The 57,671-nt window shown below is 71.1% G+C and carries 45 protein-coding genes and 3 pseudogenes (1 of these 48 running past the window's edge); 23 read left to right on the top strand and 25 right to left on the bottom strand.

Going from position 1 to position 57,671, the window contains the following annotated elements; genetic code table 11:
- From ACWDR4_RS17735 to ACWDR4_RS17705, 7 genes are all read right to left on the bottom strand, one after another.
- Window positions 1–657 carry the 5' portion of a GltB/FmdC/FwdC-like GXGXG domain-containing protein gene (locus tag ACWDR4_RS17735; RefSeq protein ID WP_450409446.1) on the bottom strand. It extends 21 nt beyond the left edge of the window, so 657 of the gene's 678 nt are visible here — the first part of the coding sequence; it begins with the start codon at window positions 655–657; the stop codon falls past the left edge of the window.
- On the bottom strand, window positions 645–1,502 hold the full coding sequence (locus ACWDR4_RS17730; protein WP_450409444.1) for a class II glutamine amidotransferase: 858 nt from the start codon (window positions 1,500–1,502) through the stop codon (window positions 645–647). Before ACWDR4_RS17730 ends, ACWDR4_RS17735 begins: the two co-directional genes overlap by 13 nt.
- A 40-nt stretch (window positions 1,503–1,542) precedes the next feature.
- Window positions 1,543–2,877, bottom strand: a complete 1,335-nt coding sequence (gene glnT / locus ACWDR4_RS17725; protein WP_450409443.1) for a type III glutamate--ammonia ligase — start codon at window positions 2,875–2,877, stop codon at window positions 1,543–1,545.
- Between the two features lie 153 nt (window positions 2,878–3,030).
- Complete coding sequence (locus tag ACWDR4_RS17720) at window positions 3,031–3,792, bottom strand: GntR family transcriptional regulator (protein ID WP_450409442.1); 762 nt, start codon at window positions 3,790–3,792, stop codon at window positions 3,031–3,033.
- Between the two features lie 10 nt (window positions 3,793–3,802).
- On the bottom strand, window positions 3,803–4,324 hold the full coding sequence (locus tag ACWDR4_RS17715; protein WP_450409441.1) for a flavin reductase family protein: 522 nt from the start codon (window positions 4,322–4,324) through the stop codon (window positions 3,803–3,805).
- An 8-nt stretch (window positions 4,325–4,332) separates the two neighbouring features.
- A complete protein-coding gene (locus ACWDR4_RS17710) occupies window positions 4,333–4,767 on the bottom strand; it encodes an ester cyclase (protein WP_450409439.1) in 435 nt (144 codons plus the stop codon).
- A complete protein-coding gene (locus ACWDR4_RS17705; RefSeq protein WP_450409438.1) occupies window positions 4,754–6,328 on the bottom strand; it encodes a BCCT family transporter in 1,575 nt (524 codons plus the stop codon). The genes ACWDR4_RS17710 and ACWDR4_RS17705 overlap by 14 nt, the downstream gene beginning before the upstream one ends.
- A 252-nt stretch (window positions 6,329–6,580) precedes the next feature.
- Between ACWDR4_RS17705 and ACWDR4_RS17700 the strand changes: the two genes are divergently transcribed.
- The 6 genes from ACWDR4_RS17700 (at window position 6,581) to ACWDR4_RS17675 (ending at window position 12,161) form a co-directional block, all read left to right on the top strand.
- Window positions 6,581–7,216: an amino acid synthesis family protein gene (locus tag ACWDR4_RS17700; RefSeq protein ID WP_450409436.1), complete on the top strand. Its 636-nt coding sequence runs from the start codon at window positions 6,581–6,583 to the stop codon at window positions 7,214–7,216.
- Window positions 7,213–7,845, top strand: coding sequence for an amino acid synthesis family protein (locus ACWDR4_RS17695; RefSeq protein ID WP_450409434.1), 633 nt, complete (start codon window positions 7,213–7,215; stop codon window positions 7,843–7,845). The genes ACWDR4_RS17700 and ACWDR4_RS17695 overlap by 4 nt, the downstream gene beginning before the upstream one ends.
- An 11-nt stretch (window positions 7,846–7,856) precedes the next feature.
- Window positions 7,857–8,597, top strand: coding sequence for an alpha/beta fold hydrolase (locus ACWDR4_RS17690; RefSeq protein WP_450409432.1), 741 nt, complete (start codon window positions 7,857–7,859; stop codon window positions 8,595–8,597).
- Complete coding sequence (locus ACWDR4_RS17685) at window positions 8,590–10,125, top strand: aldehyde dehydrogenase (RefSeq protein ID WP_450409430.1); 1,536 nt, start codon at window positions 8,590–8,592, stop codon at window positions 10,123–10,125. The genes ACWDR4_RS17690 and ACWDR4_RS17685 overlap by 8 nt, the downstream gene beginning before the upstream one ends.
- An 89-nt stretch (window positions 10,126–10,214) precedes the next feature.
- Window positions 10,215–11,258: an LLM class flavin-dependent oxidoreductase gene (locus ACWDR4_RS17680; RefSeq protein ID WP_450409428.1), complete on the top strand. Its 1,044-nt coding sequence runs from the start codon at window positions 10,215–10,217 to the stop codon at window positions 11,256–11,258.
- Window positions 11,259–11,309: 51 nt separating this feature from the next.
- A complete protein-coding gene (locus tag ACWDR4_RS17675; protein ID WP_450409426.1) occupies window positions 11,310–12,161 on the top strand; it encodes a LysR substrate-binding domain-containing protein in 852 nt (283 codons plus the stop codon).
- A gap of 14 nt (window positions 12,162–12,175) precedes the next feature.
- Here ACWDR4_RS17675 and ACWDR4_RS17670 read toward each other — a convergent pair whose 3' ends face one another.
- From ACWDR4_RS17670 to ACWDR4_RS17655, 4 genes are read right to left on the bottom strand one after another with little or no spacing between them, the layout of a single operon-like run.
- Window positions 12,176–13,426, bottom strand: a complete 1,251-nt coding sequence (locus ACWDR4_RS17670; protein WP_450409425.1) for an ABC transporter permease — start codon at window positions 13,424–13,426, stop codon at window positions 12,176–12,178.
- Entirely contained in the window at window positions 13,423–14,175 is a 753-nt protein-coding gene (locus ACWDR4_RS17665) for an ABC transporter ATP-binding protein (protein ID WP_450409423.1), read from the bottom strand. Before ACWDR4_RS17665 ends, ACWDR4_RS17670 begins: the two co-directional genes overlap by 4 nt.
- The gene (locus tag ACWDR4_RS17660; protein ID WP_450409421.1) at window positions 14,172–15,656 is read right to left on the bottom strand and encodes a peptidoglycan-binding protein; all 1,485 of its coding nucleotides are present in this window, start codon (window positions 15,654–15,656) and stop codon (window positions 14,172–14,174) included. The genes ACWDR4_RS17665 and ACWDR4_RS17660 overlap by 4 nt, the downstream gene beginning before the upstream one ends.
- Window positions 15,653–16,627, bottom strand: coding sequence for a hypothetical protein (locus ACWDR4_RS17655; RefSeq protein WP_450409419.1), 975 nt, complete (start codon window positions 16,625–16,627; stop codon window positions 15,653–15,655). Before ACWDR4_RS17655 ends, ACWDR4_RS17660 begins: the two co-directional genes overlap by 4 nt.
- Window positions 16,628–16,767: 140 nt before the next feature.
- Here ACWDR4_RS17655 and ACWDR4_RS17650 point away from each other — a divergent pair, with 140 nt between their 5' ends.
- The 7 genes from ACWDR4_RS17650 (at window position 16,768) to ACWDR4_RS17620 (ending at window position 26,578) form a co-directional block, all read left to right on the top strand.
- Window positions 16,768–17,460 carry a response regulator gene (locus ACWDR4_RS17650; protein ID WP_450409417.1) on the top strand — a complete coding sequence of 231 codons (693 nt, stop codon included), beginning with the start codon at window positions 16,768–16,770 and terminating at the stop codon, window positions 17,458–17,460.
- Window positions 17,457–18,977, top strand: coding sequence for an ATP-binding protein (locus tag ACWDR4_RS17645; RefSeq protein ID WP_450409415.1), 1,521 nt, complete (start codon window positions 17,457–17,459; stop codon window positions 18,975–18,977). Before ACWDR4_RS17650 ends, ACWDR4_RS17645 begins: the two co-directional genes overlap by 4 nt.
- Window positions 18,974–19,546, top strand: a complete 573-nt coding sequence (locus ACWDR4_RS17640) for a hypothetical protein (RefSeq protein ID WP_450409413.1) — start codon at window positions 18,974–18,976, stop codon at window positions 19,544–19,546. The genes ACWDR4_RS17645 and ACWDR4_RS17640 overlap by 4 nt, the downstream gene beginning before the upstream one ends.
- A gap of 82 nt (window positions 19,547–19,628) precedes the next feature.
- The gene (locus tag ACWDR4_RS17635; protein ID WP_450409411.1) at window positions 19,629–19,868 is read left to right on the top strand and encodes a hypothetical protein; all 240 of its coding nucleotides are present in this window, start codon (window positions 19,629–19,631) and stop codon (window positions 19,866–19,868) included.
- Between the two features lie 204 nt (window positions 19,869–20,072).
- Window positions 20,073–20,582: a sigma-70 family RNA polymerase sigma factor gene (locus ACWDR4_RS17630; protein WP_450409409.1), complete on the top strand. Its 510-nt coding sequence runs from the start codon at window positions 20,073–20,075 to the stop codon at window positions 20,580–20,582.
- Window positions 20,579–21,790: a hypothetical protein gene (locus tag ACWDR4_RS17625; RefSeq protein WP_450409407.1), complete on the top strand. Its 1,212-nt coding sequence runs from the start codon at window positions 20,579–20,581 to the stop codon at window positions 21,788–21,790. The genes ACWDR4_RS17630 and ACWDR4_RS17625 overlap by 4 nt, the downstream gene beginning before the upstream one ends.
- Before the next feature lie 210 nt (window positions 21,791–22,000).
- Window positions 22,001–26,578 (top strand): FtsK/SpoIIIE domain-containing protein, encoded by a 4,578-nt coding sequence (locus ACWDR4_RS17620; protein ID WP_450409405.1) that lies wholly within the window; start codon window positions 22,001–22,003, stop codon window positions 26,576–26,578.
- A gap of 74 nt (window positions 26,579–26,652) precedes the next feature.
- On the opposite strand, the gene ACWDR4_RS17615 is transcribed toward ACWDR4_RS17620, so the two are convergent.
- From ACWDR4_RS17615 to ACWDR4_RS17605, 3 genes are all read right to left on the bottom strand, one after another.
- Window positions 26,653–26,982 (bottom strand): WXG100 family type VII secretion target, encoded by a 330-nt coding sequence (locus ACWDR4_RS17615; protein ID WP_450409403.1) that lies wholly within the window; start codon window positions 26,980–26,982, stop codon window positions 26,653–26,655.
- 63 nt (window positions 26,983–27,045) lie between these two features.
- Window positions 27,046–27,357: a hypothetical protein gene (locus tag ACWDR4_RS17610; protein ID WP_450409401.1), complete on the bottom strand. Its 312-nt coding sequence runs from the start codon at window positions 27,355–27,357 to the stop codon at window positions 27,046–27,048.
- A 22-nt stretch (window positions 27,358–27,379) separates the two neighbouring features.
- Window positions 27,380–28,321 (bottom strand): serine/arginine repetitive matrix protein 2, encoded by a 942-nt coding sequence (locus tag ACWDR4_RS17605; RefSeq protein ID WP_450409399.1) that lies wholly within the window; start codon window positions 28,319–28,321, stop codon window positions 27,380–27,382.
- A gap of 232 nt (window positions 28,322–28,553) precedes the next feature.
- Between ACWDR4_RS17605 and ACWDR4_RS17600 the strand changes: the two genes are divergently transcribed.
- The 6 genes and pseudogenes from ACWDR4_RS17600 (at window position 28,554) to ACWDR4_RS17575 (ending at window position 41,875) form a co-directional block, all read left to right on the top strand.
- Entirely contained in the window at window positions 28,554–37,223 is an 8,670-nt protein-coding gene (locus ACWDR4_RS17600) for a hypothetical protein (protein WP_450409398.1), read from the top strand.
- Window positions 37,220–39,835, top strand: coding sequence for a right-handed parallel beta-helix repeat-containing protein (locus ACWDR4_RS17595; protein ID WP_450409396.1), 2,616 nt, complete (start codon window positions 37,220–37,222; stop codon window positions 39,833–39,835). The genes ACWDR4_RS17600 and ACWDR4_RS17595 overlap by 4 nt, the downstream gene beginning before the upstream one ends.
- A gap of 55 nt (window positions 39,836–39,890) precedes the next feature.
- Complete coding sequence (locus tag ACWDR4_RS17590) at window positions 39,891–40,853, top strand: hypothetical protein (RefSeq protein ID WP_450409394.1); 963 nt, start codon at window positions 39,891–39,893, stop codon at window positions 40,851–40,853.
- Between the two features lie 372 nt (window positions 40,854–41,225).
- Window positions 41,226–41,516: a hypothetical protein gene (locus ACWDR4_RS17585; protein ID WP_450409393.1), complete on the top strand. Its 291-nt coding sequence runs from the start codon at window positions 41,226–41,228 to the stop codon at window positions 41,514–41,516.
- Between the two features lie 172 nt (window positions 41,517–41,688).
- Window positions 41,689–41,772, top strand: a pseudogene (locus ACWDR4_RS17580) (DNA-binding protein); the annotation flags it as partial.
- Entirely contained in the window at window positions 41,738–41,875 is a 138-nt protein-coding gene (locus tag ACWDR4_RS17575; RefSeq protein WP_450409606.1) for a hypothetical protein, read from the top strand. The pseudogene ACWDR4_RS17580 and the gene ACWDR4_RS17575, both read left to right, overlap by 35 nt.
- Window positions 41,876–41,986: 111 nt before the next feature.
- Here the strand turns inward: ACWDR4_RS17575 and ACWDR4_RS17570 are convergent, their stop codons facing one another.
- From ACWDR4_RS17570 to ACWDR4_RS17555, 4 genes are all read right to left on the bottom strand, one after another.
- Complete coding sequence (locus ACWDR4_RS17570) at window positions 41,987–42,241, bottom strand: hypothetical protein (RefSeq protein WP_450409391.1); 255 nt, start codon at window positions 42,239–42,241, stop codon at window positions 41,987–41,989.
- A gap of 211 nt (window positions 42,242–42,452) precedes the next feature.
- Window positions 42,453–42,848, bottom strand: a complete 396-nt coding sequence (locus ACWDR4_RS17565; RefSeq protein WP_450409389.1) for a DUF2267 domain-containing protein — start codon at window positions 42,846–42,848, stop codon at window positions 42,453–42,455.
- A gap of 123 nt (window positions 42,849–42,971) precedes the next feature.
- Window positions 42,972–43,367 carry a DUF2267 domain-containing protein gene (locus ACWDR4_RS17560; RefSeq protein ID WP_450409387.1) on the bottom strand — a complete coding sequence of 132 codons (396 nt, stop codon included), beginning with the start codon at window positions 43,365–43,367 and terminating at the stop codon, window positions 42,972–42,974.
- 88 nt (window positions 43,368–43,455) lie between these two features.
- Window positions 43,456–43,890, bottom strand: a complete 435-nt coding sequence (locus tag ACWDR4_RS17555; RefSeq protein WP_450409386.1) for an Hsp20/alpha crystallin family protein — start codon at window positions 43,888–43,890, stop codon at window positions 43,456–43,458.
- Window positions 43,891–44,020: 130 nt separating this feature from the next.
- Here ACWDR4_RS17555 and ACWDR4_RS17550 point away from each other — a divergent pair, with 130 nt between their 5' ends.
- Window positions 44,021–44,701, top strand: coding sequence for a type III effector protein (locus tag ACWDR4_RS17550; protein ID WP_450409384.1), 681 nt, complete (start codon window positions 44,021–44,023; stop codon window positions 44,699–44,701).
- A gap of 150 nt (window positions 44,702–44,851) precedes the next feature.
- Here the strand turns inward: ACWDR4_RS17550 and ACWDR4_RS17545 are convergent, their stop codons facing one another.
- On the bottom strand, window positions 44,852–45,586 hold the full coding sequence (locus tag ACWDR4_RS17545; protein WP_450409382.1) for a UPF0158 family protein: 735 nt from the start codon (window positions 45,584–45,586) through the stop codon (window positions 44,852–44,854).
- On the opposite strand from ACWDR4_RS17545, the pseudogene ACWDR4_RS17540 reads away from it, so the two are divergent.
- Window positions 45,561–45,899 (top strand): annotated as a pseudogene (locus ACWDR4_RS17540) (MFS transporter); the annotation flags it as partial. The gene ACWDR4_RS17545 and the pseudogene ACWDR4_RS17540 sit on opposite strands and share 26 nt — an antisense overlap.
- Window positions 45,900–45,945: 46 nt before the next feature.
- On the opposite strand, the gene ACWDR4_RS17535 reads toward ACWDR4_RS17540, so the two are convergent.
- From ACWDR4_RS17535 to ACWDR4_RS17515, 5 genes and pseudogenes are all read right to left on the bottom strand, one after another.
- Window positions 45,946–46,443 carry a DUF5682 family protein gene (locus ACWDR4_RS17535; RefSeq protein ID WP_450409381.1) on the bottom strand — a complete coding sequence of 166 codons (498 nt, stop codon included), beginning with the start codon at window positions 46,441–46,443 and terminating at the stop codon, window positions 45,946–45,948.
- A 5-nt stretch (window positions 46,444–46,448) separates the two neighbouring features.
- On the bottom strand, window positions 46,449–47,633 hold the full coding sequence (locus ACWDR4_RS17530; protein WP_450409379.1) for an ATP-binding protein: 1,185 nt from the start codon (window positions 47,631–47,633) through the stop codon (window positions 46,449–46,451).
- Entirely contained in the window at window positions 47,630–52,714 is a 5,085-nt protein-coding gene (locus ACWDR4_RS17525) for a hypothetical protein (RefSeq protein ID WP_450409377.1), read from the bottom strand. Before ACWDR4_RS17525 ends, ACWDR4_RS17530 begins: the two co-directional genes overlap by 4 nt.
- On the bottom strand, window positions 52,711–53,577 hold the full coding sequence (locus ACWDR4_RS17520; protein ID WP_450409376.1) for a DUF4132 domain-containing protein: 867 nt from the start codon (window positions 53,575–53,577) through the stop codon (window positions 52,711–52,713). The genes ACWDR4_RS17525 and ACWDR4_RS17520 overlap by 4 nt, the downstream gene beginning before the upstream one ends.
- 365 nt (window positions 53,578–53,942) lie before the next feature.
- A pseudogene (locus ACWDR4_RS17515) lies at window positions 53,943–54,118 on the bottom strand (transposase); the annotation flags it as partial.
- A 263-nt stretch (window positions 54,119–54,381) separates the two neighbouring features.
- Between ACWDR4_RS17515 and ACWDR4_RS17510 the strand changes: the two are divergent.
- A complete protein-coding gene (locus tag ACWDR4_RS17510) occupies window positions 54,382–55,368 on the top strand; it encodes a helix-turn-helix domain-containing protein (RefSeq protein WP_450409374.1) in 987 nt (328 codons plus the stop codon).
- Between the two features lie 434 nt (window positions 55,369–55,802).
- On the opposite strand, the gene ACWDR4_RS17505 is transcribed toward ACWDR4_RS17510, so the two are convergent.
- Window positions 55,803–56,396, bottom strand: coding sequence for a TetR/AcrR family transcriptional regulator (locus ACWDR4_RS17505; protein WP_450409372.1), 594 nt, complete (start codon window positions 56,394–56,396; stop codon window positions 55,803–55,805).
- A gap of 111 nt (window positions 56,397–56,507) precedes the next feature.
- Between ACWDR4_RS17505 and ACWDR4_RS17500 the strand changes: the two genes are divergently transcribed.
- Window positions 56,508–57,518, top strand: a complete 1,011-nt coding sequence (locus ACWDR4_RS17500; RefSeq protein ID WP_450409592.1) for an NADP-dependent oxidoreductase — start codon at window positions 56,508–56,510, stop codon at window positions 57,516–57,518.
- Window positions 57,519–57,671 lie beyond the last annotated feature (153 nt).

The following is a 57,671-nucleotide window of genomic DNA, read 5'->3' as shown; positions in this document are numbered from 1 at the left end:
CACCTTGAAGTGATAAAGCGCCCTGGCGGAGCCATACCGCCGAAACTCCGAGGGGTCCTCGTCCCGCTCAGCGGCCTTGAGCAACTCAGCCAACTCCGAAAGGTGTTCGGAACGCATCTCCTTCTCGACACAGTCCGCACCAAGCGACTTGACCGTCCCTCGGACATAGATCCGCGCCTCATACAGCGAGTCCCCGAGCGCATCCCCCGCATCCCCACACACGACCAACCGCCCGGCCTGCCCCATGAACGCGCTCATATGGCCGACATCGCCGCCGACCACGATGTCCACCCCCTTCATGGAGATCCCGCACCGCGCGGACGCGTCTCCGTCAATGACAAGCAGCCCCCCATGACCGGTGGCCCCGGCCGACTGCGACGCATTCCCCCGCACCCGAACCACCCCGGACATCATGTTCTCGGCAACCCCCGTACCGGCGTTGCCATGAACAGTGACCGTCGCCCGCTGGTTCATACCGGCGCAGTAGTAACCGACGTGCCCTTCCACATCAACGGTGAGTTCCTCCCGTATGCCGCAGGCCACCGCATGCGCCCCGCGAGGATTCACCACCCGCCAGACATCCGCGCCGCCGGGCGAATGCAACGCCTGGTTCAACTCCCGCACCGGGGACTTCGCCAGGTCGATCAACGTCGCCATACGTACACCTCTTCCGGCTCGGGTTCGAAGATGCGGGCGTTCTCGATGCCCGGGAGGACATCGAGGGCCCGGTACTCGGAGGCCATCGCCACCCACGCGTCGGTCTCGGCGACGAGCGCCGGCTTGCAGGCGATGGCGTCACGGACGACCGCGAAGGAGTCGCCGGTGGACACCAGCAACGTGTAGAAACCGTCGAACCGCTCGCACAACAACCGCAGCGCCTTCTCCAGGTCGGCGCCCTGTTCCAGCTGACGGGCGACGAACCGCGCACCGACCTCGGAGTCGTTCTCGCTGTCGAACTCGACGCCCTGGGCGCGCAGTTCACGCCGGATGGTGGCGTGGTTGGCGAAGGAGCCGTTGTGGACCAGGCACTGTCCGGGGCCGACGGAGAAAGGATGCGCGCCCTCCGGCGTCACGGCCGACTCGGTGGCCATCCGGGTGTGACCGACGCCCTGCCAGCCGGTGACGTCGGCGAGCCCGAAGGCGTCCGCCAACTCCACCGGATTTCCGGTGCCCTTGAGCACGGCGAATCCCTCGCCGGAGCCGATGACCGTGGCTCCGGGAAGCGCGGCGGTGACCGAGGAGACGTCGGCGTGCACCACGGTCGTGGCGTCGGCATCGTAGGCCTGGACGCCCGGCAGCGCGGCCTCCACCTCGGCCTTCGAGGTGCCCAGCAGCGAGACGACGGTCCGTCCCGGCGGGGACAGGCGCGGGTCGCCGTAGACCGCGACGCCCGCCGAGTCGGGGCCGCGTTCGACGACCTGGCCGAGCATCGCGGTCAGCAGTTCACCCAGCCGGGGTTCGAGTGAGGGCTCCCGCAGATGGAGCCCCACGATTCCGCACATCTCAAGTCCCTTCAGAAGGCGGCCAACAGGCGGAAGTCGGTCAGAAGGCGGTCAGATAGCGGTCCAGCTCCCAGGGGCCGACCGTCGCGTGCCAGTCGAAGAACTCCTCGCGCTTGAGGTCGGCGAAGTACCGGCTCACCCCGGCCCCGACCGCGTCCAGCGCACCGCTGATCACCTCGTCCGCCTGGAGTGCCTCGACGGCGTGCAGCAGGGTCGGCGGGAGTTCCGGGCCCTTGCCCGCCGCACCGGGCTCGCCCGGGTCGAGGCCGCGTTCGATGCCGTCGAGGCCTGCGGCGAGGGCGGCGGCAGCGGCGAGGTAGGGGTTGGCGGCGCCGTCTCCGCCGCGCAGTTCGATGCGGTTGCCGTCGGGGACGCGCACGAAGTGGGTGCGGTCGTTGCCGCCGTACCCGGCGACGCGCGGTGACCAGGTGGCGCCCGAGCGGGTGTTGACCGCGCCGGTGCGCTTGTAGGAGTTGACGGTCGGCGCGATGACGGCCTGGAGGGCCCGCGCGTGCTCGACGATCCCGGCGACGAACGAGTAGGCGAGCGGGGAGAGTCCGAGCCCGCGCTCGTCGGTGGCGTCAGGGAACGCCGGCTCCTCGCCCCGCCAGAGCGACATGTGCATGTGCATGCCGGTGCCGGTGCGGTCGGTGAACGGCTTCGGCATGAACGTGGCCGTCATGCCCCGCTGTTCGGCCAGCATCGACACCAGGTACCGCATGGTGATGACCCGGTCGGCGGTGGTGAGGGCGTCGGCGTGCTTGAAGTTCTGCTCGAACTGGCCGTTGCCGTCCTCGTGGTCGTTGGCGTAGTTGCCCCAGCCGAGGGAGTTCATGGCGCTGGAGACGGCGGTGAGGTGGTCGTACATCCGCGTCAACCCGCGTGCGTCGTAACAGGGTTGGGCGGCGGTGTCCCTGGAGTCGGCGACGCGCAGCACACCGTGCTCGTCCCGGTTGACGAGGAAGTACTCGACCTCGGCGCCCACCGACAGCGACAGCCCCTGGGCGGCGGCCCGCTCCAGCAGCCGCCGCAGGATGACGCGCGGGGCGTAGGGCCAGGGTTCGCCCTCCACGTACGGATCGCAGTGGACGAGGGCGAGGCCGGGCTTGACGAAGGGGACGGGGGTGTACGAGGACGCGTCGGGGCGGGCGATGACATCGGGGTCGCTGGGCTGCTGGCCGAGCGCGCCGGCAGCGTATCCGGCGAACCCGACGCCCTCGTCTCGGAGTTCCTCGACGGCCTGGGCCGGGACGAGCTTGGCGCACGGTTTGCCGGTCAGGTCGACGAACACGGCGAGGACGAACTCGATGCCGTCGGCGCGAACCAGTTCCGCGAGATCGGGGAGATCGGCAGGATCGGGGGCGGCGGTCACCATGAGCCCCTCCTTAGGGTGTCCACTGTGATGAATCGTTGTTGCATATGAGTAGACATCCTGGGTGTTACGACGGCATTTCCGCCGTGGAAGCTCCCCGTAAGCCAAAAGCCGGGCCCCGCCCCTGAAGAGGCAGAACCCGGCCCTGGTCCGCCGTCAGGAGGTGTGCGGACCGCCGATGGGCAGCCCCGCCAGCAGTGCGCGCCGACTGGCCCGGACATGCTCACGCATCACCTGCTCGGCGCTGTCGCCGTCCTTCTCCAGGATCAGTTCCAGGACGACATGGTGCTCACGGTCCGACTGCAGGGCGCGGCCCGGCCGGCTCAGCGAGGTGTGCACGAGCCGGGAGTAGTAGGCCAGCTGGTTCATCAGCATCCGGTAGTGGGCTTCCAGCTTGCTGTTGTCGGCACCGGCGATGAGCAGGTCGTGGAACTCCTGGACCAGCTCGGCATACCGCTCCCGGTCGTCCCGCGCCACCGCCTCGTCGGCCTCGCGCAGATTGCGTTCGAGCAGGTCGATCTCCGCGACGCGCCCGCGCCTGGCGAGGAGACGGGCGGCGGCGCCCTCGATGAGTTCCTTCATCTCGAAGAGTTCGGTGATCTCACGGCGGGAGGGCGTGGAGACGAACGTCCCGACGCGGGGCCGGATCTCGACCAGCCCCTCGGTCTGCAACTGCTTGAGGGCTTCGCGCACCGGCGTACGGCTGACGCCGAACTCCTCCGCGAGGGCGAGTTCCGAGAGCGGGGCGCCGGGCTCGATGTCTCCCTTGATGATCCGCCGGCGCATGTCGGCGATCACCCTGGCCTGCATCGACCCGTTCTTCGGCTCGCCCGTCGACCCGTCCTTCGAGTCGCTCCTCGATTCGCTCTTCGAGTCGCCCTTCGAGTCGCCCTTCGGTTCGCTCTTTGCGCGATTCACCGAACCCTCCTCATCCCAGCGGCGCCAGCGCGCCGCCGTCGAAGAACTTACCCGCGCTGTAGACCATCGGACGGCTGTCGGCGACCGCCGCGTGCAGCACACGGCAGATGAACACGGTGTGCGTGCTGGCCTGCAGCCGCTCGCGGATCTCGACCTCCATCTGCGCGCTGCTCCGGGCGATCAGCGGGCTGCCGTACGGGCCGCTCTCCCACTCCACCTCCCTGAACTTGTCGTCGGCCTTGCCCGCGAACGTGCCGACGACGTCGAGCTGGTCCGTGGACAGGATGTTGATCGCGAGATGGCCGGCCCGGAACAGACAGTCGTGGGTGGTCGAGGTGCGCTGGACGCACACCATCACGGTGGCGGGGTCGAGCGAGATGCTGGAGAACGCGTTGACGGCCAGCCCCCTGGGGGTCTCCCCGTCCATCGCGGTCACGACCGTGACACCGGTGACGAACTGCCGGTTGACCTGCTTCATCACATCGAGGTCGGGCTTCGAGGCGAGCGGGGCCATGGCTGTGCTCCTAGTCATCGTGATCGTCAGTCCTGTCCCACCCGGATGACGCCCAGCGCCGGGAGCAGCGCCCGGGGATCCCAGGTCACGTGCTCCTCGACGACGCGGTCCCCCTCGAAGCGGGCGAAGGTGGCGCCGCTGACCTCGACGTACCGCCTGGTGGGAGGGACGCCGAGGAACGGGTTCGTCTGGGTGCCGCTGCTGTGCCAGCGGATCGCGGCCCGGTCGCCCTCGACCACGATGTCGTCGACGGTCGTGACCAGGTCCGGGAAGGCGGCCCGGGTCGAGACGATCGCGGCCTTGAGGGCGTCGAGGCCCTGCGGGTGCGGGTCGCCGCCGTGGCGGAGGTAGGCCGGGCTCAGCAGGGTGTCGAGGGCGTCGATGTCACCCTGGCCCCAGGCCGCTTCCCACACCTTCTCGATGAGGCCCCGACGGATGTCACGGATGTCAGAGCGCGACATCGACCTTCTCCTTTCCGTCCGCTGTCGGAGCTGCCTCTGCGCGCAACGCGTGTCTGTCAGCCCTCAGTTCCGTCCAGAAGGACACCGCCAGCCCGGCGATGATCACGAGGAACGGCAGGGACGTCACGATGACGGTGTTCTGGAGGGCGTTCAGTCCGCCGGCGAGCATCAGGACGACGGCGGTGACGCCGGTGAGGACGCCCCAGAGGATGAGGACCGGGCGGCGCGGGGTGAGCGAGCCGTCCGAGGTCATCATCGACAGCACGTAGGTGTTGGCGTCGGCGCCGGAGACGAAGAACATCACGACCAGGATGATCGCGACCACCGAGGTGACGTCGGCGAGCGGGAAGTGGTCGAGGGTCGCGAAGAACGCGCTGTTGATGTCGGCCGCGGTCTGCTTGGCGATGTCGCCGCCCTCGAACATGTCGACGTGGATGGCCGTACCGCCGAAGACCGTGAACCAGGTGAAGAAGACCACGCTGGGGACGACCAGGACGCCCGTGACGAAGCCGCGGATGGTGCGGCCCCGCGAGATACGGGCCAGGAAGACGCCGACGAAGGCGCCCCAGGAGACCCACCAGGCCATCATGAAGTAGGTCCACCACTGCATCCATTCGAGCCCGCCGAACGCCGTGCCCTGCAAGCTCATCCGGAAGAAGTCGGTGGCCCACTGGCCGACGGACTCGACGTACAGGTTCGCGATGAACACGGTCGGGCCGACGACCAGCATGAACACGAAGAGCCCGATCGCCAGCAGGGTGCTGCCCTGGCTGAGGAACTTGATGCCCTTGCTGACCCCGGTCACCGCCGAGAGCGTGAAGATCGAGGTGACGGCGGCGATGATGAGCACCTGGCTCACGTCGTTGACCGGCATCCCCCACAGCCTGCCGAGGCCGTTGTTGACCTGGAGGGCGCCGAGGCCGAGCGACGTTGTGGTGCCGAAGAGGGTCGCGAACACGGCGAGTACGTCGATCGTCTTGCCGATCGGCCCGTTCGCACGGTCGCCGAGCAGCGGCACGAACAGCTGGCTCACCAGGGTGCGCCGGCCCTTGCGGTGGGTCGAGTACGCGATGGCCAGACCGAAGACGGCGAAGATCGCCCAGGCCTGCAGACCCCAGTCGAAGTAGGAGTACTGGAGGGCGCGGACCGCCGCCGCCGGGGTGTTCGGCTCGGCGAGACCGTGCGGCGGCGACGCCAGGTGGGAGATCGGTTCGGCGACCCCGTACGAGACCAGTCCGATGCCCATGACCGCGCTGAGGATCATGGCGAACCAGGTGAGGGTCGAGAACTCGGGGCGGTCCTCGTCCTTGCCGAGGCGGATGTCGCCCGCCGGGCTGAAGGCCAGGAACACCAGGAAGATCAGGATGGCGAGCGTGATCACCAGGTAGGACCAGCCGAACGTGGCCGTCACCCAGTTCAGCGAGGTGTTGGTGACCTTGTTCAGGTTGTCGGTGAAGAGCACCGCCCAGGCCACGAAGACCGCGGAGATCCCGATCGAGGTCCAGAAGACGGAACCGAGTCTGCCGCCGCCCTCCGTGGCGCTTCCAAGGTGACTGGACATGGGGCTCCTTGGGTCCGGGGGCCCGATGGCCGCCTGGTCTGGCATACAAGCAGCAGTAAGGCATGGCACCGATGGAGCGTCAAGGGTTCGGGGCGCAGAATCACGTCCACGCTCTGGTCGCCGCCAATAACCGCAGGTTAAGTACCTGTTACTTGCCCTGATGAGGGGGCTGACGAGCCATGACTGGGCCCTCTGCGTCCTCTCACTCGACCTCTTGACCGACCTGAGAGACGCCACCTATCGTCCTGTTGCATGCAAGAGTGCATGGCACACCTCGACGAGAACGACGACAACATCGGTCTCCGCAAGCTCGTGGTCTACCGCGATGTCGTCTTCACGGAGGCGGGTGAGGCACCCGCACAGCCGGTACGAAGGGCCAGCGTCGCCGCGGTCGTACGGAACCCGTGGACGGGCACCGGCCCCGCCGCCGAACTGTCCGTGGAGCAGAGGCGCGTCGGCCCGGTGCTCGCCGGGTTGCTGACCCGTCGGCTCGTCGCTTCGCTGGGAGGCGTGGACGAGATCGAGGCGTTCGGCAAGGCCGCCATCGTCGGTACGGCGGGCGAGATCGAGCACGCCGGGGCCCTGATCCACACGCCGTACTTCGGCAATCTGGTCCGGGAGTTCCTGGCCGGCGAGTCGATCATCTGCTTCGCCGACACGCGGGCCGAGGCGGGCGAGAACCTGGTCGTCCCGCTCTGGCACAAGACCCGGGCCTCGACGCGCAGCCACTACCAGACCATCAGCGCCCGGGTCTCCGACGCCCCGCGCCCGGACGAGATCGTCGTGATCGCGGCGGCGTCGACGGGGCCGCGCCCGCACCCTCGTATCGGGGACCGTACGACCGACCCCGTCGTCACCGCCGAAACCCTGGAGGCTGTCCCTTCATGAGCACCCGCAGCGACCACAGCGACCCGGCCGGCCTGACCAGCCCGAGCACCCCGGATGTCCCTAGCGCTCCTAGCGCTCCCAGCGTCCGCAAGATCGTGACCATCGTCGAGGAGATCCGTACCGAGGGCGGTCGTGGGCTCGAACGCCCCGCCCGGATCGCCGTCGTGGCGGCGGTGATCGCGAACCCCTGGGCAGGTCAGGGCTTCGTCGAGGATCTCGCTCCCGGTATCGAGGCGAACGCCTCCGACCTGGGCGCGCTGCTGGCCCCGGCGGTGCTCGACGCGCTGGAGGCCCCCGCCGAGGCGTACGGCAAGGCGGCCATCGTCGGTCTGGACGGCGAGATCGAGCACGGCTCGGCGCTGATCCACACGCTGAAGTTCGGCGACCACTTCCGCAAGGCGGCGAACGCCACGACCCTGCTGCCGGCGGTCGAGAAGCGCGGGCCCGCCGGTGTGGTCTTCGACATCCCGCTGAAGCACATCACCGACGCGACGATCCGCTCGCACCACCAGACCGTCGAGGTCAGGCTGAGCGACGCCCCGCACCCGCACGAGATCGTCATCGCGCTCGCGGCGGCGGCCCAGGGGCGCCCCCAGCAGCGTCTGGCGCCGCTCTCGACCGAGCAGTAGGCAGCGCGATCATGGGCACCCTGAGCAGGCCGACCGTGGTGCTGCTGCACGGCGTCGGGCTCGACCACACCATGTGGGAGCCCGCCGCCGCGCTCCTGGCCGACCGCTTCACCGTGCTCACCCCCGACCTGCCGGGCCACGGCACCCGCCCGCCGGTGCACGATGGGGTGACCCTCGCCGAGCTGGCCGCCGGGGTGGCCGACGAGATCCCGGCGGGCGCGCACCTGGTCGGCTTCTCGCTGGGCGCCCTGGTCGCCCAGCACCTGGCACTGCACCGCCCGCACCTGTCGGCCACGCTGACGTCGGTGAGTTCGGTGTGCGCCCGTACGGCCGAGGAGCGGGCATCCGTCCTGGACCGCCTGCGCACCGCCGAGACCGACTTCACGGCGAGTACGGCGGCCTCCCTGAAGCGCTGGTACGACGGCACGGGCGTCGCCCCCGACCGGGTCGCCCGCACCGAGGCCACCCTGCTCGCCAACGACCTCGCGTCCTTCCTCGCCTGCTACCGCGTGTTCGCCACGGCGGACGCCGACCTCGCCCCGGACCTGGCCGCCATCGACGTACGGGCCCTGGCGGTGACCGGCGAGAACGACCCCGGGTCCACGCCCGGGATGACCCACCGGCTCGCCGCCGCGCTGCCCGACTGCCGGGCGGAGATCATCACCCGGGCGCGTCACATGCTGCCCGTCGAGCGCCCCGGGGCGTTCGTCGACTGCCTCACCACCTTCATCGGAGAGAGCGCACATGTCTGACCTCACCGACCCCACGGACCTCGCGGGCCCCACAGACCCCACGGGCCTCCCCACCTGGCAGCACTTCATCGGCGGGGCCTGGGTCGAGCCCGCGTCGGGCGAGTACTTCGAGAGCGCCAACCCGGCCACCCGCGAGGTCCTCTACCGGGCCGCGCGCGGCAACGCGGCCGACATCGACAAGGCGGTGACCGCCGCACGGAAGACGTTCGAGGACCCGCGCTGGCGCGACCTCAGCCAGACCCGGCGCGGACATCTGCTGCGCCGCCTGGGCGACCTGATCGCCGAGAACGCCGAGGACCTGGCCCGCAGGGAGACCCAGGACAACGGCAAGCTGCTGCGCGAGATGCGCGGCCAGCTGGCGACACTCCCCGAGTACTACCACTACTACGCGGGCCTGGCCGACAAGATCCACGGCGACTTCATCCCCACCTCGGACCGCCAGGTGCTCAACTACACTGCCCGCGAACCTCTGGGCGTGGTCGGCGCGATCACCCCCTGGAACTCACCGCTGACACTGACCAGCAGCAAACTGGCGCCCGCGCTCTGCGCAGGCAACACGGTCGTGATCAAGCCCTCGGAACACACCTCGGCGACGGTCCTGAGACTCGCCGAACTGGCACTCGAAGCCGGTTTCCCCCCGGGCGCGGTGAACGTCGTCACCGGTTTCGGCGCCGAGGCCGGACAGGCCCTGGTCGACCACCGCGACCTGGCGAAGATCTCCTTCACCGGCAGTACGGCGACGGGCGCACGCATCGCCGCGGCCACCGCGAGCCGTTTCGTCGGCTCCACGCTCGAACTCGGCGGCAAGTCGCCCAACATCGTCTTCGAGGACGCCAACATCCCGAACGCGGCGATGGGTGTGGTGGCGGGCATCTTCGCGGCGGCCGGCCAGACGTGCATCGCGGGCAGCCGCGTGTTCGCCCACCGGTCCGTCTACGACGAACTCCTCGACCGGGTCTCGGAACGCGCCCGGACCATCGTCATCGGCGACCCCCTGGACGAGAAGACCGAGCTGGGCCCCCTGGCCTTCGAAGCCCAGCGCGACAAGGTCGCCGGATACGTCGACCTCGGCCGCGACGAGGGCGCCCGCGTCCTGACCGGCGGCCGGGCCACCGACGGCGGCGGCCTCGGCGGGTACTTCTACGAGCCGACGGTCCTCGTGGACGTCGACAACGCCATGCGCGTCGTACGGGAGGAGATCTTCGGCCCCGTCCTGGCGGTGATGCCGTTCGACACCGAGGAGGAGGTCGTACGGCTGGCCAACGACACCGAGTACGGGCTCGCGGCGGGCGTGTGGACGACGAACCTCTCACGGGCGCACCGGATGGCGGCACGCCTGGACGCCGGAACGGTGTGGGTCAACACGTACCGGGCCATGTCCCCGATGTCACCGCGCCAGGGCTTCAAGAGCAGCGGTGTCGGCGTGGAGCACGGCACCGAGACGATCAAGGAGTACACGCGGCTCAAGAGCGTCTGGATCAACACGAGCGAGGAGCCGGTGGCCGACCCGTTCACGATGCGGAGCTGAGCCGTGCCGGGTTGATACAGATAAAGCCTGATTGAGCCTGATTGAGCCGGAACGAAACTGGTCGACAGAACAGCAGCGGAGGAGCAGTCATGAGGTTTTCGTTGTTCGTGCACATGGAGCGCTGGGACGAGGAGGTCAGTCACCGGCAGCTCTTCGAGAACCTCTCCGAGCTGGCCCTGATGGCCGAGGCGGGCGGGTTCGGCACGGTGTGGATCGGCGAGCACCACTCGATGGAGTACACGATCTCCCCGAGCCCGATGCCCCTGCTCGCCCACCTCGCCGCGAAGACCTCGACGATCCGTCTGGGTGCCGGGACGGTCATCGCCCCGTTCTGGCACCCGATCCGGGTCGCCGGTGAGTGCGCGCTGCTCGACGTCATCAGCGACGGCCGGATGGAGGTCGGACTGGCCCGGGGCGCCTACCAGTTCGAGTTCGACCGGCTGGCGGGCGGGCTCCCGGCGGCGGACGGCGGCAAGCACCTGCGCGAACTCGTCCCCGCCGTACGGGCGTTGTGGCAGGGCGACTACGCCCACGACGGCGAGATCTGGCAGTTCCCGACCTCGACGAGCGTCCCCAAGCCGATCCAGCGGCCCACCCCGCCCATGTGGATCGCGGCCCGTGACCCCGCCTCCCACGACTTCGCGGTGGCGCAGGGCTGCAACGTCATGGTCACGCCGTTGATGAAGGGCGACGAGGAAGTCGTAGACCTCAAGGGGAAGTTCGACACGGCCGTGGCCAACCACCCGGAGGTACCGCGCCCCGACCTGATGGTGCTGCGCCACACGCACGTCCACTCCCCCGACGACCCGGAAGGCTGGCGCCCGGCGGCGGAGGCGATCAACCGCTACTACCGCACGTTCGACGCGTGGTTCGGCAACAGGGCGACCCCGGTGAACGGCTTCCTGCCGCCCAGCCCGGAGTCGAAGTTCGAGGACCGCCCGGAGTTCCGGCCGGAGTCCCTCCGCAGGACGGCGATGATCGGCACCCCGGCCGAGGTCATCGAACGGCTGCGCGCATACGACGAACTCGGCGTCGACGAGTACAGCTTCTGGATCGACAACAGCATGTCGCACGAGGAGAAGCGCGGGTCGCTGGAGCTGTTCATCAAGGAGGTCGTGCCGGCCTTCCAGTGAGCCGGGCTTTCAGCGAACCGGGCTGTCAGCAGGGGCTGCTTGGATATGGCCATGTCTGAGCCTGTGATCGAGGATCTGGTCGCGGACTCGGTCCGCGTCCTGGACGCCCACACCGAACCGCACGACCCACGCGTCCGGGACACCGCTCTGTGGCGGCGCATGGCCGACGCCGGCGAACTCCACGGCCCCGACACGACCCCACCGCGCCGCACCCCGCTGATCGACGTGGTCCGCGAGATCGCCGTGGCCGCCGAGAAGGACCGGAACCACGAACTCATAGGCGAGTGGTACGCGTTCGGCTGCGAAACCCTCCTCGGCGGCCCCGCGGGCTGCCCCTACGACGTCGACGAACTCGCCGAGATTCCCGCCGTACGGGACCTGCGCGCGACGGTCCGCCGCACCGACGCCCTGCGCAACAACGACGTGGACGCGGCGCTGATCTTCGAAGACGGGGACCCGCCCCAGCGCGACCGCCGCGACACCACCATGACACCGCTCCTCGACGAACCGCTGTACGTGGTCACACCGGCGGACCGCTCCTGGGAAGGCCCCCGGGCAGAGCTGGCCACCTACGCCGGGACCCGCTGGATAGCCGGGTGCGAGCGCTGCCGCGGACATCTCGTCGCGGCCTGCGGGCAGGCCGGTTTCTCACCGGTCGTCGAGTTCGAGACCGACGACTACGTCGCCGTACAGGCACTGGTCGCAGCCGGCCTGGGCGTGAGCCTGCTGCCCGGCCTCACCCTCCTCGCCAACAGACACACCGGCGTCAGACTCGACCGCATCCCCGGCATGCGCAGACAGGTCGTGGCCGCCGTACACGGCAAACCACCCGCGTCCCAACCCGCCCAGGTACTCCTGGACGCACTCAAGGCAACCCTGTCCGAACCGGAATGGCCGTCCTGACCGAACCGGAATGGCTAGGAAGGTGCCCGGAGCGCGTCCACCGGTTCCATCCGGGCGGCGCGCAGCGACGGGTAGAGACCGGCGAGCAGGCCGACGAGGGCTCCGGCGAGCGGGGCGCCGAGGGCGAGGTTCAGGTCCAGGACCGGGGTCCACTCCTTGAAGACGGCGACGCACACCACGACGGCGATGCCCAGGGCCGCGCCGATGATGCCGCCGAGCAGGCCGATCGTCGTCGACTCGAGGAGGAACTGACCGGCCACCTGCCGTCGCGAGGCGCCCAGCGCGCGCCGCAGCCCGATTTCGCCGACCCTTTCCATCACCGTCACCAGGGTGACGTTGGCGATGCCGATGGCGCCCACCACCAGCGAGACCAGGCCGAGGACGAGGAAGAGGCCGTTGACGTCGTTCTGGACACCGTCGCGGGCCTTGGACAGGTCCGGCGGCGCCACCACGGCGAGGGAGTTCTGCTGCCCGGGGGCCAGGGCGATCGGCGCCTGGCGCGCCACCTGCCGGGCCGCCCCGAGCGCGGTGTTGATGAGCACCCGGGTGACGTCCTCCAGGCCGAGACGGTCCGCGGCGGTGGTGGGCGGGAGCATCACGGCGGTGGATAGGCGCTGCTCGCGCTTGACCCCGCCGAGGATGCCGATGACGGTGTACGACTGGCCCTGGAAGAAGATCGCCGGGGAGTCCTCCACCCGGTCGATGCCGAGCAGCCGTGCCGCCTGGTCGCCGAGGACCGCCACCTGGGCGTGCCGGGTGATGTCGCCGGTGTCGTAGAACCGTCCCGAGGTCATCGTGCCGCGTACCCCGGCGGGCAGGTCGGCCGAGGCGGCCACCACGGCCAGGGTCTGGCCGGAGACGTCACCGGGTGCCTTCACGTCGTTGGACCGCACCTGGACGCTGTTGGTCAGCGAGGAGTCGGCGAGGGCGGCGACCGAGTCCACGCCGGCCAGCCGCCGGACCGCGTCGGTCCCCGACCAGTCCACCAGTGGCTTGTCGTCCGAGCCGGCCGGCGTGGGCGGCACGGTCACGGTCACCGAGGTCGCGGTGAGCGCGTCGAACCGGCCGACGATCTGGTTGCCGGCGGTGGAGGCCACCCCGATGGTGATGACCAGCGTGGTGATGCCGAGCACGGTGCCGAGTGTGGTCAGGGCGGACCGTACGGGGCGGGCCATGACGCCCGCGAGAGCCTCCGTCCACAGGTCCCGGGGGTCCATCCAGGGTCGTTCGATGCGGGTCCCGGCCCCGGCCGATGCGCGTTTCACTCGGTCTCCAGGGTGAGGCGGCCGTCGGTGATGCGGACCCGCTGGCCCGCGCGGCGGCTGACCGTCTCGTCGTGGGTGATGAGCACCAGGGTCATGCCCTGGGCGCACAGGTCGTCGAAGAGTTCCAGCACGGAGAGGGTGTTCTCGCTGTCCAGGTTGCCGGTCGGTTCGTCGCACAGCAGCAGCGCCGGATCGCTGATCAACGCCCGTGCGATGGCGACGCGTTGGCGTTCGCCGCCGGAGAGCCGGTCGGGCCTGAAGCCGGACCGGTGCCCGAGCCCGACCCGGTCCAGCGCCTCCCGGGCGCGGGCCAGGCGGGTACCGCGCCCGAGCCCCGGGCGTGGCCTGCGGTAGGCCTCGGCCAGCATGACGTTCTCGTCGACGGTGCGGTACGGGAGCAGGTGGAAGGACTGGAACACGAACCCGATACGGCTGCCGCGCAGCGCGGTGCGTTCGAGGTCGCCGAGCCCGGTGGTCTCGACGCCGTCCAGCCGGTACGTGCCTGCCGTGGGCCGGTCGAGCAGGCCCAGCGTGTTGAGCAGCGTCGACTTCCCCGAGCCGGAAGGACCGACGATCGAGAGGTGCTCGCCGCGCCGGACGGTCAGGTTCACGCCGCGCAGTGCGCGCACCGGGGGCTCGGAGTCGAAGGTCCGCTCCACACCGGTGAGTTCGATGACGGCGTCGGCATCGGCGGGGCCGGGGACGGCGACAGGCGCGAAACCGGGGCCGGGGACAGGGCCGGGGGTCACGTTCCCACCACCACCTTGTCGCCCTGCTCCAGCGTGCCGCTGGTCGGCTTCACCTCGACGAGACCGGCCGCGGAGAGCCCGACGGTGACCTGGACGGCGCTCAGCTTCCCGCCGCGCTCGACCTGCACCCGGACGTTTCCGTCGGACGAGGTGCGGATCGCGGCGAGCGGTACGACCAGCACCTCGCCGTCCGAGGCACCGATCTTGATGGTCACCTTCACCGCGGCCTCGGCCTCGGTGGCCAGCGCACCGGTACTGGGTACGGAGATCCGCAGCTGGACCGGGGCGTCGGAGGTGTCGGCCGCCGCGCCCTCCGCCGCGGTCCCCTCGCTGCCCTCGTCTCCTTCGCCTCCCTCGCTGTCGCCCGTCGCCGGCGTCGAGGACACGGCGTCGGCACCGAGCGCGGTCAGCCTGCCCTGCGCCTTCTTGCCGTCCGTCGTCGTCAGCTCGACGGCCATGCCCTTCCTGAGCAGTTCGGCGTCCGCGCCGGGCACGACCGCCTGCACCTCCAGATCGGAGCTGGTCACGGTGCCGATCGGGCCGGTCGCGGTGTCCCCCGTCTTCACCGTCACCTTGTTCAGCCGTACGGGCAGCTTCGGGAAGAAGACGACCTCGCCGGCCGGGACCTTCGTCCCGTAGGAGGCCTGGAAGGTGCTGAGCGCGGAGTTCGCCATGTCCAGCGACTTCCTCGCGGAATCGAGCTGGAGCTGGTGGATCCGGGTGTCGGTGCTGGACTGGGGGGCAGGCGTGTTCGCACCGCCCTCTGCGCTGCTGTCCGTGTCCGCGTCCGTACCCGTGTCCGTGCTCGTCTCCGAGCCGCCGCCACTCGTGCTCGTGCTGGTGGTCGTGAGGAGCGTCTGCTGGGCGGCGGACACCGCCTGCTGCAACTGGCCCAGTTGCTGCTCGTCGTCCGCGCTGGGCTTCTGCGCCTCGTACCCCTTGCTCGTGTACCAGCTGGTGACCGCCGACGCGGTGCCCTGGCGGTAGTTGCCGCTGATCGACCCGGGATCGAAGCCGAGCCGCCGCAGCGCGCTCTGGAGCTGCTTCACATCGTCGCCGGAGGCACCCGGGCCCAGCCCGCGGTACATCGGCACGGATCCGCTGAGCGCGAACACCGGACGGCCGTTGACCGCCATCAGTACGTCGCCCTCCTTGATCTCCTTGCCGGCGACCGGCGCCTTGGTGATCCGCTGCTCCGCACCCTCGGCGCCCCCGACTGCGGTCGCCCCGGTGCCGACGGCGCCGGCCAGCGCGAGCGGGCGCGGCGAGGCGAACTCGACGGACCCCGACGCCACCACGGTCGCGACGAGGGACTGCCGCTGGACGGCCACGGTCACCGGGCCGGCCTTCGGCGCGCTGTGCGCGGCGGCGGCGTCGGCGGGCGAGTGCACCTGCGTACCGGCGATCCAGCCGCCCGCGCCGACCAGGACCACCGCGCCGACCAGCGCGCCCAGTTGCTTACGGCTGCTGAGCCGGCTCACGCGTTGTCTCCGTAGTACGGGTGGGCCTTCAGCTTGGGGAAGTACGCGGCGCGGAACTTCTTGCCGCACTCCAGGTCCTTCAGGGAGAGGTCGATCTCCTTGGTGAGCAGCGGCAGCGCCTCCTCCTTGGTCATGGTGAAGTGGTTCTCCGGCACCTGCTGGTCGAGGCGCACCATGTCGCTCATGCCGGTCGGCTGGGTGGTGCTGACCGGGATGCCCTGATCCCGCAGGCAGCCGGCGAACTCCTGGGCGAGCTGCACCAGTTGGGCGTCGCCGTTGAGCGCGAGGCCGTTCGCGCGGTTCGCCTCCTCCTTGGCGTCGTACGCCTTCTTCTCCTCGTCGGCGCTCAGCGCGGGTCCGTTCGCCGCTTCCGACGCCTCCAGTTGGCAGCCGCCGAGTTTCTCCTCCGCCTTGGTCGCGGCCGGGGGGCCCGACAGCGCCTGCTGGTACGCCTTTTCCTGGGCGGGGGTGAGCCCCTTCTCGTCGTTGTCGACGGGGTCGGTCCTCTTTCCTCCCGTCTTTCCTCCGGCGTTGCTGAAGGGGGCATCGGGGTCGTCGGGGTAGACGGCCGCCGCGTAGTTGCCGAACCCGTACTTCTCCCGGGACTTCTTCGCCACCGCGTAGTCCTCCCCGGTCAGCCCGCCGAGGTTGTCCTCGCCGTCCGCCGTCACCACGTGCGGTGTGTAGGTGAAGCCCTGCTTCTTCATGCAGGCCGCGAGGGTGTTCTCCGAGATGTACTGCTTCTTCGTGTCGTCGTCCACGCCGTCCGGGACGGTGAGTTGTACGGCTCCGTCGGCGTTGGTCGTGGTGTCGTTCGCCGCGTTCGCGCCACCGCCGGCCGCGGCGCCGGAGCCCGCGTCGGCCTGGTCGCCCGAACCGCCGCAGGCGGCCAGGAGCGGCAGCAGGCCGACCGCCAGGGCGGTGGCGACGGAAACGCGGAGCCTCTTGGGCATGCTCAGGTGTTCGGTCATGGTGGATGAGGCTGGACCCGCGGTGTGATGGGAGCTGGCCCGGAGTGTGATCAAACGGCAACAGCCGGCCCCGGGGGGCGAGTATGTGATCGTCCCGTAACAGCCCCGGCCTGGCCTGGTGTTCTGCGGATACTGAGCACATGCCACGTGTCCTGCTCATCGAAGACGACCGCGCTGTCCGTGAGGGTGTCCAGCTCGCGCTGCGCCGCCAGGGGCACGACGTCGCCGCCGCCGGGACGGGTGAGGTCGGACTGGAGCAACTGCGGTCGTTCCGGCCGGACGTCGTGGTCCTCGATCTGATGCTGCCCGGTATGTCGGGGCTCGACGTGTGCCGCCGCATCCGTGGGGCCGACGACCATGTTCCGATCATCATGGCGACCGCCCGGGGCGACGACGTGGACATCGTGGTCGGACTCGAAGCGGGAGCCGACGACTACGTCGTCAAGCCCGTCCAGGCCCGCGTGCTCGAAGCTCGTATCCGCGCCGTCCTGCGACGGGTCGGCGGCCCACCCGCCGACGGAACCACGCCGAAGACAGAAACCCATGGAGAACTGACCATCGACCGGGCCGCGCTGACCGTCACCCACCAGGGCGCACCGGTCGCCCTCGCCCCCTCCGAACTGCGGCTCCTGCTGACCCTCTCCGCCTCGCCCGGTCAGGTGTTCAGCCGGCAGCAGCTCCTGGAAGCCGTCTGGGAGCACAGCTACCACGGTGACTCACGGCTGGTGGACGCCTGCGTCAAACGGCTGCGCACCAAGATGGGCGAGCCTCCGGGACAGCCGCGCTACATACAGACGGTGCGCGGCTTCGGCTACCAGTTCAGGACCCGGTGAAGGCGCCCCCGCCGCTGCGCGGTCTGCGCGGCCGACTGCTGGTGGCCTTCCTCCTGGTCGCCGGCGTCTCCACCCTGAGCACCGGCGCCCTGACGTTCCGGGAGGCGCGCACGGGGGTGCTCCAGCAGAGCCAGGACGCGGTGATCGGGCAGTTCCGCGACCATGTCGACACCCTCGCCGCCGACCTCGCCTTTCCCCCGGACCAGAACCAACTGGACGTGTTCGCACAGCAGTTGGCGCGCTCCGAACCGTCGAAGAACTGGCGCGTGCTGGCCACTTACGGGGGCCTGAGCGCCACCTCCTCACCTCAGGACCCGTTCGAGCAGCTGACGTCCGACCTGCGCACGGCCGTGGCCTCCGGCGGGAACACCGTCTTCCAGCGGGTGACGACACACAGCGGCCCCGCACTCGTCGTCGGCCTGCCGGTCACCTTCGGCACCGCGGAGCAGCCCACGTCCGACCCGTCCGGGCTCGACGTCTTCCTGACGGTGCCGCAGACCACCGAACAGGCCTACGTCCAGGCCCTGGTCCCCGCCGTCGAGCGAGCCACGGTTCTCGCGCTGGTCCTCGCCGTACTGCTCGCGCTGCTCGCCGCCCGTGGCGTACTGCGGCCGGTACGCGAGCTGCGCCGGGCCACCCGCAGCATCGCCGAGGGCCACCTCGACACCCGGCTCGCCGTCAACGGCTCCGACGAACTCGCCGACCTCTCCCACACCTTCAACGAGACCGCCGCCGCGCTGGAGGAGTCGGTCGCCGAACTGCGCCGCATGGAGGCACGCGCCCGCCGCTTCGCCGCCGACGTCTCCCACGAACTGCGCACCCCGCTGGCCGCCATGTCGGCCGTCACCGACATCCTCGACGAGGACGCGGCCCATCTCGCCCCCGACACCGCCACCGCCGTACGGCTCATCAGCGAGGAGACCGTCAAGCTGGCCCGGCTGGTGGAGGACCTGATGGAGATCTCCCGCTTCGACGCGGGCGCGGCAAGTCTGCACCTGGACGAGATCGACCTCGCGGACTCCGTCCGGCGCACCCTCGCCTCCCGCGCCTGGCTGGAGACGGTCGAGACCCGGCTTCCACCGCCGGACACCCTCCGCGGCAGCCTCGACCCGCGCCGCCTCGACGTGATCGTCGCCAACCTGGTCGGGAACGCCCTCCGCCACGGCGGACGCCCCGTACGGTTGAGCCTCTACGAGTGGGAACACCCGGACGACGGCCGGCGGGCGGTCATCGAGGTGCTGGACAGTGGACCGGGCATCCCCGAAAGCGTCCTGCCCCATGTCTTCGACCGCTTCTACAAATCGGACACGGCCCGCACCAGAACCGAGGGCAGCGGCCTCGGCCTCGCCATCACCGCGGAGAACGTCCACCTGCACGGCGGCACCATCCAGGCGGCGAACAGCCCGCACGGCGGCGCGGTCTTCACCGTAGAACTCCCCCTGCGAAGGTACGAGCCACCACAAGACCCACCTGAACCGGTTAATACGGCCAAACCGTCCGAGGGGAGCCACCCATGAGCCCTGTCCACCGGGCCGTCCGGCCCGCGCTGCTTCTCTCGTCGGCGCTCCTGCTCGGCGCCTGCGGCATCCCCACGACCGGTGTGGTGGGCTCGGGGGAACCCGCCACCGGTGTCCGGTCGACCACCACGCTCTACTTCACGGACAAGCTCGGCCTGGTCGCGGTCCCCCGCAGAATCCCCCAGCGACCCGGCGTCGAAGCGGCCGTACGGCTGTTGTTCCAGGGCCCGACCAGATCCGAACTGAGCGTGGGCATGGGCAGCCTGCTGCGGAAGCTGAAGAAGGATCCGACGGTCCGGTCCGATGGCGCCAGGGTGTCGATCGAGCTGCGCTTCGACGACCCGGCGGATTTCCCGGTCACTGTCAAACCACTGATCGGGAATGCTCTCGCCCAGGTGGTCTGTACGGCCGCCGGCGCCCGCCACGCCGAAGACCCGGACGTCGAATCGGTGGAGGTGGTCATCAAGGCCACCGTGAGAGGCGCCAAGAACCAGTGGAGCGCCGAAGGCCACGAAGAGACCTGCCCCGCATCGACCCGGAGGCCCACCGCCACCTCCAACCTCGGCTAGGCACACCGCTGCTGGCCGCGGTAGTCCTGTTCTGGCGGCGCTGCTCCACGCGCCTGAGTGTCGGCGGCGGCCGACTCGGCGAGTGGCCGCCCGCTGCTCAAGCGCCCGTCTCCCCCGCACGGGCTCCGAGGGCGGCCAGGAGTTCATCGAGTCCCTGGGCGCGACCCCGGTGCGCTACGGCGACGAGCTCGTCGAGCAGGTGCGGAAGGCCCAGCAGTTGCCGGCCGACGGTCACGTACGGGGCAAGGTCGTCCGCGCGACACGTCCACCCCTGCGGACCGCGGCTCCCACGAGCGGTCCGTGGGCCCTTCGCGTTTTTTAGGGTGACTGGTCCGTTGACGCAACCAGTTCGAAATTGAACTCTGAGCTTTATTTGAGGTGACTACGCTGCCATTTGTTCCTATTGAGCAAAAGCTGACATAGGAAAAATCCGCAGGATGTCAATAGCCTCGGGAGTGCCACTGCGGCCACCGCCGGCCCAGTATCCCCATGCCGCCCTACCGAGAGCGTCGTTGGAGCCAAGAACATGTCTCACGCCCCGTCATCCGGCTCTTCCCCCACCGCTGAGCGCTACCGGGCCCGGCTGCTCCGCTACGTGTACCGGCTCACCTCCCCGGACCGCCACCGCGCCGAGGACATCGTGCAGGAGACGATGCTGAGGGCCTGGCTCACCGCCGCCGACCTCGACCGGCATGACGAGGACCGCCGGATCGCCTGGCTCTACCGCGTCGCCCGCAATCTCGCGATCGACGCGCACCGGCGCGACCGGGCCGTCCCGGTCGGGGTGATCCCGGACGGCATGCTCCACCGCCCGGACAGCTCCGGCGACCTGGCCGACGGCGTCGCCGACCGGCAGGTCGTCCGGCTGGCCCTGGCGGGGCTGTCGCCCGAGCACCGCGAGGTGCTGGTCCACATCCACCTGCGCGACCGCACCCGGGCGGAGACCGCCCGTACCATCGGTGTTCCGCAAGGGACCGTCAAGTCCCGCAACCACTATGCCCTGTTGGCGCTACGACACCAGATCCAGGCGGCATGAGGAACACCGACCCCTTCGTCTTCTTCCGGCAGCACAGCGACACCATCTATCGCGTGCTCGGCATCGCCGGGGTGCTGCTGCTGGTCTATCTGCTGCTGCGCGTGTGGGCGATGCGCTGGGGTGGCTGGCGCGCGGCCTGTGCGCGGCTGCGCCGGGAAGCGGCAGTCACCCGTTACGCGTTCACCGCGCCGGTGCGGGCATGGTTCCGCCACCGGCGCGGTCTGCGCCTGCTCGTACGGCAGCTGGGCACCCCCGGCACCTGGCGGGACGCCGAACGGGCCCTGGCCGCCGCCCGGCTGGCCGCCGCGCCCGCCCGTCCGTACGCCGCGCTGGTGGACTCCGACTCGGTCGCCGTGCTGCTCGCCGGGACCGAACTGCCGGTGCCCGCCCCCGACGGGGCGTGGTGGGCGGAGCCGGACGAACCGGAGCGATGGCTGGTGGCCCGCGCGGACCTGCCCTCGGTGACACCGGAGGCGGCCGACGTCCGCCCGATCATCGTCGCCGTCGGTGAGGCCGAACGGTCGGCGGCCTTCCTCGACCTGGCCGTCGGCCCGCCCGTACTCTCCGTCGCCGGGAACGACCGGGCGGCCACAGCCCTCGTCCAGGCGATCGCCGCGCAGCTCGACGCACGGCTGCCGAGCCCGCTGGTCGTCGTCGCCGAGGGCGTGCACCGGGACTACTCCGGGCCCCCTGTGCGGTCCGCCTACCGGACCGCGCGCGAGACCCCGCCCCGGCTCGGTATCGCGCCCGTACTGATCGCGGCCGAACTGCCGGACCCGCTGCCCCCGGAGTTCGCCGCCCCGCCCGGGGACGGCCCCGCCGTCCGGGCCGTGGTCCTTGGCCCCGGCCGGGGATACGTCCGCTCACTGCTGACCGACCGGCACGGCCGGGTGGCCGTCACCGGGACCCCCCTGCTGGCCCGCTGCGGCCCGCTGGGCCGCGCCGTGGCACGGGTGCTGCCCTCGATCCCGCCCGTCCTGCCCCCCGCCGAGGCCTCGACCGGGCTGTCCGGCCGCCACGCGCGGGACCTGTTCGAAGAAGAGGAGGAGACGGCGGGGGAAGCGCCCAGAGGGTTCCGCAGCACGCCCGACACGTCCGCCACATCCCTGCACGAGAGCGGCGAGGCCCCGCTCTCCGCCCCCTCCCGCACGGCCGCCCCCCGCCCGGATCCCGCCCCGACCCCCGGCACCACGTCCCGGCACAACTGACCCCCCTCGCGCACCGGTTGGACCCCCGTGAGCTCAACCCCCAGAACTGACGGCCGGGCACCCCACCCAGGGGCGCGGGGAACTGCGCGACAAGCCACAACGAACCCGCACCCGCCACACCACAGAACCCCCCGACCCCCTAGGCACCCCACGCCAAGCGGACGCACCACCTCCCCGCACAACTGACCCCTCGCCCCCGGTTGGACCCACGTGAATCTCATCCTCACCACCGCCGACCCGGCCGGGCGCCGGGCGGACCATCTGCTGGATCTGCCCGAGGGAGCCACGGTCGGTGACCTCGGTGCCGCTCTGGAGGCCGGGCAGCTGTATCTGGGCGACCGGCTGCTCGGCCCCGACCTGCCCATCGGGGCCAGCGGCATCCGTGAGGGCGTCGTGGTCGGCCTGGGTGCCCCCGTGCCGGCCGGCACCGCCACGCGGGCCTGGGAACCGCCGTCCTCCGACCCGGAGTTGGTGGAGATCCGGCATGTGGGCGGGCCCGGCGCCGGGCGGTCCTGGCGGCTGGGCCCGGGCAGTCACGAGGCCGGCACCGACCGGGGCTGCGCCCTGCGCCTCGACGGCGGGGGCGCGCCCGAGCAGGGCGTGTGGATCACCGTCGGCACGGACGGCACGGTGACCTACCGGCTGCCCGAGGACGCCGACCCGACCCGCTGCGGGCTGCGCAGCCTGACCCCGCCGCCGCCCGTGGACCCGGAGACCGGAACACCGCTCACCGCCGAGGAACCGGCGGGCCCGCAGGACGGCGGCCCCGGCGGGCACACCCCGCAGCCCGCCCCGCCGGGCCCCGACGGTCTGCCGCAGGCACCCCCGCTGCCCCCGGTCGGCTGGCTGCCGCCGCCGGACGACGGCTCCGAGGACTGGCCCGGCTACGCCGACCTCTCGCTCGGCGACCATCTGCTGCGGCTCTGCCCGCTGTTCGACCCGGACGCGGCCGTCAACCCCTCGGCCGACGGTCTGGCCATCGAGTACAACCGGCCGCCGCGCATCGCCCCGCACCTGGACGGCGAGCAGCTCCGCATGCAGGGCCCGCCCGGCGAACGCGGCTCCCGTCCGTTCCCGCTGCTGATGATGCTGATGCCGCTGGTCATGGGCCTCGTCATGATGAGCCTGTTCCGGTCCTTCTTCTTCATCATCTTCATCTTCTTCACACCGATGATGGCGGTCAGCAACTGGATCATGGGCCGCCGCACCGGGCGCAAACAGCAGGAGGAGGCCCTGCGCATCTACCGGCTGCGCCGCGCCTCCCTGGAGCTGGAGATGCGCGACGCGACCGTGGCGGAACGGCAGCTGCGCAACGTCACGTTCCCCGACCCGGCCACCGTCCTGCTCACCGCCACCGGACCCGGCAGCCTGCTGTGGCAGCGCCGCCGCCGCGACCCCGACCACCTCACCCTCCGGCTCGGCACGGTCACCCGCCCGTCCCTCAAGCGCATCGACGACCAGGCCCGCGAGTCCAACCACCGCCAGGTGCACTGGCGCCTGGCCGACGTGCCGTTCGGCGTCGAGCTGGCCGACTTCGGGGTCGTGGGCCTGTCCGGGGCCGGCGACACCCCGCGTACGGTGGCCTGCTGGGCCGTCGCCCAGGCCGCGGTCCTGCACAGCCCCCGGGACCTGCGGATCGTCGTCCTCACCGACGACGCGCACGCGGACGCCTGGAACTGGGTGCGCTGGCTGCCGCACCTGCGGCCCGACCGCCGCGGCTCGGTCATCGCGGTCGGCAACGACCCGGAGAGCACCGCCCACCGCGTCAACGAACTGATCGCCGACATCCAGGCCAGGACGTCGGCCGCGACCTCCGCGCTGGGCCACACCCTGCTGCGCGAGCCGGACGTCCTCGTCGTCCTCGACGGCGCCCGGCGGCTGCGGGACGTGCCCGGCGTCGTCCAGGTCCTGACGGGCGGACCCGGCGTGCGGGTCTTCAGCCTGTGTGTGGACGAGCGCGAGCGGCTGCTGCCCGAGGAGTGCACCGCCGTCATCACGACGGAGGGCAACCGGCTGACCGTACGGGCGTCCGGCGTGCCCGCCGTCGAGGACGTCCGGGCCGATCTCGTCGACGCCGCCTGGTGCGAGGAGGTCGCCCGCGCGCTCGCTCCCGTACGGGACGTCACCGTCGACAGCGACTCCGGGCTCCCCTCCGACGTACGGCTGCTGCCGCTGCTCGGCCAGGAACCGCCCGACCCGGCCGCGCTGGCGGCCAACTGGGCCCGCCGGCCCGCCTCCACCGCGTTCACGCTCGGCGCCGGGTACGAGGGCGAACTCCGCCTCGACCTGGTCAGGGACGGGCCGCACGGGCTGATCGGCGGTACCACCGGCGCCGGCAAGTCCGAGCTGCTGCAGACCATGATCGCCTCGCTGGCCGCCGCCAACCGGCCCGACGAACTGGCCTTCGTGCTGGTCGACTACAAGGGAGGCAGCGCCTTCCGTGAGTGCGCCGAACTCCCGCACACCCTCGGCATGATCACCGACCTGGACGGCCATCTGGTCCAGCGCGCCCTGGCCTCCCTGGACGCCGAACTGCGCCGCCGTGAACATGTACTGGCCGAGGTCGAGGCCAAGGACCACCCCGAGTACCGGGCCAAGCGGGCCCGCGACCCCAAGCTGCCCGCACTGCCCCGGCTGCTCCTGGTCATCGACGAATTCGCCACCCTCGTACGGGAGTTGCCCGAGTTCGTGCCCGGCCTGATCAGCCTCGCCCAGCGCGGCCGGTCCCTCGGTCTGCACCTCGTGCTGGCCACCCAGCGGCCCGGCGGCTCGGTCAGCAACGAGATCAAGGCCAACACCAACCTCCGGATCGCCCTGCGGGTGACCGACCGCTCCGAGAGCCAGGACATCATCAACGCGCCGGAGGCGGCCAGCATTTCGCCCTCCACCCCGGGCCGTGCCCTGATCCGGCGCGGCTCCGGCGCCCCCACCCCGTTCCAGACGGCCTGGGTGGGCGCCGAGCGTGCCGGAGGAGGCCCCACCCCCGAATCGGCGACGCCCTCCCGTCCCGTACGAGGCGTCGAGCTGACCTGGAACCGGCTGGGCCGCCCCGCCGAACTGGCCGCGGCGGAGGACGAGTTCGACCTCACCGAACACGTCGGCGGCGGCGAGGAACCCGTCACCGACCTGAGCGTCCTCGTCGAAGCCCTCGGGCGGGCGGCCGAACTCCTCGACGACTACAAGCCGCAGCGCAGCCCCTGGCTGCCCCCGCTGGCCGAGACCGTCCGCATGGAGTCCCTGCCGCCCTGCCCGCCGCCCGCGCCCGGCGGGCTGCCGCTGGTGCCGTACGCCCTCATGGACGTCCCGCAGTTCCAGCAACAGCGCCTCGGCACCATCGACTTCACCAGCTTCGGCCATCTCTACGTCATCGGCTCACCCCGCTCCGGCCGCACCCAGGTCCTGCGGACCGTCGCGGGCTCGGCCGCCCTCGTCATCCCCAGCTCCGACCTGCACATCTACGGTATCGACGCGGCCGGCGGCGGGCTCACCTCCCTGGAGTCCCTGCCGCACTGCGGCGCGGTCGTCTCACGGCACGACACGGAACGCCTGGAGCGGCTGATCTCCCGCCTGACCGCCGAGTTGACGGCTCGTCAGCGTCTGGTCTCGCAGCACAGCGCCGCCGGCATCGGCGAACTGCGCGCCAAGCTCCCCAAGGACCGCCGCCCGGCCCATCTGCTGCTGCTCGTCGACGGCTGGGACGCGCTCAGCGCGATGCTCGACGACTACGACGGGGGCCGGCTCTACTCCGAGGTCGTACGGCTGCTGAGGGAGGGCGCGGCGGCCGGTATCCATGTCATCGCCACCTCCGAGCGCATCCTGCTGGGCGGCCGGCTCGCCGCCCACAACGACAGCCGCTTCCTGCTCAAGCAGGCCGACCTCAGCGACTACAACATCGCCGGAATGGGCCGCAACAAGGTCCCCGCGCACATCCCGCCCGGCCGCGGCTGGCACGCCCCCAACGGGGTCGAGGCACAGATCGCGCTGCTGCCCACCGAGGAGGGCACCGACCAGGGCGAGGCCCTCGCCGAGATCGGCCGCCGCACGACCGCCCGCGACTCCGCCCTTCCGGTCATCCGCCGGCCCTTCCGCATCGAGGAACTCCCCACCCTGATCGGCTTCCAGGAGGCGGCGGACCGCGTCCCCGAGGATCGACGCCGCCCGCTGTGGGCCCTGGTGGGCATCGGCGGCGACGCGGCCGAGCCCCTCGGCTTCGACTTCGCGGCCGGCGGCGGCTCCTTCGTGGTCGCCGGGCCCCCGCGCTCGGGGCGCAGCACCACGCTCGCCTCGATGTGCGTGTCCCTGCTGATGGGCGGCACGGCACTGGTCGTCCTCGCCCCGCGCGACTCGCAGTTGAGGCAGCTCGCCGCGCACGATCTCGCCCAGGTCATCAGCGACCACGACCCCTCGGCGGACTCGGTCACCCAGGCCCTGCGCGCGGTCGCGGGGAAACCGGTGGTCGTGGTCGTGGACGACGCCGACCTGCTGCTGTCCTGCGGGGCCGACAAGGTGCTCCGGCAGGTCGCCACCTCCGGGCGCGACCGGCAACAGGGCCTGCTCCTGGCCGGGTTGCCCGAGTCGATGAGCTCCCTCGGCTGGGTCGGCATGGCCCGCCGCGCACGGCGGGGCATCCTGCTCGGCCCCAAGTCGATCGGGGAGGGCGACCTCATCGGGGTGCGGATCTCCTCCGAGCAGGTCCGTACGCCGCTGGCCCCCGGGCGCGCCTGGACGGCGAGCGAGGCGGGCGCGCCGATCGCGGTCCAGGTGCCGCTCACGGTGCTGGACGGCTGAGCGGGCGGAGCAAGAAAGAGAAGGAAGGGGGGTGGGCCGCTCGGCTCACCCCCCTTTCTCTTATCGATCCTGCGTCAGGCCTTCGCCTCGGTCTGGGCCTTGATGACCTCGTTGGCGATGTCCGTGTCGGACTGGGCGATCGAGTCGCCGATGTCCTGGAAGCTCTTGCCGTACTCGCCGATGTTGGCGGCCGAGGACTTCATCTGCTTGCTGAAGGCGTCGTAGGCGTCCTTGAGCGCGGGGCTGGCCTTCTCGAAGACGAGGCCGTCCTGGAGCAGACCGCTCACCGTGGTCTCCAGCTCGGTCAGTTCGTTGGAGATGTCGGTGAGCTTGGTGCCCATGGTGGTGGCGGCCCGGCCGATCTCGTCGTAGTCGAAAAGGACATCGGGATTCGCTGCTGCCATCGTGATCCTCCTGGGGGTTGGCCGACTGCTCGGGTTACCGGACTGATGAGGGGCCCCGGAGGGCTACTGACCGCTGCTGTTGACCTTTTCGGCGATGTCGTGGTCCATCCCCTTCACCGACTCCATGATCTTGCGGAACTGCTCGGCGTAGCCCTTGATGCTGTCGGTGGCCTCCTTCAGGGAGACGGTGAACTTCTCGTACTGCGCCTGGAGGGCGGGGCTGGACTCCTGGAGGATCAGGGCCGTGTCCAGGAGGGTGTCCACCTCCAGCTTGGCCTCGTCCATGCGCGGGACCAGGGTCTGGTCGACGCTCGTGTCCAGCAGGCCGGCGACGCGCTCGATCTCGGTGTAGGAGAGGCTGATGTTGGCGACCATGAGAGGGGTCCTTTCCGGGTCTTTACTCTTCTTCGTCGTCTTCGGGCGTTACCCACTCCGCGTCCGGGCCGGAGCGGGTGGAGACGGTGACCTTGCCGTCCTGGTCGGTGCTGGTCATGGTTCCCGAGCCGTCGTCGCCGATCACGAAGACGCTGGTGGTCTTCGAACCGTCCGCGTAGGTGGTGACCATCGTGTAGTCACGGGCGTCGAAGGCGTCCTTGGTGCCGTTGCCCTCGGGGTCGATGATCTTCGGCGCGGAGTCGTAGGTGGTGACCGACGAGTAGGACTGGCCGTCGGGGGTGGTGATCGTCGACGTCTCCTTCATGACGTCGTACTGGTCGTTCAGCTCGACCTTGACCTCGACCTTCCCGTTCTCGTCCTCGAAGGTGTACGAGGTCGGCGGGTCGGCGGAGGGCTTCTCCGGCTCGGCGCCCGGAGGATCGGGGGCTTCCGCGTCGTTCTGCCAGGTCTCGCACCAGGAGGGGGCGCCGTCGGCCCGGCAGACCTCGCCGATGTCGGCGTCGGGATGCTGGTCGAAGTACTCGCCGGCGCCGATCTTGTCGAGGTAGGCGTCCCAGGTGGTCTTGTCCTCCTCCCAGTCGTCGTGCGCCTCCTTGTCGTTCTTCCAGTCGTCGAGGCCGATGCTGGAGCCCATGAGCCCCGCCGCGCTGGACAGTTGGGAGTCGGCGTCGAAGAAGGTGTTGGCAACGGAGCTGAAGACGTCGGCCAGTTCACCGAGCCCGTCCTTGGCCTGCTTCGTACGGGAGCTGGAACGGCGGTAGAAGAGGTTGAAGGCGGAGGAGAGACCGGCGTCGCCGAAGACCGCCCTGCGTTCGCTGGAGGTGTCCTCGCCCACCTCCTTGAACGCGCCGGTCGCGCCGCCCGAGTCGGCCTCGTCGGCCAGCTCGTGCATCTTCTTCTGGACCACGTGCAGCGCCGAGTAGTCGATGGAGAAGTCCGCCACGCGTCGTACCTCCTGGTGTGCCGTCCGCCTCTTCCGACCTGTCCACGCACCAGGACCCCGGGATGGTTCAACGGGCACTGTTTTCCCATGCGTTGAACCATCCAGGGGTCCCGGTGCGTGGATGGTGCAGACGATGTCCCGCGAGGACGTCACGAAGCACGGCCCGTCAGTCCGTCCGTCATGTCCCGCGTGCGTCCGTTCGTACGTCCCGGAAGCAGAAGGAGGCGCCCCGATGGCTCGTCCCGCCGACTGGAGTGCGCTCGGCCTGGGCAGTGACCCCACCCCGGGCGACGCCGCCCGGATCGACGAGATCATCACCTCCCAGGGCAATCTGGTCACCCTGGCGGACACCATCGACGCCGGCCTGACGGAGATCAAGAACACCACGGACGGCGCCTTCATCGGCGAGACGGCGGACGCGCTGCGCAAGGTGATCGACGGCGATCTGCGCAACTACGTCAGCACGTTCCGCCAGGCCCACGAGGACGCCCAGGCCGCGCTGCGGACCTTCGTCGGGGTGATGCGCACCCAGCAGGAGCGGGCCGACGCCGCCCTCAGCGCGGCGGCCGCGCTGGCCGAGGACGACGACGCGGGACGCGAGACCCACAAGACCACCGCCGAGGACGCCAAGGACGTCCTGTCGGAGGCCGCCGACACGGCGGCGAGCGCGCTGACCACGGCGGCCGAGAGCATCGCCTCGCCGATCGACGAGTGCGAGGCGTTCTGGAAGGCGCTGGGCTGGCTGGCGCTGATCCTCATCATCCCCGCGATCATCGTCGGCGGTCCGCTGGCCCTGTTCGCCATCGGCCTCAACGTCGCGCTGCTGATCAAGACGGCGGTGGACTTCTCCCAGGGCAAGGCGAGCGTCACCGAACTGGTGCTCTCCATCCTGGGCGTCATCGCGCCCACCACCAAGGGCATCAACGTCGGCGCGGTGTTCAAGGGGCTGAAGGGGGCCGGGGTCTCCGCCTTCCAGGGCGGCAAGAACCTGCTCCTGGGCGGGCCCAACGCGCTCGGGCTGCTCGGCCGTCTGACGTTCGGTGTCGACGACGCCTTCCGGGCCACCGGGGTGTGGCTGAACGGCGGGCTGCGCGGCATCAACGGGGTGAAGTTCACACCCCTGACGTTCATGCCGGGGCTCAAGGGCTTCACCATGGGCGGGGCCGGCCTCGGCAAGGGCTTCGGTGTCGTCCCGGTGGCCAGTGAGCTGACCGTCATCAACCTGCTGGGCGTGAAGAGCTTCTTCGCGGTGCGCACGGTGATCAGCGGCCTCAACGGCATCGGGCGGCTGGGCGGTTCGCTGGGCAGCGCGATGCTGAACGGCGTGCGCGGGCTCAACGGGCTGCGGTTCTTCCTGCCGGTCGCCGCGGACGAGATGGGCAACGGCCTGCTCTTCGCGCTGAAGATCGGCGTCATCGACCGCGGTGTCTTCGGCATGTACCGGTACGGGGCCTTCGCCGGCGGCCAGTTCCTCGGTGTGTCGAGCAAGATCAGCGGCGCCGCCGCGTCGGGTCTCACGCTGCTGCGGCCCGGGGCCGACCTGGGCGGTCTGTCGCACGTCAACCTGACCGGCTTCACCCCCACCCCGGCCGGCGGACTCGGCTCGGCGCTGACGAACCTGCCGCCGCTGAACCTGTCGCCCTCGATCGGCAACGTCAACCTCACCGGCGGTCTGAGCGGGCTCGGCGGATCCTTCCACGCGCCCGCGCCCGCCATCGGCGCCCGCTTCACCGACCTGCCGGCCGTCACCGGGCTCAGCGGTGCGCACATGCCCCCGCTGGGCGGCCTCGGCAGCGTGAACATGCCCCAGCTGGGCGGGATCGGCAATGTGAGCCTGCCGCAGCTGGGCCAGATCAGCCAGGTCGGGGCGGTCGGCGTGGCCGGGCTCCGGGGCGCCGATCTCGCCGTGGGGGACGTCGCGGCCGTCGGCGTCGCCCGGATCGACGTACCGAGCCTGGGGGCGGTGACGTCCGGGCCGACCGCGGTGCGGGTGGAGATGCCGTCGATGGACGCGCGGGTCACCGACATCCCCTCCGCCAACGGCATCGGGTCCCTGTCCAACCCGTCCGTCGGCCAGGTCGACATCCCGTCCGTCTCCCAGGTCAACGTGCCCACGATGGGCCTCGGACAGGTCAACGTACCCACGGTGAACACGGGCGGCGTGCCGGACGTCCCCGTGGTGGGCGTGAACCAGGTCACCACGCCGAGTCTGGGGTCGGTGACGTCCGGCCCGACGGTCGTCCGGGTGGACACCCCGGCGATGTCCGCCCGGATGACCGACATCCCCTCGGTGAACGGCGTGGGCTCGGCCCTGGGACGGGTCGAAGTCCCGCCGGTCGGAAGCGTGAACGTCCCCTCGATCGGGAGCGTGAACGTCCCGGCGGTCGGCAGCGTGAACGTTCCGTCGGTCGGCCGGATGGACATCCCGGCCACCGGAGGCGTCAATGTGCCGTCGGTGAGCCGCATGGACATCCCGGCCACCGGGAGCGTGAACGTGCCGTCGGTGGGCCGGTTCGACGTCCCGGCCGCCGGAGGCGTCAACGTGGCGTCGGTCGGCCACCTCGACATGCCGTCCGTCGGCCGCCTCGACACCCCGGCCACCGCGAACGTGACCGGGTCCAGGGGAGTCGTGTCGAACGTCCCGACCGGGGCCGCCCACGTGGACGTACCGCCCGTCTCGGCCCTCGGCCGCGTGGACGTGCCCGTCAGTGCCACACCCACCGTGAGCCCGGGGGCGGTGACCCCGGCGACGGTCGGCGTCCCGCACACCCCCGGCGGCGGGCTCGACGTCCCGACGCCCGCCACCGGGGGACCGGGCAGGAACGGCACCCCGGGCCTGCCCGGCAACGACAGCCTCATCGTCGACCTGCCGAAACTCGGCCGTGTCGACCTGACCGCGTTCCGCGACCAGCACCGGAACATCCGGGTCTTCATGGCGGACAGCGGCAACCTGAACTTCCAGCACACCTTCACCAACATCCCCGGGCTGTCGCCCGCTGTGCGCGTCGAGGTCACCCCGACGGCCACCGGGCCGCGGGTCGTCCCCGCCACCCCGGGGGTCCATGCCTCGTACGTGACCCCGCAGGACGGCGGCAACCAGTTCCTCCGGGTGGAGGAGGACCTCGGGCGCGGCTCGGTCCGCCAGACGGACTACCACCTGGACGCCTCCCTGAACCACCAGCAGATCGGCACCAGGATCATCGAGGGCATCGAGCTCCAGCCCCTCACCCGGCCGGGCCAGCCGCCGCTCGGCGGTTCCGTGGCAGGACCCTCCGGGACCAACAACGCCCACACGGTCAACGTGCCCGGCCTGAACGGCGTCCGCGTCGACCTCACTCCCGGGTCCCGCCCGAGCATCACCAACCCGAACGCCGTCGACGGGCTGCGCGTCGACCCCATCGGCGACGCGGACGTCGTCCGCATCACGCACGTCGACGGGGGCCAGACCCGCCACTGGGACTTCGACGTGGACGCGAACGGCACCCGGCCGGTCCGCGCCGAGCACCAGGTCACTCTGCAGGGCGGCCCCTTCAACGGTCACACGGTCAGGACGGACATCCTGTCGGGCGGCACCGGCGGCGTTCAGCGCTTCGACACGGGCGGCACGCTCCAGCCGGCCGGGGGCACCCACGTCCCGGCCCGGGGCACCCAGGCCGGCGCCGAGTTCCGCGTCACCGGCCCCCACAACAGTACGGTCGTCTACGACGCCGACTTCCAGCACGCGTACGACGAACTCCCGCTGACCGGCGGCACGTCGAACGCCACGGTGCTGCGGATCAACGCCGACGGCACGGCCCACCCGGTGGGCCAACCGACGGTGAACGTCACCGTTCTGCCGAACAGCGGCGGATTCCATGTACCGGAGGCGACCGGCAGCTGGCTGAGGGCCTACGGGGCCGGCGGCGCCTACGTCCACCGGGTACTGCCCGTGCCGGGCGGCAATATGGTCCGCTTCCCTGAGGCCGGTCGCACGGACCACGACCTTGTGAACGCGGCCGGCGTCCAGGTGCCGCGCGCCCACGTGGAGCCGCAGTCGGGCTCGGGCGGCTTCCGGATCGATCACGGCCCGGGCCAGCCGCACACGGTCGTCGACAACACCGGTGCGCACACCCACGACGCCATGCCGCTCAACGGCGGTGCGGCGGGCGGCCAGTTCGTGCACACGCCGGTGCGGGGCGTGGCGGGCCAACCGACCGTACTCATCCGCACCGACGCGGCCGGGGCGGTCGAGGCAGCCGGGGTCACCCGGGTCGGCGGCGAGTACCACGTCCCGGGCACCCCCAACCGTACGGCCTTCTACAACACCAACTACACCCACACGCACGACCACCTCACCCTGAACGGCGGCACGTCGAACGGCGAGGTGCTGCGGATCAACGCCGACGACACGGCCCACCCGGTGAGCCGACCGACTGCGAACGTCACCGTTCTGCCGAACAGCGGCGGATTCCATGTGCCGGAGACGACCGGCAGCTGGCTGAACGTGTACGGGAACGGCGGCGCCTACGTCCACCGGGTACTGCCCGTGCCGGGCGGCAACATGGTCCGCTTCCCGGACGGCGGTCGCACGGCCCACGACCTCTTGGACGCGGCCGGCGGCCAGCTGCCGCGCGCCGTGCATACACAGTCGGGCTCGGGCGGCTTCCGGATCGACAACGGCGCGGGCCAACCGCACACGGTCGTCGACAACACCGGTGCGCACACCCACGACGCCATGCCGCTCAACGGCGGTGCGGCGGGCGGCCAGTTCGTGCACACGCCGGTGCGGGGCGTGGCGGGCCAACCGACCGTACTCATCCGCACCGACGCGGCCGGGGCGGTCGAGGCAGCCGGGGTCACCCGGGTCGGCGGCGAGTACCGCGTCCCGGGCGCCAACAACCGTACGGCCTTCTACAACGCCAACTACACCCACGCGTACGACCACCTCGCCCTGAACGGGGGCGCGTTGAACGGCGGGGTGCTTCGGATCGACGCCAACGGCACGCCCAGTCTGAACGGTCCCCGGGCCGCGACCGCCGTCGCCCAGCCGGGCGACGGCAACGGCTTCCGCGTCATCCGCGGCACCGACCATGTCGCCGTGGACGCGAGCGGTGTCCACACCGCCACCGTCCGCGAGCTGACCGGCGGCACCGCCCCCCACGCGAACGGCGAGTTCGTCCACATGCCCGCCAACGGGGGACCGGCCGTGCTCAAGGAGGCCGACGGCTCCGGCTTCCCGAACTCCACCGTCACGGTCCGCGCCGACGGCAGCTTCGTCGTCGATCACCCGACCACCTTCCGCGTCCACCGGGCGACGGACGGCACTGTCGAAACCGACAACCTCCGGCTCCAGAACGCGACAGGCGGGCTCCTCGGGCAGAGCGTCCGCATCCACCCCGGCGGGGCCCTGGAGCTGCTGGACAACCAACTGGCCGAGATCCCGAACGTCAAGGTCACCGCGCGCCCCGGCGGCGGTCACCGCGTGGAGCAGACGGACGGCGGCTTCCAGCTCTACGGCAACAACGGCAGGCTGGAACACTCCGTCGTCGACACCGGCCAAGGCGGAATCTTCCGGGTCGACGACGCCAACGGCACCCGCCTCTACGACACCGTCCGGCTCGGCGACGGCATCGGCACCCGCTTCCTGCGCACGGACCTCAACCAGCTCCGTGTCCTGGACGGCGACCTGACCCCGACGCCCGGCACGGTCACCCCCCATGCGAACGGCACCCAGTACCGAGTCGACGGCGTCGGCGCCCCGCACGCGGGCGAGTTCAAGCTGTACGACGCCGACGGCCGGCTCAACTTCCAGCAGATCAACGTCATCCACGAAGGCCAGATCAAGCCCGGCCAGCGCATCGACGTCACCTACCCGAACCCGGCCACCGGCACCAAACCGACCTGGGAACGCATCCACCTGGACGCGGCAGGCAACCCGCGGCCACAGAACGGCAACCGGCCCTGGTACGACGGCGGGACGGTCGACCTCAAGGGCCTCGACCACGGCCGGCTCCGGCTGCTCGGCCACTCCGGCGCCGAGGTGTTCGAGCGCCGCCCGCTGCCGTTCGGCAACGGCGGCTCGATCGACGCGTACCACTCCTCCGCCGGGGCCGGCGCCTTCGGCCGCTTCAACCAGCGCGGGGTGTGGACCGAGTTCGACGGGGCAGGCGCGGCGACCCGCCACGGCACCCGGCACTGGGGCGAGAGCGGCCGCAGCTACTTCGACGTCACCACCGCCCGGGGCGTCGACACCCGCGTCCACCACTTCCAGCAGAACCCCGACGGCGGCCATGTGCTGGCGAACCTCGACCGCACGGTCTGGACACAGAGCGCGGGCCGCAGCGACTGGCACCGCTTCGACGCGGACTACAACCACCTGGCGGAAGGAACCAGGAAGTGGGGTCCGGGCCGGGGCTGGACCGACAAGATGAACCACCCCAAGACGAACGCGTCGACCCTCGTCCACGAGAAGTTCGGCCGCTTCACCCCGACCCCGCACGACGTACGCCGCTACTTCCAGGTCGAGATGGGCCCGGACGGTCTCCCCAAGCGGGACTGGATGTCCCACTCCGCGCACGGCAAGGAGAACGGCCGCGGCACGACGCTGAGCAACGGCGACTTCCTGGAGACCCAGCGGCTCGCCGAGCAGCGCCCGCCGTTCTTCGCCCGCTGGGCGATGAGCGGGGACTACCGGGCCACCAGTCTGGCCAACGCGAGCTGGCTGCGGTTCGACGGCAAGTACCAGATCCACGAGTGGAAGCTGACGCCCGCCGCCGGCGGAGCGCCCGAGCGGGGTGTGCGGTTCGTCAGCATGAACGGTGTCACGACCGACATCGCGAGGAACGGCGATGTCGTCCGGGTGACCGGCAAGGTGGGCAGCGGCAACGACCTCACCGTCGGCAACGTCCCGCTGCCCGCGGGCGCCAACGTCCCGCCGCGCGCCGCCGCCAACGCGGGGCCCAACTACCTGCCCTGGTCGGAGGGGGCGGGCAAGCTCAACGGCCACCGCACCTACGTGCAGGGCGACTTCACCGTCCAGCCGGGCGCCGGCTACCAGCAGACCGACATCCTCTTCCAGGACCGCTTCACCACCAACCGGGCCAACGGCGACTGGTTCTCGCCCGACGCGACCAAGCAGTGGCACGTCACCAGGACCGGGCTCAACGACGGCTCGGTGGTCGAGTACCGGCCCGCCCCCGCCGTCCGCCCGGACGGCCAGGCGGGCAACGGGGACATCGCCTCCCGGCAGAACATCCACGCGGGCAACGGCGACTGGACGAAGTACGACCCGCACGGCATGGTCGTCGCCCGCAAGGACACCTGGCCCGACCCGGCCGCGGGCGGCAACAACACCGTCACGATCACCGCCACGGGCACGGCAGGAGCCAAGAACCTGGAGTGGCAGGGCCCGAACGGCACGCACGGTCCACGGGTGACGCAGCACAAGCGGGGCATGGAGACCTGGGCCTGGGACAGGGAGTCGTTCCAGGACTTCGACGGGGGACGCCTGATCCGCGAGCACCGGCTGCTCGGGGACGGCACCACCGTCGACGCCTGGCGTGTCAGCCGGGACCCCAACACCGGCACCGAGACCTGGCAGTGGAACAAGATCGACCGGCACGGCAACGTCATGGACTTCGGCGGCGGCGCCGCGAACCGGCCCCGCACCTGGATCGACCCCAACGGCACCCCGCTCACCGAGTGGCACCCGAACGCCCGCTGGCAGGACCAGGTGACGACCCCGGACCCGAACAACCCGGCCAACGTCAACACCATGACCGTGCAGGAGATCCCGGCCCGCCCGGCCACCGGCGGCGCCTTCCACAACTGGGCCACCGACGCCCCGTTCCGGGTACGCGAGTACGTGTCGGACGTGGGCGGGACGTTCAACTCGAACGTCTGGAAGGAGTTCGACAACGGCGTCGCACTCCGCACCAAGACCGACCTGGGAGACGGCACCTTCCTGGAGAGCGAGGCGTGGCACCAGCAGTGGCGGCGCTACGGCGGGCCGAACGGCACGACGATGATCAGCGAGCGCACCGTCGCCGGCTACGTCTGGAACACCGACACCTTCGGCCGGACCACGCTCATCGGCCGGGACACCAACTTCACCGGCCTGGCGAACGAGTACCGGGGCTTCAGCCGGTCCTGGCGCGAGACCAACAACTGGGAGTTCGGCCGCAACGCCGGCGGCGAGTCCGTGTACACCCCGTTCCTGGGGAAGGCCGGCCGCGCCCTCGCCGTCGACATGGCCCAGGAGTGGGTGCTCGACTTCGCGATGAACCTGGTCGTCTACGGCATCGTGGCCGCCGCCACCGGCTCCGAGTTCACCGTGAACGACGTGGCCAAGGCCGCGTTCGGTGCCACCATCGGCGCCGGGGTGAAGGGCGGCATCTCGGCCGCGCACATGGCCTCGTTCCGGGGCGGGCCGTGGAAGACCGGGCTGAGCCAGATCGACATGGGCCAGCCGTACTCCCGCCGGCCCAACGACGACGGCTGGCAGGGCGAGTACGGCGGCAACGAGAAGGTGACCCGCTGGCGCTCCGGTACGTACGACTTCGGTGTCGGCCTCTTCGGCGGTGCCCTGTCCGGCTTCATCGGCGGCAGCGCGAGCGCGGCGATCTTCGGCGTGAAGGACAAGGACGGCAACACCGTCCACCTCTACGGCGCGGACGCGCTGCTGGTGGGCGCCGCCGGCGCGGCGGCCGGGGTTATCGGTGGCCTCACCACCGGCCTCGCCCGGACGATCATGACCCAGAACATGGCCGGGCGCTGGTACCACCGCCAGGGCTTCTTCGACATCTTCGTGGTGGCGGGAATGGGCAAGATGGTCGACAAGATCTTCTCCAACATGTACTTGAGCGGTGTGGTCCGCGACGACGTCGTCGGGGGCAACGGCTGGAACGGCGGGGTCGGCGTATGACGGACCAGGACCAGATCATCCGGGTCGCACCCAAGGGCCGGGGCACCCACCGCACGATCGCCTCGGCGCTCGCCGCCGCACCCGCGGGCGCGGTCGTCACCGTCGCGCCCGGTGAGTACGAGGAGATCCTGCGCCTCGACCGGCGCGTCACGCTGGAGCCGGAGTACGGCCCGGGCTCGGTCGTCCTGCGGGCCCCCTGGGGGATCGCCCTCACCGTCACCGCCCCGGAGTGCCTGCTGACCGGCCTGGTGCTGCGCGGCGCCGACCCCATGGAGGCGCTGGTCCGGGTCGAGGACGCCGCCGGGCTCACCCTGGAGGACTGCCGGCTCGGCCACGGCCGGGTCGAGGTGCTCGGCTCCCCCGACGGTTCCGGAGCCGTCGCCAACGCCGCCCTGCACCTGGACAGCGACCTGGCCGCCGAGCTGGCGGACCCGCTGGGCGGCGGCGTACTGGTACTGCGCCGGACCCGGCTGAGCGGCGCCCAGCACACCGCGCTGCACCTCGCCGGGGACGCTCGCGCCCGGGTCGAGGACACGGTGATCGAGTCGGTCGACGGCATCGGCGCCGTCCTGTCCGGAACGGCCGTGCTGCTCGCCGAACGGCTGCGGATCCAGGAGAACTCCGGGTCCGCGCTGCGGGCCCGCGGCGGCTCCCGGCTGCTGGTGCGCGACGCGCGCCTGGTGGGCGCGGGACGCAACGGCGTCCTCGTCCAGGACACCGCCGAGGCGCTCCTCACCGAGTGCCGGATCGAGGGCGCGGCCCGCTCCGGTGTCCAGGTCTCGCACGAGGCACGGGCGGAGCTGACCGACTGCCGGATCACCGGGACGGGCGGCAACGGCCTGGAGGCCGGCGACTCGGCCCGGCTGGCGGCCCGCGGCTGCCATGTGCTGGACCCGGCGGGCCACGGGCTCCTCGCGGCCGGCGGTACGACGGTGGCGCTGTCCGACTCGCTGTTCGCCCGGACCGGCGGCTCCGCGCTGCACCTCGGCGAGCGGACTGTCGCGGTGGTGACCGGCTGCCGGGTGACCGGCAGCGGCGAGCACGGCCTCGCGGCGACCGGTGGCGCCCGGGCCGAGGTCACCCGGACCACGCTGGCCGGGGCGCGGGCGTGCGGTGTCCAGGTGGACGACGAGGCCCAGGTGGTGCTGACCGCCGTACGCGTGGAGGACGGCGAGACAGGCGTACGGGTGCGTTCAGGCCGGGAGTCGCAGCTCCTGGACTGTTCGGTGACCGATCAGCGGCGGGGCGGTGTCGAGCTGACCACCGACGCGGTCGCCGTGCTGCGCGGCACCCGGATCGCCGAGGTGGGCGGCGCGGGCGTGACCGTCGACACCGGGGCCCGGCTGGTCATGGAGGGCGGCGGAGTCTCCGGAGCGGGGGCCGGCGGCCTGGTCCTCGGCCGCAAGGCACAGGCCGAGGTGCGGGGCGTACGGATCAAGGGGACCGGCAAGAACGGGATCCTCGTCGGCGAGGAGTCCGGCGGCACGTTCGACCACTGCGACGTGTCGGCCACCGCGTTCCCCGCGCTGCACATGGCCCGGGGCGCCACCCCGCGCTTCCGCGGCTGCCGGGTCTTCGACTGCGGCCACGACGCGCAACTCGCCGCGGGCGCCGAGCCGGTGTTCGAGGACTGCGCCGCGATCCGCGTGGAGACGGCCCTGCTCCCAACACTCTCGGACCTGCCGTCGGCCCCAATCACACCCCGCACCCCCGCGGGAACCTCTCCCACCCCCTCCCAGCCGGAGGCCGGCACCCCGGGCCTGGCCCAGCAGGGCGAACCCGAACCCGAGCCGGAGACCCTGGAGGACCTGCTCGCCGAGCTGAACGAACTCGTCGGCCTGGACGGCGTCAAACGGGACGTCGGCGGCATGGTCAAACTGATGCAGACCGTACGACTGCGCCAGCAGGCGGGCCTGCCCGCCCCGCCGCTCAGCCGCCACCTGGTCTTCGCCGGAAACCCCGGCACCGGCAAGACGACCGTCGCCCGCCTCTACGGCCGCCTCCTCAAGGCACTCGGCCTGCTCGCCCGCGGGCATCTCGTCGAGGTCGACCGCAGCGCCCTCGTCGGCGAGTACGTCGGCCACACCGGCCCGAAGACCACCGAGGCCTTCCACCGCGCCCGGGGCGGTGTCCTCTTCATCGACGAGGCGTACGCCCTGGTCCCGGCCGGGAACGCGAACGACTTCGGCGTCGAGGCGATCGCCACCCTGGTCAAGCTGATGGAGGACCACCGGGACGAGGTCGTCGTCATCGCCGCCGGATACCCCGACGACATGGACCGCTTCATCGGCTCCAACCCCGGCCTGTCCTCCCGCTTCACCCGCAGCCTGGTCTTCGCCGACTACTCCACGTCCGAACTGGTCAGCATCGTCGAGCACCATGCCCAGCGCCACCAGTACGAACTCAGCACGGCCGCCCGCAAGGCCCTGGCCGAACACGTCGAACTGATCCCGCGAGGCGCCCAGTTCGGCAACGGCCGCACCGCCCGCCAGCTCTTCCAGCGCATGACGGAACGCCAGGCCATGCGGGTCGCCGAGCTGAACGCGCCCGAGGCGGCACAACTGGTCCTGCTGGACGAGGAGGACCTGCCCCAGCCCGCCACACCCGTCTGACCACCCGTCATCCCCCGGCCCGCACCCGTCCCGACCTCCCCCCGGAGCAACCCAGATGCCCGCAGAGTCACCAAAGCCCACGAACCAGCCGAAGCAGCCGAAGGGCTTCTCGCAGACCTTCGCCCGCAAGCCCGCCCGTTCGCCCCACGGGCTGGTCCCCGGGCGCCGGGTCTGGATCAGCCTGGGCTGGGGCGGCGGCCTGGCCGCCGTCCTCGCCCTCGGTGTCCCGCTCGTCGGCAGTGACGTCTTCGACTCGGAGGACAGCAACGAGGTGGTCGCAGCGGAGAACATCCCTTCCTCTCCGACTCCGACCCCCAGCCTCACTCCCACCCTTTCGCCCACGCCCACCCCCACACCCACGCCCGCCAAGACCAAGGCGGTCACCCCCACCGCCGAGGCCGTGATCCAGGCCCCTCCGGTCGTCGTCACACCGAAGGCCTCGCCCGCGGCACCGGCAGCGCCGAAACAGACCTCCGGTACGGGATCATCCGGGAGCGGCACGACGCAGGAGGTGGCCAAGCCGCAGGTGAGGACCGCGGCGGTCGCCGTACAGGCGCTGGCCACGCGGGACCCGGGCCGGCACGTCTGCTACCGGGCCTTTGTGGAGACCCTCGGGTGGCAGTCCGCGGTGTGCGACGGCACCACGGCCGGCACAACCGGCCAGGAGAAGCCGATCAAGGCGCTGAACATCGCGGTGTCCGGCACCAACGGCACGGCTGCCACCGCCTTCGTCCACAACCCCAACTCGACCAACGGCAAGGGGCACTACAACGCGGATTGGAAGGGCGCGGTCGACGGCATCGACCTCTACATCGGCAGCTCCAAGAACAGCGCCCCGGACATGCTGGGCTTCGCCATCAACATCGACAACAGCAAGCAGGTCATATGTCAGACCTCGCACGTCCACAACGAGGGCTGGCACAACATGGGCTGCGACGAACCAGGCGGGGAGAACCTGATCTTCGGCGGAACCCTCAGCAACGACCTCTGGCTCGAAGCGGTCAGGTTCACCGTGTGAGGCGCCTTCAGGGCTGAGGACGAACAGCACACCCGGGCGGCGACGCTCGGGCACACCTCGCGCCGGAACCCACTGCTGAGACCGCAACTGAGACCCTGGACCGCAAGGCAGCACGCGCTCAGCGCCGCCGCATCCGCATCCGCCAAAGGCAAAAGCCCCCGAGGCACACCGCCGTGACACGGGCCCCCGAGCAGGTGGCGCACTCGGTCAACATCTCGTCCGACCTGGGCCGGCACACCGCATGGCTGCAGGAGTACGCCGAGCTCGGCTTCGACGCGGTGATGCTGCATCACGTGGGCCGCGAACAGGGCCCGTCCGGACGCCTTTCCCAACCCGCTGGCGGACGGCGCGTACGGACCCCGGAACGTCAACGTGTACGAGCAGAGCCGCGACCCGGGCTCGCTGCTCAGCCGCATGCGGCTGTTCATCGAGCGCTACCGGGAGGCTCCCGAGCTGGCCTGGGGCGACTGCCGCCTCGTGGACACCGGGGAGCGAGCGGTCCTGGCACACATCGCCTCCACCACCGACGGGACCGTCCTGGCGGTGCACAACTTCGCGGGCACGCCGGTCTCACGGCGGACGACGACGGCCTGCTCCGCGTCGAACTGCCCGCCTACGGCTACCGGTGGCCGCGCGTCGGCACCCCGGCCGACGACCCCGTGAGGGTCGCCTCCGACTGAACACCGCGTCCGCCGGGAGAGCCTCCGGGTGTGGCTCTCCTCCACCCGTCGCACGCCAACCCCGGTGATCACACCAGCGGTGCCGTGTCACCTCCATCCCGCACGGCCGGCGGCTCTGCCGCGTGGACACGGATGAGCGAGTGGTGGTCCTCGTACGGGCCCACCCCGCCCGCATCCGGTGGGTACTCTCCCGGATCGACGTCCATGACATCACCAAGGACGTCACCGACCAGACCGCAGCGCGCCGCGGTCGAGCGCTGGAAGCAGACCTTCGCCCTGTACTTCGGCGAGGTCCAGGGCGCCCCCACGCCGGGCTCGCTCGGCCTGCACCCCGGGGCATGACGGACGGCGAGGCTGCCGGTCCACGCTCCCCCGGTGGAACCGGCGGCCTCGCTCTTCACATGGCCCATACAAGCGGCGGCCAGAATCCGACGCCTGTCCGTGCCGTGTGGGTCAATCCGTCCTGGGGCCTGTCGTGCCCGACCGCAACCCCGTCCACGCACCGCCGTCGGCCTTCGGCAGTCGCTTCGCCCTCAGGTTCGTCCCGCACTTCGTGTTCGTCGTCGGTACGGCACTCGTCCGGCTCGTCGACCTCAACAGCCCGCGGTGCTGGTACATCGTGGCCGCCAGGGAGGATCCCGAGTACCAGGACAAGTACGAGAAGTGGCTCAAGTGCATGCGGTCCCACGGCCTCAAGGTCTCGGCCACGGCTGACTCCCCCGGCTTTTTCTCCTTCGACGAGGGCCTTCCGCCGGACAGCCAGATGAAGTGGGTCCAGGGTCTTGGACACCTCGGTGCTCACGCAGGACATCACCGCGGAGCTGAACCGGGGCCGCCCGTCCTCGATACTTGCCGGGATGCACTACGGGACCGTTGGGCGGGTTCGGTGGCGTGCCGTGCGTTCCGCCTCCGTGCGCTGTCAGGCGGCCTGGGTGAGCTCGGCGCGGCCGAACAGCAGGGCGTAGCCGGAGGGGAGTTGGGCGAGGATACGGCTGAGGAGGTCCTCGCCGGCGAGCTGGGCCACGATGCGCAAGACGGTTCCGGTGTCCCAGCGGGTGGTGGCCGGGCTGCCGCCGGTGCGGGTCGCCAGGTCCTTCACGAAGGCCCAGCCTGTGACAGGTTCGGTGGCGGGGACCTGGGAGGTGAAGGTGACGGCGGCCTCGTGGGGCAGCCTGGCTGCCAGCTCCACGCGCTCCTCGCCGGTGAGCTGGCGCCCGAAGGCGGCCAGCACGGCGCTCACGGCCTGTTCGGCCTGCGCACGGGTGGTGTAGGCGCCTTCGTAGCGCACCCGTTCCAGCATCTGCTCGAATGTCATGCCCGCGGTGGACCCGTATTGCTGCTGCTGGGTGATCATCGCTGACGCTGTTGCCTTTCTCATGAGGTGGTCCGGGCCGCCGACGGCCCGGGGTAAGAAGGAGGGGGTACTGCCTGTGCGTGGTCAGACGGGCTGGGGGTGGCCGAACAGCAGGTCGTAGCCCGCTGGGAGCTGGAGCAGGATGCGGCGGGTGAGTTCGTCGCCCGCCGCATCCGCTGCGACGCTGAGCACGGCGCTCACGTCCCAGGCCGCGGTCTGTTCGGTGGCTCCCTCGATCCATGCCGCGGTAGCCCTCACGAACCGCTCGGGGGACAGCGGCTCGCGCGCCTGGAGCGGATTGAGCAGCACGAGCGCCAGATCCTCCGGCAGCCGGGCGGCCAGTTCCGCCCGCACCTCGCCCACCAGGTGCGCGCCCAGCAGCGCCAGCACTGTGCGGGCCGCCCGCTCGGCTTCCCTGGTGGTCTCGTAGTCGCCGCGTTCCTTGACCTGGTGAAGGAACGCCTCCCATCGCATCACCATCGCTGCTCCCGTGCGTGTGCGTCGGACACAGGAAGGGGGTGGCTTCGGTGCGCGCCGCCCCCGTCCCGCGGTGCGGCTGGGAGGGGCCTCAGCCGCTGATCTCCTTGCGTTCCGTCCCGCCCCCGATGGCGATCTTGCGGGGCTTGGCGCGCTCGGCGATCGGGATGCGCAGGGTCAGCACCCCTGCGTCGTAGTCGGCCTTGATGTGCTCGGTGTCCAGGGTGTCGGCCAGCACGAGCTGGCGGGAGAAGACGCCCAGGGGCCGCTCGGAGAACTCCGTCTGCGCGTCGTCCGCCTTGGTGACGGGGCGGCGCTCGGCCTTGACGGTCAGCATGTTGCGCTCGACGTCGATGTCGATCGCGTCCGCCGAGACACCGGGCAGGTCGAAGGCGATCACGTACTCCTCGCCCTCACGGTAGGCGTCCATCGGCATCGCCGACGGCCGCGACCACGTCCCGGTCGTGTTCAGGAGCTGCTGGGTGAGCCGGTCCAGCTCACGGAAAGGGTCGGTACGCATCAACATCGTGAAACACCTCCAGAGTTCAAGGTCAGGCAGTGCTGCCAATGCGTTCACCTGCCATCGTTGTAACATGTCATCCAAGCGATGACAAGTCTGATGTCATCAAGATGACGACAGATCCGTTGGAGGCCCGATGACCAGGGACGGTCAGCCCGACCCCCGCGCACGCGGTCTCACGCCGGCGTCGTTCCTCGCCGCTGCCGCGGCCCTGGAAACGATCGACGATGCCCTGCGCGCTGCCCAGACCGCTCGGGACGGCGAGCCCTCCAAGCCCGGCCAGGCCAGCTCGGAGCAGGCGCTCGCCGTGCTCCTGCTGCTGCGCGAAGTGCGCGATCAACTGGCCGACTGGGAGCCGGGCCTGATCGAAACCGCGCGGGAGGCGGGCGCCAGCTGGGCCGACCTCGCCCACCCCCTCGGTGTCGCCAGCCGTCAGGCCGCCGAACGCCGCTACCTGCGCGTACGCCCCGGAAAGCCGGGAGCCACGGGCGAACAGCGGGTCCAGGCCACCCGGGACCGCCGCGCCGCCGACCGCACCGTCACCACCTGGGCCCGCACCAACGCCGCCACTCTGCGCCAGCTCGCCGGCCAGATCACCGCACTCCCCGGCCTCCCCACCGCCGCCCACGCCCCACTAGCCGATCTCACCACCGCCCTCGCCGACAACGACCCCGCCGCCCTCCTCTCTCCGCTGAAGGACACCCACCCCTATCTGGCATCCGGCCACCCCGGCCTTGCCGCACGCGTCGACGACCTCACCCGTCGCATCGACCAACTCCGTCAGAACAGCGGAAACCAGCGCCGAAACCAACCATGACTCCTGACCAGTGCGGACCACTCACAGTGAAGATCCGGCACAGCTTCGGAGCATCCTCAACCGGGCGCCCAGAGGCCCGCATGGGCCATGTGGACCAGCGGCTCGCGGCGCGGGCTGTTCCTCCCGTCCTCGCGCGCGGTCGGGGCCGCCCTATCCGCCGCCGTCGAACGGGAGCCTTGGACGACAGCCCTCTTCGGCCAGCCAGGCACGGGCCCGGCCGAGCTGTCGCTCATCGCTGAGCCGGTGAAACAGGCGCCAAGCGCGCTCGTCACGGGCGAGGACATCCTTGAAGCGCCGGAAGGCGCCTCGGCCACGGATGGCGGTCCGCAGCCGATCGGCGAGGGCGGCGTCATCGGGTCCTTCGATGAACAGCTCCATGTCCTGGTAACCGTCCCGGGAACCCAGAGCCGGCACGGACAGCCATCGCTCGGGATCATCCGCCTTCTCGAATCCGGTCTCCAGCTCATCGGCGAAGGCCGGCCGACACTCCCCAGTGCACAGATCGAGCCGACCACCGGACTCGGCCGGGGTGCCCTCCAGCAGCATGGCGAGCATCTCCAGATCGACTGCGAGCGGACGAAGGACGGGGTTCACTGCGTGCCCTACGGACACCCGCAACACGTCCGCCAGTTCCTCATCACCCCGGAAACCACGCTCCCACAGTGCTCCGAGGAACGTGGCAGCCATCTGCGCCGCCCCCGACAGACCCAGAGCAGCGGCACCGGCCACACCGTCACCGGCCAGCTGCAGCACCTCGCTCACAGGTCCACGGCGCGGTGCGGCAAGCAGCGCCGTCCCGTCCGACCCGTGCAGCGCGCCGCGCACAGTCCGCGACCCGTCCTCGTCCCACCCCTCGGCCATGACCTCGACGTCAACGCGCGTCACTGAGTCGTCCAGCGCCGAGCACCGCCCGGTTCCCGCTCCGGCCCCGCGGTACTCGTCACCGCGCCCGCGGAACCGGTCGGTGACGCCCTGTCACCGACTCCGCTTGCGCCCGCCCCGGCCCGTGGCCATGGGCGTCATCCCGCTGGGCATCAGCATCATGCGGGACGAACTCCCGCCCGAGAAGCTCGGCACGGCCATGGCGCTGATGAGTTCGTCGCTGGGGGTGGGCGGCGCCCTGGGGCTGCCCGGAGCCGCGCTGCTTGCCCAACACGCCGACTGGCACGCGCTGTTCTGGGTGTCGGGCGGTCTGGGCGCCGTGGTGATCGCGCTGGTGCTGGCGTTCGTGCCGGAATCACGGGTCAGTAGCGGAGGACGGTTCGACCTGGTGGGCGGGATCGGGCTGACGGCCGGGCTGCTCTGCCTTCTGCTGGCGATCTCCAAGGGTGCCGACTGGGGCTGGACCAGTGGCTCGACGGGCGGGCTGTTCGGTGCGGGAGTGGTGATCCTGCTGGTGTGGGGGTGGTGGGAACTGCGGTCCGCCCAGCCCCTGGTGGACCTGCGAGCAGTGCGGCGAGCTCCGGCGAGAAGTCGGCGAACGGGTAGAACGCCGGGCCGGGCCCGTCGCCCCGGCCACCGGGGACGGCGGCGAGGGCGACCGGGGCCACAGTGTCCGGATGCGCGAGCCAGCCCAGCCAGTCCTGGAAGTCGGCGGGCAGCTCGACCAGCAGCACCTGCGGGCGGGCCGCGTCCAGCAGGGCCGGTACCGCCGCCGCGAGCGACGGCGAGTGGTGCCGCACGCCGATGAGGTAAGGGGCCGTCGGCGCGGTGAGCGCGGCGGCGGCTTCGTCGGGTGTCACCGGCTTCACTCCTCCAGCACGCCGCGCAGGTCCCACAGCGTGCGCCAGGTCGCGGAACCCTGTTCCGCGCGGCGGCGGACCGCGCCGTCCCAGTAGCCGAGGAGCCGGGAGGCGTCGGCCGGGTCGTCCTTGCGGACGACCCCGAGCAGGTGACCGGGGAGCAGGCCCAGGACGTCCCGGCCGCCGGGGAAGTACGCGGCGGCCAGACCGAGCGCCGCGGCGACGGACACCGCCTCGGCGGTGCTCATCACCGTCGACGGGCGTTCGACTTCCCAGCCCTCGGCCGACCGGCCGTCACGGAGGTCGCGGAAGGCGGTGACCAGCACCTCCAGGACGGTGTCGTCGACCTGCTGGGTGGTGCCGGCCCGCTCCACGGCTGCCCGCGCCTGGCGGCGGACGAGGGCCATCTCCGCGCCGAGGTCGCCGATCGGCCCGACCGTCTCGAAGTTGAACCGGCGTTTGAGGGCGGCGGACATCTCGGAGACGCCCTTGTCGCGGAGGTTGGCCGTGGCGATCAGGGTGAAGCCGGGGGCAGCGTGCAGCAGGGCGTCGTCGCCACCGGACAGCTCGGGGACGGCGATCCGGCGTTCGGACAGCAGGGAGACCAGGGCGTCCTGGACCTCGGGCAGACAGCGAGTGACCTCCTCGACGCGGGCCACGCCGCCGCCGGTCATGGCGGTGAGGACCGGCGACGGCACGAGGGCCGCCCGGGTGGGGCCCTGGGCGAGCAGCAGGGCGTAGTTCCAGCCGTACTTGAGCTGGTCCTCGGTGGTGCCGGCGGTGCCCTGGACGACGAGGCCGCTGGTGCCGCAGACCGCTGCGGAGAGCAGTTCGGAAAGCATGGACTTGGCGGTGCCGGGTTCGCCGACGAGCAGCAGGCCGCGCTCCCCGGCGAGTGTCACCACGCAGCGCTCCACCAGCGCCCGGTCGCCGACGAACTTCTCCTCGACGACCAGACGGCGCGGGACGCCTTCGGAGGCGTCCGTCCCTGCGGGAAGCCGCAGGGTGTCGCCGTCGCTGCCCATGACGAAGGTGACGACCGCGCGCGGGGTGAGCCGCCAGGCGGGCGGGCGCGGGCCGGTGTCGTGGGCGGCGAGGAAGGCCAGTTCGGTGGCGTAGCGGTCTTCGGGCGGGGAGATCTGACGGCCGGCCGCCTCGGGGGCGGCGGACCGGGAGGGTGCGGTGGTCACCGGCGATCGTCCTTCCCGGTGGCACGGGTGGTGAGTTCCTCGAACGCGGGGCCGTCACCGTCGCGGACCGCGGCCCAGACGCGGGCGAAGAGTTCCGCCACCGAGACCTTGGGTACGACCTTCCGGTAGTCGCTGAGCGGGTACAACCGTTCCTTCCAGCTCTCGATGGGCAGGGCGTGCCGCTCGGCGATCCAGGCGCCGGGGAGGAAGAGGGTCCGTCCGGCCCGGGGGCGCTTGGCTTCGATCACCAGGTCGGTGGCGGCGAGTTCGGCGCGCGCCTTCTTGAGGCGGGCCGGTTTCCAGCCGGTCCAGCGGGCACAGTTGCGGTCGGTCGGGTCGGGGAGGGCGAGCAACTGGAGGTAGTGGGCGGCCGCGTCGGCCCCGAGCCCGAGGGCCGAGGCGACCTCGGTGACCAGGTCCGGCGCGGACACGTTGGGGTCCTGGGCCCAGCCGTGCGGTGTGCCCGGTCCGTGACCGACCGCGACAAGGCCTGCCAGGTCGTCGCCGAGTACGGTACGCAGCCCGTCGAGCGGATAGCGGTCCTGGTTGCTGAGGTCGTCGAGCAGTTGGAGAACCGGGTCGTCGCTGCCGGTGAGACCGGCGGGGCGGACCAGCGTCATCTCCTCGTCGTGGGGCAGGGGGTGCAGCACGATGGCCTCGCCGACCCGGGTCAGACCGTCCGGGCCGGCACCGCCGGTGTCGGGCATGCCGTGGGCCTTGCGGATCAACGCGGCCGTGGACCCACCGGTATCCGTCCGGTGGACGCTCAGGTCGAGCAGCAGGCCGGGGTCGGACAGGCGGTGGCGCAGCGCTTCCAGGCCGGCGGCCAGCGCCGCGCGCAGCGGATGGCCGTAGGGCAGGCCGTAGCCGAGGATGGCCAGGTCGGATGCCGCGGTGTTGCAAAAATGTGGGCCGGGAATCGCGGAGGGGTCGGCGGCGGCAAGCTTGCCGTCCTTGTCCAGCCCCATGGTGGTGGTGCGGTTGAGCCAGGCGACGCGGGAGGGGTTGAGCAGGGCTTCGACAGACGGTCCGCCGAGTATGTCCCCGACCTCCTCGGGCACGCGGACGAGGCCGCCCAAGGCGTCGGACCAGACACGGGCGGCGCCGGTGACGTCGGGGCCGCCCGTCCACAGCAGTTCGGCGTCTTCGGGCAGCAGGGCGGTGAGCACAGCCACCCGGGTGCCCTGTCCGACGGGGTGGAGCATGCGTTTGCCGAGCTCCGCCTGGCGGGCGTTCAGCCCGATGGCGGTCAACTGCGCGGCGGAAGCGGGCTTCTGGTAGCCCTCCGACGGCAGACCGGCCAGTAGCAGGCTGGCCTGGATGGGGCCGAGGTCGAGGCCGGTGGCGGCAACGAGTTCGTCGACGGCCGCAGGCCGCCAGGGAGCCGGGCCCTGCTCGCGGACGAGCTCGGTCAGGGCGGTGATCCGGCCTGCCGGGAGGTCCGGGATGTGGCGCCTCTCCTCGCGCGCGGTGAAGTGTGCCACCGCTCCGAACTCGCCGGACGGGTCATGGTCGAGCGCGAGCCACTGCTTCTCGGTGACGTTCTGGTTCTCCTCGCACAGGATCACGACCGTGCGGTCACCGTGGCGCAGGACCTGGCCGGCCCGCTGCCCGATGTTTTTGGGTTCGCACAGCACGACCTCGCGCAGCGGACTCCCCGGGTCGGCCAGCGGCCCTTCGGCGATCGCGTCGAGGAGCAGCAGCAGTGCTTCCCGCTTTTCGGGGCTGGTGCCCTGGGAGGTGGCGCGCCAGGCCAGGGCGCTCGGCACGTCGAGGCAGCGGGTCCACTCGGCGGAGGCAACGGGAACGGTCCGTGCGTCGCTGGTCCAGCCGTCGGTGAGGTTCGCGAGCACCTCCGGTTCGGGCAGCGCGAGGCCGTCGGCGGGCTTCGCGGACAGGACGTGGTTGACCGCGCGGATCTGCCGCAGGACGGCCCATCCCCGGCCGATGCCGTACCACGCGTACTCGGTCCCCGCGATGCCGGTGACGGCGTGGCTGAGCGCTCGGTCGGTCCCGTGCTCCGGCTCGTAGTCGGGGAACATGCCCCGGACATGCTGGGGTTGTGCCTCCGGTGGCTGTGCGGAGGCGGCGAACTCCGCGGTGTCCGCCGCATGGGCGACGACGCCGTGCACGATCGAGGCCACCCCCGCGAGCAGCGAAGGGTGGCTGAGCTCGGGCAGGGAGCGGGCCACGGCAGCCTGTCCGACCTCGCTGGGTGAGGGGCCGGTGTACTGCAGCGACCGGCTCTGGGCGGAGATCTCCTCGGCCCGCTGGGCGCCCAGCGCCTCGGTGCTCGCGCTCAGCAGGGTCGTGGCACGCTCCGTGGTGAGGGCGCGCAGCGCCAGCGACCCGCGCTCGTCGCGGGGGACCAGCGCGTGCCAGAACTGCGCCGACGGCACGAACGGGGTGCCGGCGGCGAACTCGCCTCCAGGGCCCTCGGGTTGGACGGTCCCGAGGGCCCCGTTCGACGCGCTGTCGGCCGCGTACAGGCTGACCGAGCGGAAGCCCCTTGCCGCCACGGGCCCGGAGCCGCCCGGCAGTCGCAGCGCGCCGAGCGTCACCGGGCTCCCGCCGCCGTCGGTGCCGAACGGCAGCGAGGTGATACGGCCGTCGGGGGTACCGGCGGTGGTGATGCCCTGCGGGCCCTTGCCGGACCTGCGGACCCAGCGTCCGAGGACGCTGCCGTCGGTGCCGAACGGGGAGTTCTCCAGTCCGGGCAGCAGCGGCAGCAGTTCGCAGTGCTCGGGCACCAGGGCCGTACCGTCGTCTGTGCCATCGGCGTCGTCGATTCCGGACCGCAGGAACGCCGGCAGCGAGGCCGGGCCGTCGGTGCCGGTGAGCGGGTCGTGTTCCACCCAGTACGTCTCGTGGTTGTCCTGGACGACCCGTGCCCAGTGGCCTGTGCCGTCACTCAGCAGCGGGCGGGCGGCGGGCAGCACGGTGTCACCGGCGCGCAGAACAGTGACGCCGGTGGCGCGGCCACCGCCGGGCAGTGGCAGCGACGGGGCATCGACCTCGAACCGGTACCGCCGGTGGCGCGGCACGATTTCCGGCACGCCTTCGAGGGAGATGACCTGGTCGGGATGGCCGGACCAGTAGGCGTTCTTGGTGAGGGGGTACCAGTTGACGAGGAGTTGGTCATCCACCCAGCGGAACTCCATCCTCTCCGAAATGGCGTTCCTCGGGATACGCAGGTCGTGCTCCAGCATTATTCGGTCGGGCCCGACCACGATCGCCTTCTCCTTGCGGGCCAGGATCAGGGCGGGCCAGGCCTCGGCGACGACGAACCAGTCCTTGTCCTTGTCGACCTCGCCGATCCGGTGGACCGCCTCCTCCAGGGCGGGCCAGCAGAGTTCGTCGAAAATTCCGGTGCGCAGGGTGCGCAGGAGCAGCGGGGCGAAGTCGTGGGCGGCCACCGCCGCGACGGCGTCCGGGTTGACCCGGGCGGCGACCTGGTGGAACCGCCGCAGCTCACTCAGGGCGGCGCGGGAGCCGGGCAGCCCGGCGGCCCCGACGAACTCCGCGGCCCGGTCGGCGAGCCAGTCGTGCAGGACCGGCCCCAGGGCCGGGTGGTCGGCGAGGGCGTCCGGTGTCGACGGCGGGAGCACGTAGAGGTTGAGCGATCCGATGGCGTCGTGCAGCAGCGGCCGGAAACGCTGGTCGGCGGCGACCGCGGCCAGGTCGCGGGCGCCGGTGCGCGGTTCGTTCAGCCAGTGGTCCAGTGGCAGACGGACGGTGCAGTGGTCGCACGGGTCGGCCAGCGGGACGCCGGCGGCCAGGCAGAGGTCGAGCAGATCGAGGTCGGCGCCGGCCGGCCGGTGTCCCGTGAAGAGGCCGACCGGCCGGGCGTCGGCGAGCAGCCGGGGCACCATGCGTTCGACCAGGGCGAGGGTGGCCGAGGAGTGGTCGGGGGCCTTGCCGTGATGGCGGTGCCGCTCCCAGCGGCTCAGCCAGTCCGCCGGGGTGATGCCGCCGGGCGGCGGGGGGCCGGTCGGAGCGCCGGCCTGATCACCGGTCGCGTCACCGGCCGGAACGCCCGTCGGATCACCGCTCGGATACGCCGCCGCGGCACCGCTCGGGGCGGTCAGCAGGGCCTCGGCCCCGCTGTCGGCGAGCAGCTTCAGCCAGTTCTCATCGGTGGCGACGTCGCGTCCCACGACGGCGGGCAGGATCTCCAGCAGTCTGGCCCGGACCGCCGGGTCGCGACGGCCGAGTTCGGCGAGGGTGGCGCGGTAGTCGGACCAGAACGAGGCGGGTGCCCGGACCACGGCGGGGGAGACGATCAGGTCGGCGACGAGGGTCCGCTCCTCCTCGGCACGGTCGAGTCCGGTGACCTTGAGCAGGGGGCGGGCATCCTTCGACAGGGTGGCGTGGGGCGGTAGACCGGCCTCGCAGCGTTCGACGATGAGCCGGCGGAACTGCGACCAGGCGTCGGCCGGGTCCAGCCGTTCGGCGAGGTCGCGGGCGTGTTCCTTGAGGGCTTTGACGGTCAGGGCTCCCGCGAAGGCGAACTCGAGGAAGACCGCGCGGTGCCGCTCCTCGTCCACTGCCAGTCCGTGGGCGCGCTCGGCGGCCCGTGCCTTGCCGAAGAACATCCCCGCCCACGTGGGGTTGTCGTGCTGGAGCCAGATCCGGGCGACCTGCTCGTAGTAGGTCGGCAGGAAGTGCGGGACGGCACGGCTGAGACGGTCGCCGACGGACTCGAAGCCGTCCTTCGCGGCGCCGGTGCGGGATCCTGCCATCCTGGCGAGCCGTTCGATGTCCTTGACCAGAGCGAGCGCGTGGTGCCCGTTGGCGGGGTCGTTGACCAGCGCCCAGGCGGGGAAGCCGAGCGTCTCGCGGCGGACCTGGCCGACCTCGGGGGCGCTTTCCTGACGGGTGAGGTCGAGGAACTCCATGGCCAGGTCCTCGGCCTCGCCGAGGGTGCCGGGTACGAGGCGGACCACGGGCCGGCCGTCGAGGGCAGGATGGGTGTAGGTGCGGGCGGTCAGGACGTCCGCGTCCTCGCGGTCGGTGCTGCCCGGCAGCAGGATCGCCCCCGCGTCGAGAAGGGACGCCGTGCCGGCGTGGTCCATAGTCATGCCGCCTGCTCCTCGTTCTCGATGACGCGTCCCGCGTGGAGGGCCGCGGCCATGCGCATCCCCTCGGACCAGGCGACCGGCCCGACCTGCCCGAGCCCGACCGTCCGTCCTGCCGTGTCGGTCCAGGTCAGTGGCCCGGTCTCGATGTCGTCGCCGCCGTCGTAGGGGTCGAACTCGCCGATCCAGATGCGCGCCTCGACGGTCCGGCCGTCCTCGAAGACCGGGCAGACCGACTGATCGCCGCGGATCCGGTAGCCGAGGGAGGCGGCCCTGCTGTGCAGGGAGCGCTGTCCGTCGAAGCGGGCGCCGGCGTAGGTGTCGACCTGCTCGCCCTCGGGGTCGAGATCGGCGGGCCGGCGCCACACCTCGCGGAAGAGTTGCCCGGCCTTCTGCTCGACGCCCAACTCGACCGCGAACTCCCGGAGGTCGTCGAGGTCGTCGAGGAGCACCGGGTGCGGTACGCGGACGAGTTCCGGGGTGATGCGCACCGTGTCGCCGTCGAGGTCGACCAGGCCCAGGCCGCGGGTGCCGTCGGCGTCGCGCAGGAAGCCGGCGACCTTGCCGTCCTCGTCGGTGACGACCAGGTCGCGGAGCGCGGACTGCCAGGACGGGTCGGGCCACACCTGGGCGAGGACCGCGGCCGGCACCGGCAGCGAGCGCGCCATCCAGCGCTCCACGTCGGTCAGACACTGCTGCTCGTGCTGGTCCAGCCACTCCGTCAGCTGCCGCAGACCCACCACAGCCGGGTCGTCCCTCAGTTTTGCCGGTAACGACTTCAGGAGGCGTCCGGCAGCGTTGCGGCAGACGACCTTCCTCGCACCGTCGAGGGCGACCTCGTAGTCGCCCGCCGGAACCCACCCCATGTGCTGTTCCTCCATCATCCACGTCAGATGCACGATCGACGGGCGCGGTTCCGGGGGTACGGCCCCCGGTTCGCAGCGCCGCCGCGATCACTGGCGGAGACTCTAGAGGCGGGCACTGACACAGGGCGACCGGCCGGCCAACCGGCCTGTGTGCCCCGTTGCCTGGCACTGACAGGGGCAGGTGGACATCGCCGTCCGTGCCCGTACTCGGATCCATGAGCAGCACTGCCGCGGGCGGCCCGCGGAACCCCACCTCGATCTCGACCGAGGTGCTCAACACCGCCTACGTCACGGCCGAGGACCTGGACCGGGGCTGAGCTGTTTCTCCGTCAAGTACGGGTGCCTACAGTCCTGTTGAGAGGTGGGCGCCCCTGAGCACCGGGCCGGCCCTGCCTGGACCGCTCGCCCCGCACCCAGTTCCGCAGCGTCTCCCGGCTGACTCCCAGGTCCTTGCTCACGCCCTCGAACGTATTCTTCGGGTCCGACAGGTACAGCGCGACAACATCCGCCCTGACTCCGCCGAGTACACCTTCATCACCATCAGTGACATCTCTTCCTCTGAACCCTCAAGGTCCGGTGTCCAAGGTGTCCACGATCCGGGGTGGGGTCCCCATCAGCTCTGCCCCTCGACCGCTGCCATGCGGGCCGACTGCAGGAAGACTGACACAGTGCCCACGTGAGCCACGGCGACGTCCTACGGAACACGAGCACCACAGGATGGCGTCGAAGCAAGGAAGGTGAGGGGATCGAAGAGTGATGCACAGGACTGGAGCGGAGGTCGACGGCGTGCGCGGGGTGTTAGCAGTGGACTCGACCGCCCCGGGCGCCGCACCGCAGGGACTCGACGCCTTCCGGCGCGGGTGGGAGACGCAGATCGGCGACGATGTCTTCCAGCTGCCGGCCTTCACCCCGGACACGGCCGGTGACTTCCGGGTCAAGGGCCGCGTCGCGAAGGTGCGCGACGTGGCGATCGCCGATCTTCACGCCGCGTCGGCCACCCGGACCACGGACGCCCCGGGCGGCGATCAGGATCTGGTGGAAATGTACGTAGTGCGGCGCGGCGCATGGACTATGGGCGGCCCGCCCGATCGCGGCGAACAGACCGTATCGGCCGGGCAGTTCCTCCTCCGGCACGTCGGGCGCCAGTCGGTCTTCGAGACGGCTCCGCACATCAGGGCACAGTTCCTGGTCCTGCCCTCCGCGGTGCTCAAACCCCTGCTCGGGAACCGGATCGTCACCGGGTCGGCGGACTCGGCCGAGACACGCCTGCTGACGGCCTTCGCGGACATGATCCACGTAACCGTGGCCGACCTCGGCCCGGCCGGTGTGGAAGCTGCCCACAGCACCCTGATCGAGCTGACCAAGGCGGTGGCGAGGGGCCGGTTCGACGACGTGGAACCCCGGCTGGCTCCCGCGCTCACCCAGGCAGCCAAGAACCTCGCGGACCGCCGGCTCGCTGATCCCGAACTTTCTCCGGCGATGCTCGCGCGTGAACTCAACGTCTCCGTCCGTACGCTGCACCGGGCATTCGCCACGGTGGGAGAGCAGGTGGCCACCTACATCCGCCACCGGCGACTGCAAGAGGCCCGGCTCGCCCTCACCGCGCCGTCAGGTCGCCTGAGTATCTCGGAACTCGCCGCACACTGGCAGTTCGCGGACGGCAGCCACTTCACCCGGGCCTTCAAGAAGCACTACGGTCAGACTCCCACCGAGTACGCCCGCTCGACCGGAGCGGTCTCGAGCTCGCCCAACCGGCACCCGCCGGGCCACGGGCCGGCCGAAAGCGCGTGACCAGGGGTGTTCTTCGCGGTTCGCATGTCTCACAAGACGTGGACTGCTGACCGTGAGGTGGTGGTGTGGTTCACCCTTTTGGGGTGTCGCCGAGGTGAGCCCAGAAGCCGCCAATTGTTGATCTCGAGGTGTCAGCGCATCCGTCGGGCGGCGGGGTCGCGTTCTGCGACGTGCCGGGCGACCGCGTCGACGCTGGGGCGTGCATACCGCTCCAGGGAGCGGACGGAGGCGTGGCGGGAGCGGGCCGGCAGCATCGGGGTGGAGGTGCCGCCCCCTCGGCGTCGTGTGTCAGGGTGCTGTGGCGGATCCGGTGCAGTGTCCAGCCGTCGCGCGCGGCTCGATGCCGGTGCCCTTGACCGGCTTGGCGAACTCGGCGTCGAACCGCTCCTTGCCGAGCGCGCGGGCGAGTTCGCTGGTCCGCGTGCGCGACGATTTCAGCTACGAGCCCAAGGGCGACGTTCCTCCTCGGTGTCGCTGCTCCCTGCACTCGTCAGAATCGCGCTCGCGACAACTTCGAAGAGGTGGTCGGCGCGTGGCGCGAGCGAGGGTTGATCGCCGAGCCAGGCGAGCATGGCTACCAGCGCAAACAAATCGGCGCCGTCGATGTCGCTCCGCGCCACGCCCGCGGCCTGGGCACGGGTGAGGAGCCGCGCACCGGCCGCGCGCAGGGTGACGCACGAAGCGTGGAGCGCGGATTCGGTGTCCTCGATGGCGGCTGCCATCAGCACGGTCACGCCCCGATACTCGGTTGTCCACGCGACGCAGTCGCGTAGCCACGAAACGAGAGCGTCTTCGGGTGAGTTCGACGTTTCGAGCTCAGCTGCCTGTGCCGTCAGTTCGTCGAAGCTCGTGCGGAGCAGCGCATCGAGCAGCGCCTCGCGCGTCGGGAAGTGACGCAGCAGCGTCGCGAGCCCGACGTCGGCCCTGCGCGCGATGTCGCGCAGTGACACGTCGACGCCTTGCTCGGTGATGGCGGTGCCCGCTACTGCGAGCAGGTGGTCGCGGTTCTTCCTGGCGTCGGCCCGCATCTGTCCCTCTTGACTATCCGGATCAGTGGTCCATATATTCGGATCAGTGGTCCAGTTATGTGGATCGCTGATCCGAATAAGCGTATCCCGCAGCGCGGGCAGGAGAAAACGATGCCGACACACACGATGAGGGCGGTCCGGCTCCATGAGCACGGTGGCCCTGAAGTTCTGCGTTACGACGAGGTGCCGATTCCCGAGCCGGGGCCGGGCGAAGTGCTCGTCCGCGTTCACGCGGTCGGCATCAATCCTCCGGACTGGTACCTGCGCGGCGGACTGACCAGGATGCCCGGGGAGACGGAATCGACGGTCAGCCTGCCGGTGATTCCGGGGACGGACATGTCGGGCGTCGTCGAGGCCGTCGCCGCGGACGTGGACGGCCTCGCCGTAGGTGATGAAGTCTTCGGTCTTCTGCGTTTCCCCAGCTTCCACGGCAGCGCATACGCCGAGTACGTGGCCGCGCCCGCGTCGGACCTCGCACGCAAGCCGGCCGGCCTCGACCACGTGCACGCCGCCGGGGCGCCCATGGCCGGGCTCACCGCGTGGCAGTTCCTGATCGAGCTCGGACACGACCACCCCTCGCCCTTCCAGGAGACACGGCATCGCCCGACGGCACTCGACGCCGACACCACGGTGGTCATCAACGGCGCCGCGGGCGGCGTGGGGCACTTCGCACTGCAACTGGCGAAATGGAAGGGTGCACGTGTCATCGCGGTGGCATCGGGCGCGCATGAATCGTTCCTGCGCGAACTCGGCGCCGACCAGTTCATCGACTACACCAAGAGTCGTCCCGAGGAACTCGTGCACGACGTCGACCTCGTACTCGACACCGTCGGCGGCCCCGACAGCAAACGCTTCCTGCGCACGCTCAAGCGCGGCGGCGCCCAGTTCCCCGTGCTCCCCGGGGACTTCGACGAAGAAGAGACCGCGAAGCTGGGCGTCACGGTCTCGAGCACCCAGGTCCGCTCGAACGGCGCGCAACTCGCTGAACTGGGGCGCCTGTTCAACGCGGGCACAATCCACGTCGCGATCGACAGCACTTTTGCGCTCGCGGATGCCCGGGCCGCGCACGAACGCGCCGCCCGAGGGCACATCCAGGGCAAGATCGTACTCACGGTCGCTTAGGAACGAGCCGTTTCACCGACGCGTCCGGCGCCCGTCCGCGGGGCACCGGCGGCCATCGAGACGCCGACGCGGAGAACTCGGGGCGCGTCTGGCGGCCAGGCGGTCGTGATGCTCGCGGCGGCGAACCGAGCCGACCGTACGGTCGGCTCGGTT

It is taken from the genome of Streptomyces sp. NPDC000878 (genome assembly GCF_053599695.1).
The sequence above is the reverse complement of the archived record's forward strand: the minus strand, read 5'-3'. Positions and strand labels throughout refer to the sequence as shown.

Coding starts and splice junctions, on each gene's coding strand:
- ACWDR4_RS17520 (WP_450409376.1), bottom strand. CDS start 53,577: ATGGGGTGGGTTCCGGCGGGCGACTACGAGGTCGCCCTCGACGGTGCG.
- ACWDR4_RS17595 (WP_450409396.1), top strand. CDS start 37,220: ATGACGGACCAGGACCAGATCATCCGGGTCGCACCCAAGGGCCGGGGC.
- ACWDR4_RS17705 (WP_450409438.1), bottom strand. CDS start 6,328: ATGTCCAGTCACCTTGGAAGCGCCACGGAGGGCGGCGGCAGACTCGGT.
- ACWDR4_RS17640 (WP_450409413.1), top strand. CDS start 18,974: ATGAGCCCTGTCCACCGGGCCGTCCGGCCCGCGCTGCTTCTCTCGTCG.
- ACWDR4_RS17600 (WP_450409398.1), top strand. CDS start 28,554: ATGGCTCGTCCCGCCGACTGGAGTGCGCTCGGCCTGGGCAGTGACCCC.
- ACWDR4_RS17675 (WP_450409426.1), top strand. CDS start 11,310: ATGTCTGAGCCTGTGATCGAGGATCTGGTCGCGGACTCGGTCCGCGTC.
- ACWDR4_RS17650 (WP_450409417.1), top strand. CDS start 16,768: ATGCCACGTGTCCTGCTCATCGAAGACGACCGCGCTGTCCGTGAGGGT.
- ACWDR4_RS17630 (WP_450409409.1), top strand. CDS start 20,073: ATGTCTCACGCCCCGTCATCCGGCTCTTCCCCCACCGCTGAGCGCTAC.
- ACWDR4_RS17625 (WP_450409407.1), top strand. CDS start 20,579: ATGAGGAACACCGACCCCTTCGTCTTCTTCCGGCAGCACAGCGACACC.
- glnT (WP_450409443.1), bottom strand. CDS start 2,877: ATGGTGACCGCCGCCCCCGATCCTGCCGATCTCCCCGATCTCGCGGAA.
- ACWDR4_RS17555 (WP_450409386.1), bottom strand. CDS start 43,890: ATGTTGATGCGTACCGACCCTTTCCGTGAGCTGGACCGGCTCACCCAG.
- ACWDR4_RS17690 (WP_450409432.1), top strand. CDS start 7,857: ATGGGCACCCTGAGCAGGCCGACCGTGGTGCTGCTGCACGGCGTCGGG.
- ACWDR4_RS17560 (WP_450409387.1), bottom strand. CDS start 43,367: ATGGTGATGCGATGGGAGGCGTTCCTTCACCAGGTCAAGGAACGCGGC.
- ACWDR4_RS17610 (WP_450409401.1), bottom strand. CDS start 27,357: ATGGTCGCCAACATCAGCCTCTCCTACACCGAGATCGAGCGCGTCGCC.
- ACWDR4_RS17590 (WP_450409394.1), top strand. CDS start 39,891: ATGCCCGCAGAGTCACCAAAGCCCACGAACCAGCCGAAGCAGCCGAAG.
- ACWDR4_RS17550 (WP_450409384.1), top strand. CDS start 44,021: ATGACCAGGGACGGTCAGCCCGACCCCCGCGCACGCGGTCTCACGCCG.
- ACWDR4_RS17700 (WP_450409436.1), top strand. CDS start 6,581: ATGCAAGAGTGCATGGCACACCTCGACGAGAACGACGACAACATCGGT.
- ACWDR4_RS17680 (WP_450409428.1), top strand. CDS start 10,215: ATGAGGTTTTCGTTGTTCGTGCACATGGAGCGCTGGGACGAGGAGGTC.
- ACWDR4_RS17710 (WP_450409439.1), bottom strand. CDS start 4,767: ATGTCGCGCTCTGACATCCGTGACATCCGTCGGGGCCTCATCGAGAAG.
- ACWDR4_RS17685 (WP_450409430.1), top strand. CDS start 8,590: ATGTCTGACCTCACCGACCCCACGGACCTCGCGGGCCCCACAGACCCC.
- ACWDR4_RS17575 (WP_450409606.1), top strand. CDS start 41,738: ATGACATCACCAAGGACGTCACCGACCAGACCGCAGCGCGCCGCGGTC.
- ACWDR4_RS17505 (WP_450409372.1), bottom strand. CDS start 56,396: ATGCGGGCCGACGCCAGGAAGAACCGCGACCACCTGCTCGCAGTAGCG.
- ACWDR4_RS17615 (WP_450409403.1), bottom strand. CDS start 26,982: ATGGCAGCAGCGAATCCCGATGTCCTTTTCGACTACGACGAGATCGGC.
- ACWDR4_RS17525 (WP_450409377.1), bottom strand. CDS start 52,714: ATGACTATGGACCACGCCGGCACGGCGTCCCTTCTCGACGCGGGGGCG.
- ACWDR4_RS17565 (WP_450409389.1), bottom strand. CDS start 42,848: ATGACATTCGAGCAGATGCTGGAACGGGTGCGCTACGAAGGCGCCTAC.
- ACWDR4_RS17500 (WP_450409592.1), top strand. CDS start 56,508: ATGCCGACACACACGATGAGGGCGGTCCGGCTCCATGAGCACGGTGGC.
- ACWDR4_RS17655 (WP_450409419.1), bottom strand. CDS start 16,627: ATGACCGAACACCTGAGCATGCCCAAGAGGCTCCGCGTTTCCGTCGCC.
- ACWDR4_RS17695 (WP_450409434.1), top strand. CDS start 7,213: ATGAGCACCCGCAGCGACCACAGCGACCCGGCCGGCCTGACCAGCCCG.
- ACWDR4_RS17730 (WP_450409444.1), bottom strand. CDS start 1,502: ATGTGCGGAATCGTGGGGCTCCATCTGCGGGAGCCCTCACTCGAACCC.
- ACWDR4_RS17715 (WP_450409441.1), bottom strand. CDS start 4,324: ATGACTAGGAGCACAGCCATGGCCCCGCTCGCCTCGAAGCCCGACCTC.